Annotated in this window: 46 protein-coding genes; 10 read left to right on the forward strand and 36 right to left on the reverse strand. The window is 66.3% G+C overall.

Annotation, left to right across the window (positions count from 1 at the left end; all coding sequences use genetic code 11):
- Positions 1-47 precede the first annotated feature (47 nt).
- Together EGJ34_RS03900 and EGJ34_RS03905 are read right to left on the reverse strand one after the other, a co-directional pair.
- Entirely contained in the window at positions 48-350 is a 303-nt protein-coding gene (locus tag EGJ34_RS03900) for a DUF2388 domain-containing protein (protein WP_125359225.1), read from the reverse strand.
- A 61-nt stretch (positions 351-411) separates the two neighbouring features.
- A complete protein-coding gene (locus EGJ34_RS03905) occupies positions 412-1,800 on the reverse strand; it encodes an FAD-binding oxidoreductase (RefSeq protein ID WP_125359226.1) in 1,389 nt (462 codons plus the stop codon).
- Positions 1,801-1,988: 188 nt separating this feature from the next.
- On the opposite strand from EGJ34_RS03905, the gene serA reads away from it, so the two are divergent.
- Positions 1,989-3,230: a phosphoglycerate dehydrogenase gene (serA, locus tag EGJ34_RS03910; protein WP_125359227.1), complete on the forward strand. Its 1,242-nt coding sequence runs from the start codon at positions 1,989-1,991 to the stop codon at positions 3,228-3,230.
- 23 nt (positions 3,231-3,253) lie between these two features.
- On the opposite strand, the gene EGJ34_RS03915 is transcribed toward serA, so the two are convergent.
- Positions 3,254-3,835: an NUDIX hydrolase gene (locus tag EGJ34_RS03915; RefSeq protein WP_125359228.1), complete on the reverse strand. Its 582-nt coding sequence runs from the start codon at positions 3,833-3,835 to the stop codon at positions 3,254-3,256.
- Between the two features lie 201 nt (positions 3,836-4,036).
- On the opposite strand from EGJ34_RS03915, the gene EGJ34_RS03920 reads away from it, so the two are divergent.
- The 5 genes from EGJ34_RS03920 to mtnC all read left to right on the forward strand — a co-directional run bounded on the left by EGJ34_RS03920 (position 4,037) and on the right by mtnC (position 9,717).
- A complete protein-coding gene (locus tag EGJ34_RS03920) occupies positions 4,037-5,512 on the forward strand; it encodes an amino acid permease (protein WP_125359229.1) in 1,476 nt (491 codons plus the stop codon).
- Positions 5,513-5,572: 60 nt separating this feature from the next.
- Positions 5,573-7,000, forward strand: coding sequence for an amino acid permease (locus EGJ34_RS03925; protein ID WP_125359230.1), 1,428 nt, complete (start codon positions 5,573-5,575; stop codon positions 6,998-7,000).
- A 601-nt stretch (positions 7,001-7,601) separates the two neighbouring features.
- Positions 7,602-8,237, forward strand: coding sequence for a methylthioribulose 1-phosphate dehydratase (locus EGJ34_RS03930; protein WP_125359231.1), 636 nt, complete (start codon positions 7,602-7,604; stop codon positions 8,235-8,237).
- 217 nt (positions 8,238-8,454) lie between these two features.
- A complete protein-coding gene (locus tag EGJ34_RS03935; RefSeq protein WP_125359232.1) occupies positions 8,455-9,012 on the forward strand; it encodes an acireductone dioxygenase in 558 nt (185 codons plus the stop codon).
- A 3-nt stretch (positions 9,013-9,015) separates the two neighbouring features.
- Complete coding sequence (gene mtnC, locus EGJ34_RS03940) at positions 9,016-9,717, forward strand: acireductone synthase (RefSeq protein WP_125359233.1); 702 nt, start codon at positions 9,016-9,018, stop codon at positions 9,715-9,717.
- Positions 9,718-9,813: 96 nt separating this feature from the next.
- On the opposite strand, the gene EGJ34_RS03945 is transcribed toward mtnC, so the two are convergent.
- The 6 genes from EGJ34_RS03945 to EGJ34_RS03970 all read right to left on the reverse strand — a co-directional run bounded on the left by EGJ34_RS03945 (position 9,814) and on the right by EGJ34_RS03970 (position 19,693).
- A complete protein-coding gene (locus EGJ34_RS03945; RefSeq protein WP_125359234.1) occupies positions 9,814-12,426 on the reverse strand; it encodes a glycoside hydrolase family 2 protein in 2,613 nt (870 codons plus the stop codon).
- A 127-nt stretch (positions 12,427-12,553) separates the two neighbouring features.
- A complete protein-coding gene (locus EGJ34_RS03950; protein ID WP_125359235.1) occupies positions 12,554-13,747 on the reverse strand; it encodes an AGE family epimerase/isomerase in 1,194 nt (397 codons plus the stop codon).
- Positions 13,744-14,742, reverse strand: coding sequence for a carbohydrate kinase (locus tag EGJ34_RS03955; protein ID WP_125359236.1), 999 nt, complete (start codon positions 14,740-14,742; stop codon positions 13,744-13,746). Before EGJ34_RS03955 ends, EGJ34_RS03950 begins: the two co-directional genes overlap by 4 nt.
- Before the next feature lie 7 nt (positions 14,743-14,749).
- A complete protein-coding gene (gene fucP, locus EGJ34_RS03960; protein WP_125359237.1) occupies positions 14,750-16,060 on the reverse strand; it encodes an L-fucose:H+ symporter permease in 1,311 nt (436 codons plus the stop codon).
- Positions 16,061-16,104: 44 nt separating this feature from the next.
- Positions 16,105-17,202: a LacI family DNA-binding transcriptional regulator gene (locus tag EGJ34_RS03965; RefSeq protein ID WP_125359238.1), complete on the reverse strand. Its 1,098-nt coding sequence runs from the start codon at positions 17,200-17,202 to the stop codon at positions 16,105-16,107.
- A gap of 118 nt (positions 17,203-17,320) precedes the next feature.
- Entirely contained in the window at positions 17,321-19,693 is a 2,373-nt protein-coding gene (locus tag EGJ34_RS03970) for a GH92 family glycosyl hydrolase (RefSeq protein WP_260476894.1), read from the reverse strand.
- 445 nt (positions 19,694-20,138) lie between these two features.
- On the opposite strand from EGJ34_RS03970, the gene EGJ34_RS03975 reads away from it, so the two are divergent.
- Positions 20,139-23,222 (forward strand): TonB-dependent receptor, encoded by a 3,084-nt coding sequence (locus tag EGJ34_RS03975; RefSeq protein ID WP_221740378.1) that lies wholly within the window; start codon positions 20,139-20,141, stop codon positions 23,220-23,222.
- 453 nt (positions 23,223-23,675) lie between these two features.
- Here EGJ34_RS03975 and EGJ34_RS03985 read toward each other — a convergent pair whose 3' ends face one another.
- The 14 genes from EGJ34_RS03985 to hisS form a co-directional block, all read right to left on the reverse strand.
- The gene (locus tag EGJ34_RS03985) at positions 23,676-24,389 is read right to left on the reverse strand and encodes a copper homeostasis protein CutC (RefSeq protein ID WP_260476893.1); all 714 of its coding nucleotides are present in this window, start codon (positions 24,387-24,389) and stop codon (positions 23,676-23,678) included.
- Between the two features lie 11 nt (positions 24,390-24,400).
- Complete coding sequence (locus EGJ34_RS03990; protein ID WP_125359243.1) at positions 24,401-25,396, reverse strand: N(4)-(beta-N-acetylglucosaminyl)-L-asparaginase; 996 nt, start codon at positions 25,394-25,396, stop codon at positions 24,401-24,403.
- 54 nt (positions 25,397-25,450) lie between these two features.
- Positions 25,451-26,470, reverse strand: coding sequence for a glucokinase (locus EGJ34_RS03995; RefSeq protein WP_125359244.1), 1,020 nt, complete (start codon positions 26,468-26,470; stop codon positions 25,451-25,453).
- Between the two features lie 111 nt (positions 26,471-26,581).
- A complete protein-coding gene (locus tag EGJ34_RS04000; RefSeq protein ID WP_125359245.1) occupies positions 26,582-28,183 on the reverse strand; it encodes a calcineurin-like phosphoesterase family protein in 1,602 nt (533 codons plus the stop codon).
- Between the two features lie 88 nt (positions 28,184-28,271).
- Positions 28,272-28,895 (reverse strand): bifunctional phosphoribosyl-AMP cyclohydrolase/phosphoribosyl-ATP diphosphatase HisIE, encoded by a 624-nt coding sequence (hisIE, locus tag EGJ34_RS04005; RefSeq protein ID WP_125359246.1) that lies wholly within the window; start codon positions 28,893-28,895, stop codon positions 28,272-28,274.
- Complete coding sequence (gene hisF / locus EGJ34_RS04010; protein ID WP_125359247.1) at positions 28,885-29,661, reverse strand: imidazole glycerol phosphate synthase subunit HisF; 777 nt, start codon at positions 29,659-29,661, stop codon at positions 28,885-28,887. The genes hisIE and hisF overlap by 11 nt, the downstream gene beginning before the upstream one ends.
- Complete coding sequence (gene hisA / locus EGJ34_RS04015) at positions 29,655-30,389, reverse strand: 1-(5-phosphoribosyl)-5-[(5-phosphoribosylamino)methylideneamino]imidazole-4-carboxamide isomerase (RefSeq protein WP_125359248.1); 735 nt, start codon at positions 30,387-30,389, stop codon at positions 29,655-29,657. The genes hisF and hisA overlap by 7 nt, the downstream gene beginning before the upstream one ends.
- On the reverse strand, positions 30,386-30,988 hold the full coding sequence (hisH, locus tag EGJ34_RS04020; protein ID WP_125359249.1) for an imidazole glycerol phosphate synthase subunit HisH: 603 nt from the start codon (positions 30,986-30,988) through the stop codon (positions 30,386-30,388). The genes hisA and hisH overlap by 4 nt, the downstream gene beginning before the upstream one ends.
- Complete coding sequence (gene hisB / locus EGJ34_RS04025; protein WP_125359250.1) at positions 30,985-32,058, reverse strand: bifunctional histidinol-phosphatase/imidazoleglycerol-phosphate dehydratase HisB; 1,074 nt, start codon at positions 32,056-32,058, stop codon at positions 30,985-30,987. Before hisB ends, hisH begins: the two co-directional genes overlap by 4 nt.
- Entirely contained in the window at positions 32,055-33,143 is a 1,089-nt protein-coding gene (gene hisC / locus EGJ34_RS04030; protein ID WP_125359251.1) for a histidinol-phosphate transaminase, read from the reverse strand. Before hisC ends, hisB begins: the two co-directional genes overlap by 4 nt.
- Complete coding sequence (gene hisD, locus EGJ34_RS04035) at positions 33,140-34,435, reverse strand: histidinol dehydrogenase (RefSeq protein ID WP_125359252.1); 1,296 nt, start codon at positions 34,433-34,435, stop codon at positions 33,140-33,142. The genes hisC and hisD overlap by 4 nt, the downstream gene beginning before the upstream one ends.
- The gene (gene hisG / locus EGJ34_RS04040) at positions 34,432-35,343 is read right to left on the reverse strand and encodes an ATP phosphoribosyltransferase (protein ID WP_125359253.1); all 912 of its coding nucleotides are present in this window, start codon (positions 35,341-35,343) and stop codon (positions 34,432-34,434) included. Before hisG ends, hisD begins: the two co-directional genes overlap by 4 nt.
- Positions 35,344-35,354: 11 nt before the next feature.
- The gene (locus EGJ34_RS04045) at positions 35,355-35,675 is read right to left on the reverse strand and encodes a YerC/YecD family TrpR-related protein (protein ID WP_125359254.1); all 321 of its coding nucleotides are present in this window, start codon (positions 35,673-35,675) and stop codon (positions 35,355-35,357) included.
- Positions 35,676-36,182: 507 nt separating this feature from the next.
- Positions 36,183-37,580, reverse strand: coding sequence for a histidine--tRNA ligase (gene hisS / locus EGJ34_RS04050; RefSeq protein ID WP_125359255.1), 1,398 nt, complete (start codon positions 37,578-37,580; stop codon positions 36,183-36,185).
- Positions 37,581-37,721: 141 nt separating this feature from the next.
- Here hisS and EGJ34_RS04055 point away from each other — a divergent pair, with 141 nt between their 5' ends.
- Positions 37,722-38,483: a helix-turn-helix domain-containing protein gene (locus tag EGJ34_RS04055; protein WP_125359256.1), complete on the forward strand. Its 762-nt coding sequence runs from the start codon at positions 37,722-37,724 to the stop codon at positions 38,481-38,483.
- 214 nt (positions 38,484-38,697) lie between these two features.
- On the opposite strand, the gene thrC is transcribed toward EGJ34_RS04055, so the two are convergent.
- From thrC to EGJ34_RS04080, 6 genes are all read right to left on the reverse strand, one after another.
- Entirely contained in the window at positions 38,698-39,987 is a 1,290-nt protein-coding gene (thrC, locus tag EGJ34_RS04060) for a threonine synthase (RefSeq protein ID WP_125359257.1), read from the reverse strand.
- A gap of 34 nt (positions 39,988-40,021) precedes the next feature.
- Entirely contained in the window at positions 40,022-40,948 is a 927-nt protein-coding gene (locus EGJ34_RS04065) for a homoserine kinase (protein ID WP_125359258.1), read from the reverse strand.
- On the reverse strand, positions 40,945-43,470 hold the full coding sequence (gene thrA / locus EGJ34_RS04070; protein ID WP_125359259.1) for a bifunctional aspartate kinase/homoserine dehydrogenase I: 2,526 nt from the start codon (positions 43,468-43,470) through the stop codon (positions 40,945-40,947). The genes EGJ34_RS04065 and thrA overlap by 4 nt, the downstream gene beginning before the upstream one ends.
- Positions 43,471-43,555: 85 nt before the next feature.
- On the reverse strand, positions 43,556-43,693 hold the full coding sequence (locus tag EGJ34_RS22100) for a hypothetical protein (RefSeq protein WP_185750056.1): 138 nt from the start codon (positions 43,691-43,693) through the stop codon (positions 43,556-43,558).
- 127 nt (positions 43,694-43,820) lie between these two features.
- The gene (locus EGJ34_RS04075; protein ID WP_125359260.1) at positions 43,821-44,771 is read right to left on the reverse strand and encodes a DMT family transporter; all 951 of its coding nucleotides are present in this window, start codon (positions 44,769-44,771) and stop codon (positions 43,821-43,823) included.
- A gap of 215 nt (positions 44,772-44,986) precedes the next feature.
- Entirely contained in the window at positions 44,987-45,715 is a 729-nt protein-coding gene (locus EGJ34_RS04080; RefSeq protein ID WP_125359261.1) for an AraC family transcriptional regulator, read from the reverse strand.
- A gap of 250 nt (positions 45,716-45,965) precedes the next feature.
- On the opposite strand from EGJ34_RS04080, the gene EGJ34_RS04085 reads away from it, so the two are divergent.
- Complete coding sequence (locus tag EGJ34_RS04085) at positions 45,966-46,787, forward strand: DUF6491 family protein (protein WP_125359262.1); 822 nt, start codon at positions 45,966-45,968, stop codon at positions 46,785-46,787.
- A gap of 71 nt (positions 46,788-46,858) precedes the next feature.
- Here EGJ34_RS04085 and EGJ34_RS04090 read toward each other — a convergent pair whose 3' ends face one another.
- The 6 genes from EGJ34_RS04090 to EGJ34_RS04115 form a co-directional block, all read right to left on the reverse strand.
- Positions 46,859-47,308, reverse strand: coding sequence for a PA2169 family four-helix-bundle protein (locus tag EGJ34_RS04090; RefSeq protein ID WP_125359263.1), 450 nt, complete (start codon positions 47,306-47,308; stop codon positions 46,859-46,861).
- A gap of 174 nt (positions 47,309-47,482) precedes the next feature.
- Positions 47,483-47,758, reverse strand: coding sequence for a PQ-loop domain-containing transporter (locus EGJ34_RS04095; protein WP_125359264.1), 276 nt, complete (start codon positions 47,756-47,758; stop codon positions 47,483-47,485).
- On the reverse strand, positions 47,755-48,510 hold the full coding sequence (locus EGJ34_RS04100) for a glycosyltransferase (RefSeq protein WP_125359265.1): 756 nt from the start codon (positions 48,508-48,510) through the stop codon (positions 47,755-47,757). Before EGJ34_RS04100 ends, EGJ34_RS04095 begins: the two co-directional genes overlap by 4 nt.
- The gene (locus EGJ34_RS04105) at positions 48,507-49,094 is read right to left on the reverse strand and encodes a class I SAM-dependent methyltransferase (RefSeq protein ID WP_125359266.1); all 588 of its coding nucleotides are present in this window, start codon (positions 49,092-49,094) and stop codon (positions 48,507-48,509) included. The genes EGJ34_RS04100 and EGJ34_RS04105 overlap by 4 nt, the downstream gene beginning before the upstream one ends.
- Positions 49,091-49,879 (reverse strand): PIG-L family deacetylase, encoded by a 789-nt coding sequence (locus tag EGJ34_RS04110; protein ID WP_125359267.1) that lies wholly within the window; start codon positions 49,877-49,879, stop codon positions 49,091-49,093. The genes EGJ34_RS04105 and EGJ34_RS04110 overlap by 4 nt, the downstream gene beginning before the upstream one ends.
- Positions 49,867-50,847 (reverse strand): acyl-CoA dehydrogenase, encoded by a 981-nt coding sequence (locus tag EGJ34_RS04115; RefSeq protein WP_125359268.1) that lies wholly within the window; start codon positions 50,845-50,847, stop codon positions 49,867-49,869. Before EGJ34_RS04115 ends, EGJ34_RS04110 begins: the two co-directional genes overlap by 13 nt.
- Before the next feature lie 223 nt (positions 50,848-51,070).
- Between EGJ34_RS04115 and EGJ34_RS04120 the strand changes: the two genes are divergently transcribed.
- A complete protein-coding gene (locus EGJ34_RS04120; RefSeq protein ID WP_125359269.1) occupies positions 51,071-51,352 on the forward strand; it encodes a hypothetical protein in 282 nt (93 codons plus the stop codon).
- A 102-nt stretch (positions 51,353-51,454) separates the two neighbouring features.
- Here EGJ34_RS04120 and EGJ34_RS04125 read toward each other — a convergent pair whose 3' ends face one another.
- Positions 51,455-51,943 (reverse strand): hypothetical protein, encoded by a 489-nt coding sequence (locus EGJ34_RS04125; protein ID WP_125359270.1) that lies wholly within the window; start codon positions 51,941-51,943, stop codon positions 51,455-51,457.
- Positions 51,944-52,375: the final 432 nt, after the last annotated feature.

A 52,375-nucleotide genomic window follows, 5' to 3' on the forward strand; every position in this document is an offset into this window, starting at 1 on the left:
CGCCAGGACCGCCGCGCACTGGCGCAGGGCCCAGCGGCGTAAACGCATCAGCGGGCCAGCAGGGTCCGCGCCAGGGCCATGTCGCTGGCCTCGCGCTGTGCGCCATCACGCTCGCGCAGGTGCAGCAGCGCGGCTTCCAGGCGGGCACCACGGATGGCACCGTCGCTGGCCACGAACGCAGCTGCATCTTCGCGCGCATCCAGCACCACCTTGTCATCGTCGGAACTGGACGAGCCCGCCGACGAGGCACCGGATGCGGAACCGGCCGACGAGCCGGCGAAGCTGGAAGCCAGGGCCGGGAGCGGCAGCGACAGAGCAAGCACGGCAACAACGAGAATCGGACGCATCATCAGGGTGTCATTCAGGCGGGAAAGCACAGAGCGTATCGGGTGCGTGAAGAACTGTCGCGCCCTACAGGTCAAAAACCTTGCCGGGATTCAGCAAACCTTGGGGATCAAACGTTCGTTTGACCGCCTTCATCAGGGCGATCTCAGCCGGGCCACGGGTGCTGTCCAGATAGCCCTTCTTGACCAGACCGATTCCATGTTCAGCGGAAATGCTGCCATCGAAGTCCTTCAGCACCTGCGCCAGCAGCTTGGTCACGTGCTCGCATTGCTGCAGGAACTCAGCGTCGGCGGTGCCGTCCGGCTTGAGCACGTTGATATGGAGGTTGCCGTCGCCGATGTGCCCGAACCAGACCACGTCGAACTGGGGATAGGCTTCACCAATAAGAGCCTGGGTCTGGGCCAGGAACGCCGGCATCGACGAAATGCGGACGGAAACGTCATTCTTGTACGGCTTATAGCGTGCCACCGCCTCGGTGATGCCTTCGCGCAGACGCCACAGCTGCGCCGCCTGTGCGTCGCTCTGGCTGACCACGCCGTCGCTTACCCAGCCCTGCTCCATGCAGGCCTCGAACGCGGCCATCGCGGCCGCTTCCTGGGCGTCGTCGCCGGCAGCGAACTCGGTGACCACGTAGAACGGATGCACCTCGGCGAACGGAGCCTGCGCACCATGTGCCAGCACGTGCTCCAGCGCCCGGTCGGTGAAAAACTCGAAGGCCTGCAGCTGCAACCGCTCACGGAAGGCCGCGAACACCTCCATCAGCACCTCGAACGAGGGCAGCGCCAGCAGCATCACGTTGCTGGCCTGCGGCGGGTCGGTGAGCTTCAGGGTGGCCTCGACGATCACCCCGAGGGTGCCTTCCGAGGCGATCAGCAGCTGGCGGAAGTCGTAGCCACTGGAGTTCTTTATCAGCCCCTTGTTCAGCTCCAGCAGTTCACCGCTGACGGTGACCACTTTCAGGCCGGCGATCCATTCGCGCGTGTTGCCGTAGCGGATCACCCGGATCCCGCCCGCATTGGTGGCGATGTTGCCGCCGATCGAGCAGGAGCCGCGCGCGGCAAAATCGACCGGGTAGATCAGGCCGTGTTCCAGCGCGGCATTGTGTACGGCCTCCAGTGCCATCCCGGCCTGCACGGTCAGGGTGCGATCCACCGCATTGAAGGCCAATGGCTTGTTCATCCGCTCCAGGGACAGCACCAGCTCGCCGTGGGCGGCCACGGCCCCACCGGACAGCCCGGTACGACCGCCCGAGGGCACCACCGCCACGCCCTGGGCACTGCACCAGCGCAGCAGCGCCTGCACTTCCTCCACGCTGGCCGGCAAGGCGATGGCCAACGGGGCTGGCGTCCAGCGCCGGGTCCAGTCGCGCCCGTAATGCTCCAGATCGGCCGCATCGGTCTTGAGCCGCAGCCCGGGGCAGTCCTGCAACAGCGATTCAAGGCGCGGGTCGGTCATGGTGGCTCGAGAGCGTTAAACCACCAAGGGTAGCGCACCACCGTTGGTGGTGCGACCGCCGCAAGGCGGCGGAACGCCCGGCGGAAAAGATGCATCTGAAACCACCTGTCATCCTCATGGCGCAACGCACCATCGCCGCCCCGTTCTGGCATAGTGGTCCACCCTCTCCACCGTGCTGCACCTTGCCCATGTCGCCGAAGAAGACCTCGTTCCCGAAGCAGGATATCCGTGTGCTGTTGCTCGAGGGGGTCAGCCAGACCGCCATCGACGTGTTCAGCGCGGCCGGTTATTCGCAGATCGAGGTGCACAGCAAGGCACTGCCGGACGAGGAGCTGAAAACACGCATTGCCGAGGCGCATATTGTCGGCATCCGCTCGCGCACCCAGCTCAGCGCCGACGTGCTTGCGCATGCCAAGCGCCTGATGGCGGTGGGCTGCTTCTGCATCGGCACCAACCAGGTGGACCTGGAAGCGGCGGAACTGGCCGGCATTCCGGTGTTCAACGCGCCCTACTCCAACACCCGCAGCGTCGCCGAACTGGTGATTGCCGAAGCGATCATGCTCACCCGCGGCATTCCGCAGAAGAACGCGGAATGTCATCGTGGCGGCTGGTCGAAGTCTGCCGCGGGCAGCCACGAAGTGCGCGGCAAGACGCTGGGCATCATCGGCTACGGCCATATCGGCACCCAGGTCGGGGTCATGGCCGAAGCCATGGGCATGCAGGTGATTTTCCACGATATCGAAACCAAGCTGTCGCTGGGCAACGCCCGCGCGGCGATTGACCTGGACGATCTGCTGGCCCGCGCCGACATCGTCACCGTGCACGTGCCGGAAACCGCGGCCACGCAGTGGATGATCGGCGCGCCGCAGCTGGCGAAGATGCGCCCCGGTGCGCACCTGATCAACGCCGCGCGCGGCACCGTGGTCGATATCGAAGCACTGGACGCGGCGCTGCATTCGGGCCACATCGGCGGCGCGGCGCTGGACGTGTTCCCGGTCGAGCCGAAGGGCAATGGCGACGCCTTCGTGTCGCCGCTGACCGCGCACGACAATGTCATTCTTACTCCGCATGTGGGCGGCAGCACGCTGGAAGCCCAGGACAACATCGGCGTGGAAGTGGCGGCCAAGCTGGTGCGGTACAGCGACAACGGCAGCACCCTGTCGGCGGTCAATTTCCCGGAAGTGACCCTGCCCGAGCACGCCGACAGCCTGCGCCTGCTGCACATCCACCAGAACGTGCCGGGCGTGCTGTCCAAGGTCAACGAGATCTTCTCGCGCCACAACGTCAACATCGACGGCCAGTTCCTGCGCACCGACCCGAAGGTGGGTTATGTGGTGATCGACATCACTGCAAGCGAGGAACAGGCCGCAGGCGTGCGCGAGGAGCTGGCAGCGATTCCAGGCACGCTGCGGACGCGCGTGTTGTATTGATCGTCACGACCAACGGTCGTGACCTACCGCGCCAACCACCGTTTCGCCATCCGCGGCAAGGACGGATCCCCATCCGGGGTCGCAATCGCTTCTGCCGCGACCTCAGCCACCGTGCGCCAGGCCAGCGCCAGCGACTCCTCGCTGACCACGAACGCCTCGCTGCCCAGTGCCCGCACCACGTAACGGGCGTCGTAATGCCAATGCCCCGGCACGTCCTTGCGCTCGGGAATCCAGTGCTTGTCGATGTCGAACAGCGACCCGTCTTCCAGCACCAGCCCGCTCAGGCCGGATTCCTCCTCTGCCTCCGTCAGCGCCACCTTCGCCAGGTCGCGCTCGCCGTCGGCATGGCCGCCCAGCTGCAGCCAGCGGTCCAGCTTGCGGTGATGGGTCAGCAGAATACGCTCCCCATCCGCGCTGACCAGCCAGGCGCTCCCGGTGAAATGTCCAGCCAGCCGGGTCCGCAGAAAGGGGTTTTCCGGATCATCCAGAAGTGTGCTGAATTCGTCAGCCAGCGCGGCGTGCTCCGGGTGACGCCGGGCGTAGTCGGACAACTGCGAACGCAGCGCGGCGTCTTGTCCTACAAGGGATTCAGGGATCAGCGACATGTAATAGGGAGGCGGAGGCGGGAATGCCCCATTATCGCCGCCGATGCTGCATTTGCGCTTGTGCGCAGGCTTCAGCTTTGGCTAAGGTACAGCGGGTCGCCCGTTGGGGCGGCACCACCCCAATCAAGGGGGCGCGGCAATGCATCGCGCCCCGCTCATTCCATTCAGCGGGGCCTGGCCCCGCGTTACGGGAAGCACTGCATGCTGAAGTCTCTGTTGAGGGTCAAACCGGTGGCACCGGCCGGGCACGTCGATGCCGGCGAGCCGATTGAAGGCAGCCTGGATGGCGAAGCCACACTGAAACGGACCCTCACCGCGAGACACCTCATCCTGCTGGGCATCGGCGCGGTGATCGGCGCGGGTATCTTCGTGCTGACCGGGCAGGCGGCGGCCAACCACGCCGGTCCGGCAGTGATGCTGTCCTTCGTGATCGCCGGCTTCGCCTGCGCTCTGGCCGGTCTGTGCTACGCCGAGTTCGCCGCGATGATGCCGGTCTCGGGCAGCGCCTACTCCTATTCGTACGCAACCCTCGGCGAAGGCATGGCTTGGTTCATCGGCTGGTGCCTGGTGCTGGAGTACCTGTTCGCCTCGGCCTCGGTTGCGGTGGGCTGGTCGGCCTATCTGATCAGCTTCATCACGACCACGCTGCACATGCCGTTCCCGGACGCACTAAGCGCTGCGCCGATCGCCTGGACCGGTCAGGAGTTTGTGTCGTCCGGCAAGCTGTTCAACCTGCCGGCGGTGCTGATCGTGGCGGCGGTATCGGGCCTGCTGTATGTCGGTGTGACCCAGTCGGCCTTCGTCAACGCGATCATCGTGGCAATCAAGGTCACGGTGATCTGCCTGTTCATCGGCATTGGTGCGGCGCATATCGACCCCGCCAACTGGACCCCCTTCATTCCGGAAAACACCGGCGTGGACGGCCAGTTCGGCTGGAGCGGTGTGTTCCGAGCGGCGACCATCGTGTTCTTCGCCTACATCGGCTTCGACGCGGTCTCCACCGCCGCCGGTGAAACCAAGAACCCGCAGCGCAACATGCCGATCGGCCTGCTCGGCTCGCTGGCGGTGTGCACGGTGGTCTACATCGTGGTCTGCGCCGTGCTGACCGGCATGATGCCGTACCACCTGCTGGGCACTGACAAGCCGGTCGCCACCGCGCTGGAGCCCTATCCGACCCTGAGCTGGCTGAAGACGTTCGTGGAAATCGGTGCCATTGCCGGTCTGTCCTCGGTGGTGCTGGTGATGATGATGGGCCAGACCCGCATTGCCTACACCATCTCCCGCGACGGTCTGCTGCCGAAAGTGTTCGGCAAGGTCCATGCCCGTTTCCGCACTCCGTACTGGGCCACCATCGTGGTGGGCGTGCTGGCCGCGGCGCTGGCTGGCCTGGTGCCGCTGAACGTGCTGGGCGAGCTGGTGTCGATGGGCACCCTGCTGGCCTTCGCCACGGTCTGCATCGGGGTGCTGGTCCTGCGTCGCACCCGCCCGGAGATCGAGCGTCCGTTCCGGGTCCCGGCGGTGTGGCTGATCGCCCCGCTCGGCGCGCTCACCTGTCTGTTCCTGTTCTGGCAGGCGTTCGTGGTGCACTGGCATCTGTTCGTCGCCTGGACCGTGCTGGGCCTTCTGATCTACTTCCTCTACGGAATCCGCAACAGCAAGCTCGCCAAGCAGTCATAATTCCGCAACGGGCCGGCCCAGTGCCGGCCCGTTCGTTTTCACCCGAAAAGACCCAAACACATGCTCAAACAACTGTGGGCCACCAAGCACCCGCATGCTGCCCATGAAGACGCCAACGGCCTTAGCCTGAAGCGCCACCTGGGTCCCTGGGGCCTGACCGCGCTGGGCATCGGCGCGGTGATCGGTGGCGGCATCTTCGTGATCACCGGCCAGGCGGCGGCCAACCATGCCGGCCCGGCAATCATGCTGTCGTTCGTGCTGGCAGCCATCTGCTGCGCGTTCTGCGCGCTGGCCTACGCCGAGTTCGCCTCGATGGTGCCGGTGTCGGGCAGTGCCTACACCTACACCTACGCCACCTTCGGCGAGCTCTCGGCCTGGTTCATCGGTTGGATGCTGGTGCTGGAGTACGGCGTCTCGGCCTCGGCGGTGGCGGTCAGCTGGACCGGCTACTTCCTCAGTCTGCTAAGCCATTTCGAGATCCATCTACCGGCCGCACTGGTGAGTGCGCCGCTGGACGCACAGCTGCGCCCGACCGGCGCGATTGCCAATGTGCCGGCCGCCATCCTGGTGCTGCTGCTGACCTGGCTGTGCTATGTGGGCATCAGCAAGTCGTCGGCGATGAACATGGCGATGGTGGTACTGAAGACCGGCCTGATCATCCTGGTGATCGTGGTGGGCTGGAAGTATGTGGACCCGGCAAACTGGACTCCGTTCATTCCGGAGAACCAGGGCCCGGGCAAGTACGGCATGGAAGGCGTGCTGCGTGGTGCGGCGATGGTGTTCTTCGCGTACATCGGGTTCGAGGCGGTATCGGTGGCGGCACAGGAATCGCACCGGCCGCAGCGCGACATGCCGATCGGCATGATGCTGTCGCTGGTGATCTGCACCGTGCTGTACATCGCAATGGCGGCGGTGATGACCGGCCTGGTGCCGTACAACCTGCTGGGCACCGACGAGCCGGTGGTGACGGCGGTGGCTGCGCATCCGCAGCTGGGCTGGTTGCGGGTGGTGGTGGAGATCGGCGCGCTGATCGGCTTGTCCTCGGTGGTGCTGGTGATGGTGATCGCGCAGCCGCGCATCTTCATGATCATGGGCCGCGACGGGCTGTTGCCGCCAGTGTTCACCAAGATCCATCCGACCTACCGCACGCCGCACATCAACACGGTGATCACCGGCATCGGCATTGCCCTGCTGGCGGCGCTGTTCCCGCTGGACGTGCTGGGTGAGCTGACCTCGATGGGCACGCTGATCGCCTTCGCGGCTGTCTGTGCAGGCGTACTGATCCTGCGCCGCACGCAGCCGGACCTGCCGCGTCCATTCCGGATTCCGGCGGCGTGGCTGGTGTGCAGCCTGGGCGTGCTGAGCTGCCTGGCGCTGTTGTCGGCGATGACGCTGCACAACTGGATGCTGATGATCGGCTGGACGGTGATCGGGTTTGCGATCTACTTCCTGTACGGCTACCGCCACAGCCGCCTGCGCGGGCGTTGATGCTGGGTTCCTGTAGGGACACGCCATGCGTGTCCTCGCGATGTCGGGCTCCGCGCGAAGATCAAGAGCGGCGGCTCTGCATTGACTCTTGGTTGGGCGGATCGGGACGGGCGTTCCGGGGGACGGCGCAAGTACATCCTTGTAGCCTCGATCGCCGCATCCATGCGGCTCACGCCCCCTCCAGCCCATCCCGACCCACCCCCGACAGGGCGTCGGTGACGGAACCGAAAAGCAGAAGCGGCACTCGTGGCGCTGGTAGATGACGACCGTTGGTCGTCATGCTCTGGAGCCGACCATTGGCCGGCTCTGCTTTTTCTCCCTCCCCCAAGTGCTGGCACTCGCAGAATTCTGTCGAAGTCCGGTCGGGGTGGGGTTTGCGGGGGTTTGAGCCGCATGGGTCGGGCGCATGCGCCCGACGGGTTGGGCAGGACGCCCAACCCCGGTCTTGCCGTGTGCGCAGGATTGCGCACACGTGCAAGCAGCGACCAAGCCCCCATGGACGTACTTGCAGCGTCCCCCGCAAACCCCACCCCGACCGGACTCCCCCAGGAAAGCCGCTTTTCGCAGGCAACTCACTGAAAAGACCGCTAAAATCACCCCCATGAACACCCCCTACGACCCCACCCGCCTCAGCCAGCTGGCCCAGGTCCTGATCGACAACGTGCGTGAGCTGGCCCAGGCCGGCTGGACGCCGGCGACCAGCAGCAACTTTTCGCATCGGCTGGATGACCAGCACGCGGCCATTACCGTGTCCGGCAAGGACAAGGGCCGGCTGATCGAAGACGACATCATGGTCGTGGACTTCGATGGCCAGGCCGTGGGTCGGCCGCTGCGGCCGTCGGCGGAAACCCTGCTGCATACCCAGCTTTACCGCCGCTTCCCGGAAGTCGGCTGTGTGCTGCATACGCACTCCCCCGTGCAGACCGTGGCCTCGCGCCTGTATGCCGCGCAGGGGCATATCCGGTTGGAAGGCTATGAGCTGCTGAAGGCCTTCCATGGCAACAGCACACACGAAATGGCCATTGAAGTGCCGGTGTTTGCCAACACCCAGGACATGAATGTGCTCTCCGCGCAGGTCGACGCCCTGCTCGACCAGCAGTGCCTGTGGGGGTATCTGATTGATGGCCACGGGTTGTATGCCTGGGGCCGGGACATGGCCGAGGCGCGCCGGCACCTGGAGGCGTTCGAGTTCCTGTTCCATTGCGAGCTGGAGCTGCGGAAGCTGCGCGGGCTTTGAACCCCGCGATGTAGAGCCGGGCTTGCCCGGGTGCCGTGTAAAGCAGCCGGGCAAGCCCGGCTCTACGTGATGCACCCCGGTCGCGTACGGCACGCACATTCAGATTTCACGCGGATGGGGCATATGCTGTTTCCCCCGCGTCATTACGCCGCGCCCCCAACCGCGGGCTGCGGCTGCTACCCTTTAAGACCCCTGTTCCCACGTTCAAGCTGCCGCCATGAGCCGACTGCGCATCTTCAATGACACCGCCCCCGAGGCCCCGTTGCTGGACACCCAGGACGGTGCCGTGATCACCGATGAACTGAATAAGATCGGGGTCACCTTCGAACGCTGGCAGGCGGCCCACGAAGTCGCCCCGGGTGCCAGCCAGGACGAGGTGTTCGCGGCCTACCGCGCCGACATCGACCGCCTGGTCGCCGAACGTGGCTTCAAGAGCGTCGACGTGGCCTCGATCGCCCCGGACAATCCGAACCGTGCGGAGCTGCGCAAGAAGTTCCTTGACGAACACTTCCACAAGGAAGACGAGGTCCGCTTCTTCGTCGCCGGCTCCGGGCTGTTCACCCTGCACGTGGGCGACAAGGTCTACGAGATCGAGTGCGTGAAGGACGACCTGATCGCCGTGCCGGACAGCACCACCCATTGGTTCGACATGGGCGAAGAACCCAGCTTCGTTGCCATCCGCTTCTTCACCGAGCCGGACGGCTGGGTCGGCCACTTCACCGGCACCGATATCGCACAGAAATTTCCCCGTTACATCCCTACCCAGGCTTCCTGATCCATGTCGCAGTCACCCCGTGTTGTTCTGACCGATATCGAAGGCACCACCAGCAGCATCTCTTTCGTGAAGAACGTGCTGTTCCCGTATGCGCGCAAGGCGCTGCCGGCGTTCGTTGCCGCGCATGGGCAGGAGCCTGAGGTTCGCCGCTGGCTGGACGCGGTGGCCGCCGAGATCGGCGGGGCGTGCCGGGACGCGGTGGTGGTGGAAACCCTGCAGGGCTGGATCGACCAGGACCGCAAGCACACCGCGCTGAAAGCGCTGCAGGGCATGATCTGGAAAAGCGGCTACGAGCGCGGCGACTACCAGGCGCACTTCTATCCTGAAGTGGCGGCGGTGCTGAAGGGCTGGCACGCGCAGGGCAAGGCGCTTTACGTGTACTCCTCCGGTTCGGTACCGGCGCAGAAGCAGTTCTTCGGCTTCAGCGAAGCCGGCGACCTGACTGCGCTGGTGTCGGGCTGGTTCGACACGGAGATCGGCGGCAAGCGTGAGGCGGACAGCTACCGCAACATCGTCAACGCGATTGGCGTGCCGGCCGGCGAGATCGTGTTTCTGTCCGACGTGGTGGAAGAGCTGGATGCGGCGCGCGAGGCCGGGCTGCAGACGCGCCTGCTGGACCGCCTGCAGGATTACCCGCTGCCGCGCACCGGTGAAGCCACGCACGGCCACGACCGCGTCGAGAATTTCCAGCAGATCACGTTGTAATTCCGGCACCGCGGCGGACGCGCATGGCGCGTCCCTACGGGGCATCGCTGTAGGGACACGCCATGCGTGTCCACGACCATCCCGGGCCGCGTTCGATTACCGGCCCATCGCCTCGGCCACGTGACGCACCCGCAACGCGTCCGCCAACGCCTTGGCGCTCTGATCCGCCTTGACCCGGATCCGCACCGGCTCCCCGGGCACCAGATCCAGCGCGTTGTCATCAAGTACGGCATCGAAGCCGTCAAACTCGACCCAGACCCCACGCGCCAGCTGCGCCGAGCGCAGCTCCAGCACGCTGTCATCGCCCTCGCGAACCCAACGGCTGACGATCTTCGCCTCCGGCAGGCGCATGTCCTTGGCCGCCGCGAAATACACCACCTGCCGCGATATCACCTGCTCACCGTCGAGCAGCTCCGCCACGGCCACGGTGCGCTTTGGATCCGCCTTGCCCAGCAGCTGCGCATCGGTGAACCGCCCCACCTCCAGCGCCGCCAACGGGGGCACCGTCACCGCCTTGCGCTCATCGCGGCGCACACGGCCATCCACATCCATCACCCGCAAGCGCCACGCCCCGCGCAGCGGCTCGGTCCGGTCGTTGAGCAGACTCACCCGGGTCACGCCCTCATCGCGCAGCGCGGCGACGGCATGACCGGCGAAGAAGCGCTTGGCGTGGAAATGCAGCGCCTTCCAGCGCCCGTCGTAATCGACGCTCGACCACGACGCCCCCGGCCACACGTCGTTGAGCTGCCAGTACAGCGAGCCCATCGTGTACGGACGTGACGCCCGATGGTGCAGCGCGGCCAGCGCGATGCCTTCGGCCTGGGTCACCTGGCTCAGGTAGACGAAGTCATCGAAGTTGCGCGGCGTACCAAACTCACGCTCGATGTACTGCAGCAGGCGCTGGTTGCCCTCGCCCGCCATGAACTTCTGGTGCGCCTTCACCACCGGGCTGTCCACCTGCCGCTGGTCGGCGGGAATGATGCCCTCCAGCGTCTTCATCGACGGCCACGCCTGCAGGCCGTACTCGGACATGAAACGCGGGGTCTCGCGAAGATACGCCTGCACCGGCAGCGCCGGATTGCCCCACACCTGCCAGTAGTGCTTGTCGCCACGGGTCGAGTCGTTGGCCTTCTCGTCGAGGTCGTTGCTGGGCGAACTCGACCAGTACGGTACGCCCAGTCCGTGCTCGCTTACCACCTGGCGCAGGTCGTGGCCGAACAGGTCCACGTAGCCCTGCCAGACCTTCTTCGCAAACGCCGGGTCGGCCGCGGTCAGGTCGCGGCCGTGGCCCCAGTCCTTCCACGCGGTCTCTTCTTCATTGTTGCCACACCACAGCACGATGCTGGGATGGCGGCGCAGCCGGCGCACGTTGTCGCGCGCTTCGGCCACCACGTTCTGGCGAAACGCGGGGTCATAGCCGGGCTGCATGCCGCCGCCGAACATGAAGTCCTGCCAGACCAGCAGGCCGAGCTCGTCGGCAATGTCGAGGAAGGTGGAATCCTCGTAATAGCCGCCGCCCCAGTTGCGCACCATGTTCATGTTGGCGTCGCGTGCGGCGGTGAGGTCGCGACGCAGGCGGGCGGCGTCCACCCGGGCCGGGAACGCGTCGAACGGAATCACGTTCGCGCCCTTGGCGAAGATCGGCACGCCGTTGATGACGAATGCGAAGCCCTGGCCGCCATCACGGTCGACCTCGCGGCGCAGTTCCACCGTGCGCAGCCCGGTGCGCAGCTGTTGCTCCACCCTGCCCTGCTTGCCGGCGTCGACTACGGTGCGCACGGTGTAGCGCGCCTGTTCGCCGTAGCCCACCGGCCACCAGCGGCGCGGGTTCGCCAGCTGCACCGGTACGGAAACCACCTGGATGCCCTTGCGCAGGCTGGCCTTCTGCTCGACGACGGCGGCGACGCGGCCGTCCGGGTCGACCAGCGACACCTGCACCTGGGCATTGCCGGCGGCTGCGCGTTCGATCTCGACATCCACCTGCAGGGTCGCTCGGGTTTCATCCAGCGCCTGCGTCTGCACGGCCACATCGGTGATGCGCTGTGCATCCCAGCTGTCCAGCATGACCGGACGCCAGATGCCCGCCGTCACGTAACGCGGGCCCCAGTCCCAGCCGAAGTGGTAGCCGGGTTTGCGCACGAAGTTGCCGACCATCGCATCTTTGGGTTCGTCGCCATAGGGCGAAGGATAGTTACCGGCGATCTTGTGCGGCATCGCCTGCACGCCGGACAGCAGCGTGGTGATCGGCGAACGGAACACGATGCGCAGGGTGTTGCCCTGTGCCTTGAGCCGCCCGTCCACGCGTGCGCGCCAGGTGCGGTGGCTGTTGTTCGCCTTCAGCAGCGGGCGATCGTTGAGGGTGACCTCGGCGAAGGTGTCCAGCCCCTCGAAGGTCAGCTCGGCGTGCGCATTGGCCAGCGTGGTCGCGTCGACGTCGAAGCGGGCCTGGTATTCCCAGTCGGCCAGCCCGATCCACTGCAGACCGGCTTCGGGTGCGCCTGCGTAGGGGTTTGGGATCAGCTGGTGGGCCAGCAGGTCGGTGTGGACCGAGCCGGGGACCTGTGCGCTGCGCCATTGAGTGGCTTCGGGGTTAGCGATTGCCTGGGCGTTGCCTGGGAGGAGGCGGAAGGACCATTGGGCTGACAGCGGGGTGGCTGCGGCTGGCAGCGCCCAGAGCAGAATTAAAAGCAGAACGCCCAATCGCTGCATACATCCTCCTGTAGAGCCACGCCCTGCGTGGCTTCGACCAACCCATACACCGCGCAGACGCGCATGGCGCGTCTCTACGGCCGATCATTACCGCGAAGCCACGCAGGTCGTGGCGATACGGGTCCCCTCAACGCACTACGTTCAGCACTTCGTGGCACGCGCCCATGGTGTGGTAATCGGTCTTGCCTGCCGGGCTCTTCTCATCGCTGTACTTGCGGTTGTCCGCGTCCAGGATGCGGTACCACGCGCCGTACTGGTGGTCGATCATGTGCTGCCAGGCGTAGGCCCAAAGCTTGTCGTACCACTCCCAGTACACGGACTCACCGGTGCGCTTGGCCAGCAGCGCTGCGGTGGCCAGCGACTCGGCCTGCACCCAGAAGTACTTGTCGTCGTCGCACACGCTGCCGTCCGGCGCGAAGCCGTAATACAGCCCACCGCGTTCGGCGTCCCAGCTACGCTCCACCGCCACGTCGAACAGATGACGCGCGGTCGGCACCAGCCAGTCGGCCTGCACGTGACGATCCAGGATCAGCAGCAGCTTGGCCCACTCGGTCTGGTGGCCGGGCTGGAAACCCCACGGACGGAACAGGTGCTTGGGGTTGTCGAGGTTGTAGTTCCAGTCGATCTTCCACTGGGTGTCGTAGTGCTCCCACACCAGACCTTCGCCCTGCGCCGCCTGGCGGCGGGTCATGTGGTCGGCCAGCAGCAAGGCCCGCTGGAGGTAACGCTGCTCGCCACTGGCCTCGAACGCCGCCAGCATCGCCTCGCACATGTGCATGTTGGCGTTCTGGCCGCGGTAGTCGCTGAAGTTCCAGTCGGCGTCCGCTTCGTCCTTGTACAGGCCGAACTCCGGCTCCCAGAAACGCGTTTCCAGCAGCTGCCAGGTTTCATCCATCCACTGCCCGGCTTCACCGATCCCTGCCTTCAGCGCGCAGCTGTAGGCCAGCAGCACGAAGGCCACGCCGTAGCAGTGGTTGGTGGCGTCTTCGACCACGCCGTCGCGCAGGGTCCAGGCGTAGCCGCCGGTGGCCGGGTTGCGGTGCACGTCACGCAGGTAGGCAATACCGTGCTCGACCGCCTTCAGGTCTTCCGGCTTGCCGAATTCGCGATAGGCCATCGCATGGTTGAACACGAAGCGCGTGCTGCTGACCAGATGACGGTGGCTGGCGTCGTACACGCTGCCGTCGTCACGGTAGTAGTGGAAGAAGCCACCGTTCGGGTCGATTTCGTGGGGCTGGTAGAACGCCATGGTCTGCGCGATGTGTGCGCGCAGGAATTCAGGCGAACGGAAATCAGGCTGGGGCGGAACATGCGTGGTCATGCGGCGGTGTCCTGTTGTTGCTGCAGCAGTTGTGTCACTTCGGCCAGGCTGGGCATGGCGGCAAACGCGCCCTTGCGGGTGACCGCGAGCGCGCCGACGGCGGCACCAAAACGAATCGCCTCGCGCAGGCCGGCAGCGTCGCGGCAGAACTCTGCGAAGGCATTGCCATCAGCCCCGCGCTCACCGAGTGCGAACAGCAGCCCAGCCACGAAGGCGTCGCCAGCGGCAGTGCTGTCCACCGTAGGCACCTGGAAACCGGTCACCGTGCCCTGGCCGTGACGGGTGAACCAGCGCATCGGCGCGGCCCCGTCAGTGACCACCACGGCCTGCGCGTTGGCCCCCAGGAGGCGCTGGATCACCACGTCGGCACCGTCGAAACCGAGGGGTGCCGCGAGATAGTCGAGCTCCTCGCGCGACAGCTTGACCAGCTCGGCCAGCTTCAGCGCATCCCACAGACGCGGAGTCGGGTCCACATCGGCCGGCCACAGCGACGGACGCAGGTTGAGGTCCAGGCTGACCAGGGCACCGGCAGCGCGGGCGCGTTGCATGCCCTGCAGCGTGGCCTCGGCGATCTCGGCCTCGGTCAGGCTGTTGGAACACACATGGAACGTGCGCGTGCCGTCGAAGCATGCCGGCTGGAAGTGCTCGGCGCGGAACAGCAGGTCCGCCGCCGGCGGCCGGTAGAAGCTGAAGCTGCGCTCGCCATGCGCGTCCAGCGCCACGAACGCCAGCGCGGTCTTGGCCCGGTCGGTGCGTACGATGCAGTCGGTCGCCACGCCGGCGTCGCCCAGGCTCTGCGCCAGGAAGTCACCGAACATGTCCTGGCCGAGCATGCCGGCAAAGTGGGTATCCGCACCCAGCTTGGCGGCGGCTACGGCCACGTTCGCGGGTGCCCCGCCGGCGTACTGCAGGAACGCGCGCGGGGTGTCCGGCGTGGCGGGCGGCTGCGCGAGTAGATCGATCAAAATTTCGCCGAAACACACAATCTTGGTCATGACGCGCTCAGCCCCCCTGGCTGAAACCAGCACGCGGGCGCGAGCCCCACATGCCATAGAACAGGATGTAGCCGTAGCACAGCAACGGCAGGATGAAGGACAGATGCAGGCCGATGCGGTCGGCCAGCAGGCCCTGCAGGAACGGGACGATCGCGCCGCCGACAATGGCCATGATCAGCAGGCTGGAGGCCTTGTTGGTCAGCGCACCCAGGCGCTCGATGCTGAGCGCGAAGATGGTCGGGAACATGATCGAGTTGAACAGGCCGATCGCCACCACCGAATACACCGCCACGTGGCCTTCGGTGCCCATGGTCAGCGCCAGCAGCGCCACGTTGGCGGCGGCGAAAATCGTCAGCAGCACGCGCGGCGAGAAGCGGACCATGATCGCCGAGCCGGCGAAGCGACCGATCATCGCCATGGTCCAGTAGGCCGACACGAACCCGGTGGCCTGCTGTTCGGTGAAGCCGCCGATGTTGGGCATGGACAGGTAGTTGACGAGGAAGCTGCCGATCGACACTTCCGCGCCCACGTAGAAGAAGATGCCCAGCACGCCAAACAGAACGTGGCGATGGCGCAGTGCATCCATCAGGGTGTGCTTGACCGGGTCGGCCTGCTCGGTGGTTTCATTCAACGCCGGCAGACGGAACAGATAGACGAACACCGCCAGCAGTGCCAGCGCGATCGCCAGGCCCACGTACGGGCCCTGCACCGACTGCGCTTCCTGGGTGCGGTAGGCCAGCTGCTCGGCCGCGCTCAGCGCGGCCAGCTCGTCAGCGCTCTTCACGGTATTGCCCAGAATCAGCAGGCCACCGAAGATCGGCGCGATCGCAGTACCCAGCGAATTCAGCGCCTGCGCCAGGGTCAGGCGGCTGGACGCGGTCTGCTCCGGCCCCAGCAGCGCCACATATGGGTTGGCGGCGACCTGCAGAACGGTGATGCCGGTGGCCAGCACGAACAGCGCGCCCAGGAAGGCTTCATACACGCGCAGCTCGGCCGCAGGCCAGAACCCCAATGCGCCGACCGCGGCGATGGCCAGACCGGCGACGATGCCCTTCTTGTAGCCCAGGTGCGCCACCAGTCGACCGGCCGGCAACGACATCAGGAAGTACGCGCCGAAGAAGGTGAACTGCACCAGCATCGCCCGCGCGTAATTCAGTTCGAACACCGCTTTCAGATGCGGAATCAAAATGTCGTTGAGGCAGGTCAGGAAGCCCCACATGAAGAAGATGGTGGTGGCCACCGCCAGCGCAACGCGCGTGTTGACCACGGGCGCGGCGGAAGACGAGGTGGGCAGTCGGGGCGTTGGAGAGATGGGCATGCGGGACGCGTCTCAGGGTACGGACAGAGAAGAGGAATGCGACATCATGCGGCGATGCCGCTGCTGTCACGGATGCGAAGCTGTACGGGAGCCACGGTGCGCTGTGGCGGTGCGGTGGGGTTGTCGAGCCGGTGCAGCAGCAGTTCGGCGGCCTGACGTCCCCGCTCGCGCGGGTTCACGGTCAGGGTGGTCAGCGGCGGCAATGCCACGGCCGCTTCGGAAATGTCATCGAAGCCGGTCACCGCAAACTCCGTCCCCGGACGAATGCCACGCGAGGCCAGGCCCAGCATCAGGCCCAGCGCGACGGTGTCGTTGTAGCAGACCGCGGCGCTGGGCTGTGCATCGGCGGCGAACAGTTCGCCGGTGCGCGCGGCAGCCTCCAGGCGGTTCGGGGCGGATTCAATGAGCCATTGCGGCTGCACCTGCATCCCCGCCTCGCCCAGTGCCTGCTTGTAGCCGGCACGGCGCTGGTGACAGGAGCTGGAGTCGGCATGGCCACCGAAAAACGCGATCCGGGTGTGGCCCCGTTCGATCAGGTGCCTGGTGGCCAGGTAGGCCCCCTGCTGGTTGTTCAGGGTCAGGAAGTCCCAGTCACCGCCTTTCAGCTCGCGGTTGAACAGCAGCACGTTGGCATTGAAGCCCAGCGCCTGGCGCAGTTCGCTGGCATCGGTGCCTTCGGCCGGTGAGAGGATCAGGCCGGCGGGCGTGTGCTCCATCAGGGTGGATACCACCGCCTGCTGCCGCTGCGGCGACTCGCCGGTGCTTCCGAGCAGGGTGACATACCCCTTCGCGCCCAGCGCCTCGTCGACGCCCGAGGCGAACTCGGCGAAGAACGGGTTGGACAGGTCGTTGATCACCAGCGCCACGCTGCTGGAGGTACGCCGGCGCAGATTGGCCGCGCTGCGGTTGTAGACGTAACGCTGCCTGCGCAGCTCGGCTTCTACCCGGGCACGGGTGTCCACGTTGACCAGCGGGCTGCCGCGCAGGACCAGTGACACGGTGGCGCGCGAGACCCCGATGGCCTCGGCGATGTCGGTCACGGTCACCGCACGACCGCTTGCGCGCGACGTGGATGCAGCGCCTCCCTTCGAAGACGATGCCTTCGTGGCGGCCCCTCTGGCAGTCGAACGTTCCTTTTTCATCGTGGCATCAGGCGGGTCAAAGAAGATGCAAGCCTAAACGATCGCATCGGCCAGCGGACCACGGCAGCACGGGTGCACCCGCACCGGCCCGCCCTGCCCCGCTGACCGATGGCCAGGCTCATTCCAGCGACGCTCCTGGAGTGGCGCAATACGACACCGGCAATGCCTCGCTGCGGGTACCCCAACCGCTTTCCGGGGCCTGGGTGCCCAGTGCATAGCGGATGGTGCCGCCCTGCTGCAGGCGGTTCCAGTCCAGCCAGACCTTGTCATGGTCCTGGCCGTCGACCTTCACCGACTGGATGTACTGCAGGGTACGACCTTCCGCGCCCGGGGCCTGCAGCTTCAGGGTGCGACCGGTGCCCAGGTCCACTTCGACATTGGCGAAACGCGGGGTGTGCAGCAGGAACTCACCGGTGCCCGGCACGGCCGGGTACAGGCCCAGCGCACTGAACAGGTACCACGCCGACATGGTGCCCAGGTCGTCGTTGCCGGTCACGCCATTGGGGGCGTTGGTGAACAGCTGCTGCGCGGCGCGCACTACCGTGGCGGTCTTCCACGGCTGGCCGATCAGGGTGTACATCCACGGCGCGTGCAGGTCCGGTTCGTTGTTCGGGTTGTAGCGGTACTGGTTGTAGTAGCTGTATGGCCCCACCACCCATTCCTTGCGCGCGGCCTGCAGCGGCGACTGCAGCAGCGCGTCGTAGGCGAAGAAGGCATCCAGGCGCTTGCCGGCCTGCTCGCGGCCGTGCATGGCCTGGACCAGGCCCGGCATGTCCTGCTGCGCCAGCCACTGGTACTGCCAGGCGGTGCCTTCGTGGAAGCCATGGTGCGACCGGGGGCTGTAACGACCATCGGCCGGCACGTACCACTTGCCGTCGTCCATGCGCGGGCGCGGGAAGCCGCTCATGCCGGTCTCTTCATCGCGCACCGAGGCGTCCCACACCTTGTGCCAGTTGCGGCCGCGTTCGCGCAGCACGCCTGCATCGGCACTGTGGCCCAGGCCGTCGGCCATCTGTGCCAGCGCGCAGTCAGCCAGCGCGTACTCCAGCGTGGCCGAACCGCCGTGGTGCGGGTCGACGTCCATGCCCTTGGAGGGGAACGCACGGTCGTAGGCAACGAAGCCGTTCTGCACATAGCCCGGGTTGCCGGATCGACCGGCATGGCGGGAGTTCATCGGCGGCAGCTCGAAGGCATTGCGGCGCAGCGCCGTATAGGCCTCGGCCTCACGGCCCTTCAGCGCACCGAAGCGCCACAGGTCGGCCATGAACGGAGTAACCGGGTCGCCGGTCATGATGTTGGTTTCAAAGTTGGCGTAGCCCCAGCGCGGCAGCCAGCCGCCCTGCTCGTTGATCGCCAGCAGGGTGCGACCGATGTCGCGGGTGACGTCCGGACGGGTCAGCGCCAGCCACTGGTTCTGCGCGCGGTAGGTGTCCCACAGCGAGAAGTACTCGTAGTAGGTCCAGCCGTCGGCGCGGTGGATCTGGTCGTCGTAGCCGCGGTAGCGGCCATCGGCGTCGCTGCCGGTCAGCGGCTGCAGCAGCGCGTGGTACAGCGCGGTATAGAGAACGGTGCGGTCATCGGAATGCTTGCTGTCCACGCGCACGGTGTTCAACTCCTTGCGCCACTGCTGCTGGGCCAGGCTGCGCATGCGTTCGAAGCCAAGCAGCTTGCCGTTCTGCATGCCGTCCTCGCGCAGGTTGGTGCGCGCGCCTTCCGCGTCCACGTGCGAGATGGCGCTGACGGCGGTGACCGCGCGGCCCTTGGAGGTATCGAAACTCAACCACGCACCGCTCGGCTTCTGCTCGCCTTCCATGCCATGGCGCGCGCCAGGCAGACCGCCTGCCTCGCCCCAGGTGCCGAAGGCCTTGAACGGGCGGTCGAACTCGATCCGGAACCAGGTGGTGTACTGGTGGCCGCCGCAGAAGCTCTTGGTGACCAGCTTGCCTTCCACCACGCGGTCGCCGACCACGTCGATGACGCTGCCGATGACCGAATGGCGCTCGTTGGCCTGGCCCACGTTGACCAGCACATGGCCTTCGGCCCTGTCAGCCGGGAAGGTGTAGCGCTCGGCGGCGGCGCGGGTGCGTGCGGTGGCCTCGGCGTCAATGCCGCCGTAGCTGGTCAGCCGCACCTTGTAATAGCCGGCCTGACCCACTTCACCCTCATGGGTGTAGCTGGACGCGTAGGCCTTGTGATCGAAGCTCTTGGCATTGTCGGTATCGAAGTCGCCGCCCGGCCCGATGCTGCCGGTCACCGGCAGGACCGAGACCTGGCCGCCCTGCTCCCAGCACCCGGCCCCGGACAGGAACGAATGGCCGAAGCCGCGGATCTTCGGGTCGTCATAGCGCCAGCCGGCGTAGTGCTCGCCGATCGGGCTGACCTGGATCAGGCCGAACGGGGCCGAGGCACCCGGGAAGGTGTTGCCGTCGTCCTTGCTGCCGATGAAGGTGTTGACCTCACGCTCCAGCGCGGCCGGTGCGGCCTGCAGCATCGGGGTGAACCCCAGCACGGTCAGACAGGCCAGTCCCAGCAGCGGGCGGCGCAGGGCAGGAAGTTCGCGAAGGGACGGCAATCGGCGCATGCAGTGGGTTCCTGTGGGTCGATGGGCGTGCAAATCCCCGCCAGCGGGAATTTAGATCGATTTAAGTGGCGGAGTAAACCACGTCGGTTTGGATCGATGCATTCTGCGCCGCAACATGAACAACCCGCTGCCTGTTCACTTATTGCGGAGCAGCATGCGCTTTTGTGTCAGCCATGTTTAAAATTCGCCGGTCGATGGTTTAGATCGATCCAACTTTAAACCGTCATACAGCGGCCGTGGCGCGCTGGGGGAGCAGCCCGGATTACCCCAGAGAAATCGGCTCAAAAATTAGATCGATTCAATCACATCCGTGTACCAGCACGCCAGTTCGATCCAGGAGAGGGAGAGAGTGGAAATGAAGCAGATGTCCCGTAAGAACGGTCGCCATGCCCTGTCGGCAGCGATCACCTTCGCCCTGACCGCCGCCTTGTCGCCGGTGGCATTCGCCCAGCAGGCGGCGCCCGCCGCTGCACCGGCCCAGAGTCCTGACGCCACTACCCTGGACAGCGTCCAGGTCACCGGCTACCGCTACGCCATCGAGCAGAGCCTGCAGCAGAAGCGCGACGCCAACGCGGTGGTCGAAGTGATCACCGCCGAGGACGTGGGCAAGTTCCCTGACAAGAACGTCGCCGATTCGCTGCAGCGCGTGCCCGGCGTGGTGATCACCCGTGACGGCGGCGAAGGCAAGAGCGTCAGCGTGCGCGGCCTGGACCCGGACCTGACCCTGACCCAGTTGAACGGCAACTACATCGCCACCTCGGAAACCAACGACGAGGCCAGCCGTTCCTTCAACTACACCCTGCTGCCGTCGAACATGCTGTCCAGCGCCGAGCTGTTCAAGTCGCCGGAAGCGCGCATCGATGAAGGCGGCATCGGCGGCACGGTAATCCTGCACACCCGCCGCCCGCTGGAGATGGAATCCAACTCCGGCTACGTGACCCTGGAAGGCACCTCCTCGGACACCCACAAAGACGTGGATCCGCAGGCATCCGCGCTGTACTCCTGGCACAGCCAGGACGAGCGCTTCGGCGTGCTGGTCGGCGTGACCCAGCAGAAGCGCACCAGCCGCACCATGGAGGTTACCTCCGAGAACTACCAGTGGTACGGCACCGACACCACCGCGCGCGACGTGTTCGGTCGCGACATTGACCAGGGTGGCGTCAACTACTGGTGGGGCAACTCCGGTTTCAACGACCAGAACGGCCGCAACTACACCGACTTCTTCATGCCCACCTCGGTGAACTTCGCGGTGAAGGAAGAAGAGCGTGAACGCAAGGGTGGCCAGTTCACCTTCCAGTTCAAGCCGATCGACAACCTGACCCTGACCGCGAACTACTTCCGCTTTGAACTGGACGGCAACTACGAGCAGCACATGCTGAAGGTGCCGGAATGGAACATGGCGCGCTACAACCAGGACGGCAACTGGGCCGGCGGTCGCCTGCTCAACGGGCTGACCATGGACCCCAGCGGCACCATCGTCACCGGCGCGCAGTTCGAGAAGCTGGCCGGCAAGACCTATTACTGCAGTGAAGACGAAGCCGCTGCCGCGGGCATGGCCCCGGGCGGCTGGGGTCCGGACGACTGCACCGTGCCGACGCCGCAGCTGACCGGTGGCTACAGCCGCGAAAAGGCGCTGTCGCAGACCGCCGACCTGAGCATCGACTGGGACATCAGCCCGCTGTGGAAGGCCTCGTTCACCGGCGGCCGCACGTGGTCTGAAGGTGGCCCATCGATGAACTTCCGCATGTCGGCCAAGCCGCGTCGCCGCGTCGATGGCGTGTGGGAAGCGGGCAACCGCTACACCGCGTGGGACCTGACCGGCACGCCGTCGGTGACCTTCTCGCCGGACCTGCAGCAGCAGCTGATGAACGGCATTGCCGAAGTGGACACCGGTTCCACTGACTCGTCGTGGATGCAGACGGAAGTGGAGCAGAACTACTTCCAGGCCGACTTCACCAAGCTGTTCGAGACCGGCTGGCTGGATTCGTTCCAGTTCGGCGCGAAGTACCGTGACGGCAAGGTCCACCGCAACACCGGCAACACCTATTGGGTGTGCCCGGGCACCGACCCGGCCGACTACGACAACAACCGCTACCAGGCGGGCTGTGACAGCACGGCGGGCATCGCCCAGCCGGGCTTCTTCCTGTCCAACCCGATCAGTGGCATCCGCGGCGGCTTCGATGCAAACGTGTTCCCGGGCATCAATTACCCGGCGTACATCAACTACCTGAACCAGACCTACGGCGGTTCGCACAACCGGGTGGAAGAAGACTTCGTCTACAACGTCAACGAGAAGATCTACTCCGGCTACTTCCAGGCCAACTTCCGTACCGAGCGCCTGCGCGGCAACGTGGGCGTCCGGGTGGTGCGTACCAAGCAGTTCGCGCAGTCCAGCGATTCGATCGAGCGCTTCAACGACTACTTCCTGGACAACGCCTCGGGCGCGCCGATGTCGTGCGACGACCCGGCGGCGGCGGCCTTCCCGACCTACGGCTGCGAAAGTGGCTTCGTGCGTCTGCCGGACAACCTGGCACGTGAGAAGACCTTCGAGCTGATCGGTTCGGACAAAACCTATACCGACTTCCTGCCGAGCTTCAACATCGCCTGGGACATCACCGACAGCCTGGTGCTGCGTGGTGCGGCGTCGAAGGTGATCGCGCGTCCGAGCTACACCAGCATCGCGGCCCCGGGCGCGCTGAGCTACTACAGCGCCGAGTACGTGAACGACCGCCGCGTGGCCGGTGGTGCACCGGAGGAAGGCTGGGCGGGCCACGGCAGCAACAAGAACCTGGAACCGTTCGAAGCCAACCAGTACGACATCGGCCTGGAGTGGTACTTCAAGCCAGGTGCGGTGGCCGGTATTGGTCTGTTCCGCAAGGAAGTCAACAACTTCACGGTACCGGTGGTGCGCGACCTGCAGATGGAAGTGGGCGGCCAGATGGTGACGGTGCAGGACTACGAGACCGAAGCAAACGGCCGTGACGGCGTGTCGCAGGGCGTGGAACTCTACGGTCAGTACACCTTCGACTTCGGTCTGGGCGTGCAGGCAAACTACACCTACAACGACACCAACCTGGCCTCGATCGTGCTGGACGGCCAGGACCTGGGTGCTTCGCCGCTGGTGGGCAGCGCCAAGAACCAGGCCAACGTGACCGTGTTCTACGAGAACGAGACGTTCCTGGCACGTGCCTCGTACAACCGCCGTGGCGAAATCGTGGGTGGCCTGACCGCCGGCATGACCGAGTACAGCGAGCCGTACGACCAGCTGGATCTGAATGTGGCGTACAACTTCACCGACTCGCTGACCTTCACCGCCTCGGTGTTGAACGCCACCAAGTCGGAGCAGCGCATCCATCTGGGCAACGACACCGACGCCCGCCTGATCTCCAACCTGTACACCGGCCGCCAGCTGTACTTCGGCGCGACCTACAAGTTCTGAGTCCCGCCCCCGCCGCACGTCACGGCGGGGGATGTTCCTCCACGGCAGCCGCGCTGGTACAGGTGGCTGCCGTTTTTTTTGTCTGCGTGATTGCACGATTGCCGCGCACTGCGTGATTGCACGATGTACGTAGAGCCGGGCTTGCCCGGCTGCTGTTGGTTCTCGGCGAACAGTCGGTGGTCATCGTATCCCTGGTTTGGCGGCCCGGGACGGGCGTTCCGGGGGACGGCGCAAGTACGTCCATGTAGCCTCGATCGCCGCATCCATGCGGCTCACGCCCCCTCCAGCCCATCCCGAACCGCCTTCGACAGTGGGTCGGTGGCCAACGAAGTTCAAAAGCACGTGGCCCCGGTAGCGTCGGTCGACAGACGACGGCCCTGAAATCCCCAACATCCGGTAACGCATGACCCCAAACCGACACCGCCGTTGATTCGGCCATGCCGATGGGTGAGATCAGGCCAATGCTGCGCGCAGGGCGGCGACCTCTTCGGCATCGGTGGCGACCCAGCCGGGCGACAAGCCAACCAGCGCCGGATTGTGGAAACGCATCGCCGAATGCCGCACAGCCTTGGCTGATGCATGCAACTCAACGCACCCCGTCGCCTTCGCCACCGCTGCGATATTGCCGGGCGTGATCCCCGCCCCAGCCATGATGCTGATACGTCCCGCTGCCTGTTTCACCAACGCTGCCAGCACATCAGCACCGGCCTCCGCACTGGCCTGACCGCCCGAACTCAGCACTCGCTGGCAGCCGAGCGAAATCACATCCTCCAACGCGGCCGACAGATCCCGCGCCGCATCAAACGCACGATGGAACGTGACCTGCATCGGCCCTGCTGCCTGGACCAGCTCACGGCACAGAGATACATCCACGCTGCCTTCCGCATCCAGCGCGCCAATCACCACCCCGTCGCACCCCAGTGCCCTGCACTGCTGGATGTCACGCAACATGAGTTCACGTTCCAACGCGTCGTAATGGAAATCCCCGGGACGCGGCCGGATCAGCACGAACAACGGAATCTGCAAGCGTTCGCGTGCCAGCGCAATGCTGCCGAACGACGGCGTGGTGCCGCCTTCCGCCAGATTGTCGAACAGCTCGATGCGATCGGCACCACCGCGCTGCGCCGCCAGCGCCGAGGTTACCGAGTTCGAGGCGATTTCCAGCACGTGCGTCATGCTCAGGTCTGCTCCGTCGTGTACACCGACGCCGCGTCGCGCAGGACGTCCTGCCGCTCGGCATCGCATACCGCGTAGACAAAGCCGCGGTGCAATGCGTACGCGCCCACGTCGCCGTTGCGGCCCAAAGCCAGGAAACACACCTGCAGGGTCTTGCTGGCCTCCGGACGCTTGCGTACCACGCGGGCAATCGCCTCGCGGCAGGCCTGCGCCGGAGTGCGGCCCTGACGCATCAGTTCCACCACCAGGAACGACGCCGCATTGCGGATCATTTCCTCGCCAACGCCCGACGCCGTGGCCGCGCCCACTTCGTTGTCCACGTACAGACCTGCTCCGATGATCGGGCTGTCGCCCACCCGGCCATGCAGTTTCCAGGCCATGCCACTGGTGGTGCATGCACCGGCCAGTTGACCCTTCGCATCCACCGCCAGCATGCCCAGGGTGTCGTGGTTGCTGCTGTCGCCCGGGCGACTACGGCGCTCGGCATTGATTTCCGGCGTGTACTGCGCGGTCTTCAACCACTCACGCCAGGCCTTTTCCGCTTCCGGCGTAAGCAGCTTCTCGCGCTTGAATCCCTGTTGCATGGCGAACTGCTGTGCGCCCTCGCCCACCAGCATCACGTGCGGGGTCTGCTCCATCACCTTGCGGGCAACCGACACCGGGTGCGCGATGTCCACCAGCGCTGCCACCGATCCACAGCTGCCGTCACCCTTCATGATGCTCGCGTCCAGGCTCAGCACGCCGTCGCGGTCCGGGTTGCCGCAGCGTCCCACGGTGGGATTGCACAGCTCGCTCTCGGCCCAACGCGCGCCGGCTTCCACCGCGTCCAGCGCGCTGCCACCGTTGCCCAGCACTTTCCATGCAGCCTGGTTGGCCCCGACACCGAAATCCCAGGTCGATACAACCCGGGCCCGGCCTGCTCTGGCCTGCACGCGCGGAAACACGGCCGCGCCAGCGGCCAGCGCGCCGGCCTGAAGAAATGTTCTGCGATCAGTCACGCGGTGCCTCTCCCGTTGCCAAGTGCCGGCCCCGGGAGGGCCGGGTGTCGTTTGTCAGGCCGCTGCGCGGCGATGTTCTTCGTACCACACGGCCGCGCCGAGCACGCCCAGTTCACCGTGCTCCACCCGCCATACCGGCACCTGCTCCAGCACCGGGCGCATCACGCCCTTGGCCAGGAACCGGTCACGGAAGCGGCCGTCATGGAGGAACCGCGCCACGTGCGCGGAAATGCCGCCGGCCAGATACACCGACCGCGCGCCAAAGCTGACCGCAAGGTCACCGGCCAGGCTGCCCAACCAGCCGCAGAACACTTCCAGCGTTTCCACCGCCACGGCATCCTCGCCATCCAGGGCCGCGCTGATCAGTGATTCCGGCGTCGTCCACTGCACCGCCGTACCACGCAGCACGCACAGCGCCGGATAGAGATTCATCAGACCGGTGCCGGACAGCACCCGCTCGTTGTCCACGTGCTCCCAGCGCTGCAGCAGCTGCTGCAGCACCTGTAGTTCCAGTGCATTCCCCGCCCCCAGCGCGGCGTGCCCCGCCTCGCTGGCCAGCACCGCGCGCGAGCCCGCTTCAAAGCGCAGCGCCGCACCCAGGCCGGTGCCTGCGCCCAGCACCAGGGCGGGCCAGCCGCTCGCCTGCGGTGCGTCCGGCGTGAGTGTCACGCACGCCTGCACATCCACGAACGGAATCGCGTAGGCCACCGCTTCGAAATCGTTGATCAGTTCCAGCGTTACCAGCTGCGCGTCGCGGCGGGTGCCCTGCACAGACACCGGCCACGGCAGGTTGGTGTTGACCAGGTCATCTCCCTTGAGCACGCCGGCGATGGCGACCACGGCCACCGCCGGAGCCTGCGCAAGGCTGCTGCGGAAATCGGCCAGGATCGCGGCGAGGCTGGCGTGCTCGGCGCAGGCGTAACGGCGCAGCGTGGTAATGCGCGGCGGCTGGCCCGGCGCAACGTCGGCCAGCGCGACGCGCGCGTAGGTGCCGCCAACGTCGGCCACGATCAGGGTGTCAGCAGGAGCGGAGCGATGCAGCGCCGGAGAGGGGAACGGGGTCGCAGCGCTCACGCACGGGCCTTGGGAAGAAAACGATGCATTGAAGGGATTTTCGTTGATCAATGGGCGCTTGGAAACCGATGCTTTCCGTACCCGGGCGTATGTGTGCCGTAGAGCCGGGCGTCAGGGCCTGGCCACCTGCAAACGGTAGCTGGTGCTGGCGGTCGCGGTCGATCCATCGGCCTGCGCCGCCCGCACCTCCACCTTGTGCTCGCCGGCGGCAAGGTCGGTCGGCAGCGCACCGCGCCACAGGTGCGGCGAGGCGGTGGCTTCCGGCGAGCGGTCGAAGCCACGCAGCTTTTCAGCCGTGTCGTCTGCGACGTTCTCCACGAGCAGGCGCGGGTCCGGCTGTTCCACGCGCTTCATCGGCTGCCACGCGCCGCCATCCACGCGGTATTCCACCACCGTGTCGTGCTGGCCCATGAAAACGTTGGCATACACGCCCCAGGCCGGGTATGCGCCCTTGCGCAGCACTTTCGGTGCATGCACGGCGATCTGGTAGTCATCCGGCGCGCGCGCCACGTAATAGCGCAACGCATACTCACCCGCCGGCTTCACGCTCAGCACCGCGTAGCCGTTGGGGGTGCCGTCGCTCATGGTGGCATCAGGAATGCCGCTGCTGTCCTTCACACCGGACCAGAACGCACCGCAGGCTGCGCCCACGTTGTACTCATGCAGAGGCTTCTCGCCCTGCCAGCCCTCGGCCGCACCGTGGTAGTAGTGCTGCTGGGTGTGGTTGTGGCCGCTGAGCACCAGCACATGCGGGAAGTCCTTCAACAGCGCGAACAGCTTGGTTCGGTCGGCGTGGCGGAAGGTCTCCCGGCCCGGCGCGGCATCGAACAGCGGGATGTGCATGCCCAGCACCAGCAGGCGGTCACGCGGCAGCGCTTTCAGATAATTGGCCAGGAAGGTGAACTGGTCCGGACGCAGCCCGCCGATGTACTTCGGCTTGCCGTTCGGGTCATAGACCACATCGTCCAGGAACACGAAGCTGGCCCCGCCCTCTTCCACCGCATAGGTGTCCGGGCCGTACACGGCGCGCCAGCTGTCCAGCGAGTGCTGGTCAGTGGTCGCGTCAAAGTCCAGGTCATGGTTGCCCGGCACATGGAACCACGGCACCTGCAACTGCGCGGTGGCCTTGTTGAGCTCCGGATAAAGGCTGAGATCGTCATTGACGATATCGCCCAGCGTGGTGCCCAGCCGCGCCTTGTGCTTGCCGATGATCGGCTCGACGATGGCGCGCTGGTAATAGCCCACTTCCTGCCGGGTAGCCGTCTGCGAATCGGTGAACACCAACATGTCGAAACCGTCGCGCGCACCGTCGGCGTCCTTCAACGGCTCCAGCGCGAAGTCCCAGTTGCGGACGTTGCTGCCGGTGGCGGCAATGCCGTCGTACTTCAGCCTGGGAGAGCCCTGCGGTACGTAGTGGCGCCAGAAGCCCGGCATGCCATCGGCGCGCGCGGGGAAGCGGAACTCATCCGGCTTGATCACGAAAACGGTCTGGCCGTCGCGCACCGGCAGGCTGTAGCTGCCATCAGCCGCCGTACGCACAATCACTTCGCCATTGGACACCTGCACCCCTGCCAGTGCCGGGTCGGTGGGGCCACGCCCGGGCTTGCCGTCGCGCTCCTGGTAGACCTTGCCGGTGACGGTGGCCTCGCTGGCGGCCCAGACCGGTGCGGAAATCAACAGCAAACAGGCCAGCCAGGCGGTCTTGCAGGTCATCGGAGCGGTCCGTAATGAAAGGGAACTGTAAAGCCGCCTATCATCGCGCGGACCGCGTTGCACCAACGTTAAATGCGGACCTGGATTCTCAACGGGCGTGACGCTCCCGCAGCACCGCCACCGCGTCATCCAGCGACAGGCCTCGCGCGCGCAGCAGTACGATCAGGTGAAACAGCAGGTCGGCTGACTCGCCCAGCAACGCGGCATCGTCCTGCGCCACCCCGGCCAGTGCGGTTTCCACACCTTCCTCGCCCACTTTCTGCGCGATGCGGCGCACGCCGTCCTCGAACAGGCGCGTGGTGTAGCTCTTCTCCGGGCGCTGCTGCTCGCGTTGCTGGACCAGCGCATCCAGGCGGCCGAGAAAGTTGCCGGGGGCGCGCTCGAAGCAGCTCTCGGCACCGGTGTGACAGGTCGGTCCGGCCGGTCGGGCGGTCACCAGCAGGGTGTCATTATCGCAATCAACGCGCATCGCCAGCACGGTCAGTACGTTGCCGGAAGACTCGCCCTTGGTCCACAGACGCTGCTTGCTGCGGCTGTAGAAGGTCATCTGCCCACTGGCCAGGGTGGCTGCCAGCGCGTCAGCGTTGGCATAACCCAGCATCAGCACGGCCAGCGTGTCGGCGTCCTGCACCACAACGGGCAGCAGGCCGTCCCCCTTGGACCAGTCAAGCTGCTCCAGCGCCTGCCGCGACGGCAGTACTTCAATAGACATCACGAACCTCGATCTGTTGCGCGCGCAGGAACTGCTTGAGCGCGGGAATGGCAATGGCCCCACTGTGGAACACGCTCGCGGCCAGCGCCCCGTCCACGTCGGCCTGGTCGAACACGTCGGCAAAGTGCTGCATCTGGCCGGCACCGCCCGAAGCGATCAGCGGCACATGGCAGACGGCGCGGGCCAGGGCCAACTGCTCGACGTCGTAGCCGCGGCGTACGCCGTCGCTGTCCATGCAGTTGAGCACGATCTCGCCCGCACCCCGGCGCTGCGCCTCGCGCACCCAGTCCAGGGTCCGCATCGGCACCGCCTGCGTCTTGCTGGGATCACCAGTGAAGCGGCGCACCCGCCACTCTCCATCGGGCTCGCGCACCGAGTCGATGCCGACCACCACGCACTGCACGCCGAACTCGTCGGCGAGTTCGGTGATCAGCTCGGGGCGGCCGAGTGCCGGTGAGTTGATCGAGATCTTGTCAGCCCCCGCGAACAACACCCGGCGCGCGGTCTCGACGCTGTCAATGCCACCGGCCACGCAGAACGGAATATCGATCAGGCGTGCAATACGCTCGATCCAGTCCACGTCCACCGAGCGTGCCTCCGGGCTGGCTCCGATGTCGTAGAACACCAGCTCGTCCGCGCCCTGGTCGCGGTAGCGCTGGGCCAGCTCAGCGATGTCGCCCATGTCGACGTGGTCGCGGAAGCGTACGCCCTTGACCACGCGGCCATCGCGCACATCCAGACAGGGGATGATGCGCCGGCTCAGCATGCCAGGGCCTCGCCCAGGTCCATGCGCTGTTCCAGCAGCGCCTTGCCCAGCACCGCGCCGGCACAACCGGCCGCGCGCGCGGCGGCCACATCCGCCACGTCACGCACGCCACCCGAGGCCTGCACCGCCACCCCGGGCAGGCGCGCGGTCAGGTGTCGGTACAGTGCCAGATTCGGACCAGCCAGCATGCCGTCGCGGGCGATATCGGTGCACAGCAGGTGGCGCAGGCCGGCGGCAGCGTAACGGTCGGCCAGCACATCCAGGGTCACCCCGGCGTTCTCGGTCCAGCCATGCACCGGCAGCTGCCACAGGCCTTGTTCGTCCTGGCGGGCGTCCAGCGCAATGGTGATCCGCTCCGGGCCGAACTCGCTCAGCCAGCCGATCACCTGTTCCGGTTCACGCACCGCCAACGACCCGACTACTACACGGCTCGCACCCGCGTCGAGCATACGTGCCACGTCGTCGCGGCCACGTACGCCGCCGCCGGTCTGTACCTGCAGGCCGGTGTTGGCGCGGATCGCACCCAGCAGCGGGGCCAGGGTGTAGCCGCCGGCACGGGCCGCATCCAGGTCCACCAGATGCATCCAGCTCGCCCCCTGCGCCTCGAACGCCTTTGCACGCGGCAGCGGGTCGTCGCCGTAGTGGGTTTCCTGGGCATAGTCGCCCTGGCGCAGGCGCACCACGCGGCCTTCGCGGATATCCAGCGCGGGGTAAACGGTGAAACTCATGCAGCAGTGCCCTCAAGAAAGTTGCGCAGCATCAGCGAACCGGTGTCGCCGGAGCGCTCGGGATGGAACTGGGCACCGAAGTAACGGCCCTGCTCCACCATCGCGGTGAACAGGCCACCGTGGTCGCAGGCGGCCACGGTATGGGCGTTCAACGGCGCGGCATAGCTGTGCACGAAATAGGCGCTGGCGCGCTCGGGAATGCCGCGCAGAAGGATTGAAGGCTTCAGCGGCAGCAATCGGTTCCAGCCCATGTGCGGCACGCGGATCCCGGTAGCCGGCACCAGCTTGCGCACGGTGCCGGGAATCAACGCCAGCGTTTCCACGCCAGACTCTTCGGAGTGCTCGAACAGCAGCTGCATGCCCAGGCAGATACCCATCAGCGGTGCTTCCAAGCGCCGCAGTGGTTCCACCAGCCCTTGCTCATGCAGGCGTTGCATGGCCGGCCTGGCAGCACCCACACCGGGCAGGATCACCCGTTGCGCGCCTTCCAGCCCGGCCGCCGTGCGCACCAGCTGCACGCGCGCGCCCAGTCGCTCCAGTGCATAGCGCACCGAACCCAGATTGGCGCCACCGGCATCGATCAGTGCAACGTCGGTCACAGCGCCCCCTTGGTGCTGGGCAGCGCCGTGCCCTGGCGCGGCAGCGCCTGGCGCAGTGCACGCGCCAGCGCCTTGAAGCAGGCTTCCACCTTGTGGTGGTCGTTGTCGCCGCGCACGCTAAGGTGCAGGTTCAGACCGGACGCATCGCACAGCGAGCGGAAGAAGTGCGGCACCAGTTCGGTCGGCATGTCGCCCACCCGCTCCCGCTTGAACTCGCCTTCGAACACGAAGTACGGGCGGCCACTGAAATCCAGTGCCGCGCTGGCCAGGGTTTCGTCCATCGGCAGCGTGAAACCGTAGCGACCGATACCGCGCTTGTCGCCCAGCGCCTCGCGCAGTGCCTGGCCGAGCGCCAGACCGGTGTCTTCAATGGTGTGGTGTTCGTCGATGTGCAGGTCGCCCTCGGCCTGCACGCTCAATGCAAAGCCCCCGTGCTTGCCGATCTGCTCCAGCATGTGATCGAAGAACGGCAGGCCGGTGTGCGTCTTGGGCTCGGCAGTGCGGTCCAGGTCCACGTCCACGCGGATGCGGGTTTCCTTGGTATTGCGCTGCACCGTTGCGCGACGCGGGGCGTCGGCCAGTTCGTGGGCAATGCCATTCCAGTCCCACTCGCCGCCGAACTGTTCGGTGCGCAGCTGGAAGCCGCGGATGTTCATGTTCTGCGCGAACTGGATGTCGGTGGGCCGGTCGCCCACCATTGCCGAGCGCGCCCAGTCGATGTTCCGGTCCTGCAGGTACGGCAGCATCATGCCGATACCCGGCTTGCGGGTCGGCGCGTTGTCGTGTGGCCAGGAGCCGTCAATCAGCACATCACGGAACACGATGCCCTGGCTTTCGAAAATCTGCAGCATCAGGTTGTTGGGGCCATCAAAGGCCGCCTGCGGGTAGCCCTCGCTGCCCAGCCCGTCCTGATTGCTGACAATCACGAACTGGTAGCCGGCGTCGCGCAGCTTGAGCATCGCCGGAATCACGTCGCGCACGAAGCGGATCTTGTCAAAGGCGTCGATCTGGAAATCGGCCGGTTCTTCAATCAGGGTACCGTCGCGATCGACGAACAGGATGGGGGTCATGCGGCGGCCCTCGCGGCGGTCAGTACCTGCAGCACACGGTCGTTCTCGTCCGGGCTGCCCACGGTGATGCGCAGGGCGTCGCCCAGCTGCGGCGCGGCGCGCTGATCCCGCACCACCACCCCGGCGGCGAGCAGTGCGTCGAAAGCGGCGTGGGCGTCGTTGAAGCGGACCAGCAGGTAATTACCCTGCGACGCGTAGACCCGGCGCACACCGGGCGCGTTCTGCAGCGCCTGCTGCAGGCGGGCGCGCTCGGCCTTGATTTCGGTTACGCGCGTGGCAGTCACCTGCAGCGCTGCCGGGTCAAGCGCCGCCAGCGCAAGTGCACTGCATGGAGCCGGCACCGGGTAAGGAGCCTGGCAGCGGCGCAGCAGCTGGATCAGTTCCGGCGCGGCAATCAGCGAGCCGATGCGGGCGGCGGCCAGCGCGTGCGCCTTGGACAGCGTACGCAGCACGGCAAGATTGTCGTAGCGGTCCAGCAGGGTCACTGCAGATGCCTGCTCGGCGTATTCGCCGTAGGCCTCATCTACTACCACCACCGCCCTGCCCCGCAGCGCGGTGGCCACGCGCTCGATCTCGGCCAGGGCGATGCTGCTGCCGGCCGGATTGGAGGGCGTACACAGGAACACCAGTTTGGCCTTGCCCGACAGTGCGGTGGCAATGATGGTGTCGATGTCGGCGTTGAGCCCACCCTCGCTGTCCACCAGCGGCACCTCCAGCAGCGGCGCATTCTGCAGACGCGCGCACACCGCGTACATGCCGAACACCGGCGGCGTAACCAGCACCGCATCTCGGCCGGGCTCGCACAGGGCGCGTACCAGCAGGTCAATCGCCTCATCGCTGCCGCGCCCGATCAGCAGCTGTTCGGGCGTGCAGCCGTACAGCGCGGCAAGCCGTGCGCGCAGCGACTCCGGCTGCGGTTCAGGATAGCGGCGTGCGCTGCCCTGCGGGTCGGCCGGGTTGGCCCAGGCCGACTCGTTGGCGTTGAGCCATACATCCCCCACCAGCGCACTGCTGCGCGCCGAGGAGTAACCCGCAAACGCGCGCAGATCTTCGCGCACCAGTGAAAGCACGGAAGAGGCGTTCATGCCGCCGCCTCCATGCGCAGCGCCACCGCATTCTCGTGCGCATCCAGGCCTTCGGCGCGGGCCAGCACGCGGGCACTCTCGCCAATGCCGGCAATGCCCTGCACCGTGGCCTGCTGCACGCTGATCATGTTCTGGAAACTGGACACGCTGACGCCGCTGTAAGCGCGCGCGGCACCGGCCGTGGGCAGCACGTGGTTGGTACCACTGCAGTAGTCGCCCAGCGCTTCGGGCGTGTAGTCGCCCAGGAACACCGAGCCGGCGGCTTCGACCTGCGGCAACCAGTCTCGCGGCTCGCGCAGGGCCAGAATGAGATGTTCCGGTGCGTAGCGGTTGCTGATCTGGAACGCCTGAACCAGCGACTCGACCAGAATCAGGCGCGAACTGGCCAGCGCCTGCGCCGCGATATCGGCACGCGAAAGCTGGGCCAGCTGGGCCTGCACCTGTGTCTCCACCCTTTCCAGCAGCGCGGCATCGTCCGTGAGCAGCAACACCTGGGAATCCGGACCGTGCTCGGCCTGCGACAGCAGGTCGGCGGCAACGAAGGCCGGATTGGCGCCGGCATCGGCGATTACCAGCACTTCCGACGGGCCGGCCGGCATGTCAATGGCGGCGGCACCGTCCTGTGCGACCTGCTGCTTGGCTTCCGTCACGTAGCTGTTGCCTGGCCCGAACAGCTTGTCGCAGGCCGGCACGCTGTCGGTACCGTACGCCATGGCGGCAATCGCCTGCGCACCGCCGAGCTTGAACACCCGGTCCACGCCGGTCAGGCGCGCGGCCACCAATACGGCGGGGTCGGCGGTGCCGTCCTTGCGCGGCGGCGTGCACAGCACCACTTCGCGGCAGCCGGCCAGCTGTGCCGGAACACCCAGCATCAAGGCGGTGGACGGCAGCGGCGCGCTGCCGGCAGGCACGTACAGCCCAACACGGCCAATCGCGCGCACCATGCGTTCGCAGCGAACGCCCGGCGCAGTTTCCACCGCATAGCCCTGGCTCATGCCGGCCTTGTGGAAGACACGGATGCGTTCGGCGGCATCGATCATCGCCTGGCGCAGTTCGGCGGGCACGGCACGTTCGGCGGCGGCGAATTCTTCCTCGCTGACTTCAAAGCTGTCCGGTGCGATGCCGTCAAAGCGGAGGCTGATTTCGCGCAGCGCGGCGTCGCCGTCTTCGCGCACGGCGGCAATCAAGGCTGCAACCGATTCACGGGTGCGGGCAGCCACGGCCTGCACGGGACGCTGCAGGGCGTCAGCCTGGGCAGCGGCATCGAGTTGATTCCATTGCAGTTGGTTCATGCCAGCGACCGCTCCACGCTGAGTACCTTCAGGCCCTGCGCGCCGGCGCGTTCCAGTTCTTCCAGGCGCTGCCAGGTCAGTGCGCCGTGGCACATGGTCTGCAGGCGCAGGTGGCCGCCATCGTCGGGCAGCTGTTCCAGCGGGTCGGCGTCCGGCAGCAGTCGGCTCAGTTCGCTCACGCGTTCGGCAGCGGCGCGGAACATCAGCAGCTTGCTGTCCTGTTGCTTGACCACGCCATCCAGGCGGCGCAGCAGCATGGCCATCAGGCCGGCGCGGGCGTCGTCGGGGGTGCGCACTGGTCCGGCCAGCACGGCTTCGCTTTCCAGCAGGGTTTCGACCGGCTTGAGCTGGTTGGCCGCCAAGGTCGCTCCGCTGGAGACCAGGTCGCAGATCAGGTCGGCGGTGCCCAGGCGCGGGGCGATCTCGACCGAGCCGGACAATTCCACGACCTGGGCGTCAACGCCCTGCGCGGCAAGCCAGTCAGTGAGGATGGCGGGATAGCTGGTAGCGATGCGCTTGCCCGCCAGTTGCTGCACGCCCTGCCAGTCCCATTCCTCAGGCACGGCGAGCATCAGCCGGCACTGGCCGAAGTTGAGCCCGCGCAGCGCCTGGTAGGTATCAGGCAGGCCGATCTGGCGGCGCGCGGCGGCCTGTTCGTCCAGTTCATTGCGGCCGACGATGCCGAAGTCGCAGACGCCATCGGCGATCAGGCCGGGAATGTCGTCGTCGCGGACCAGCAGCAGGTCTACCGGCAGCGATTCGCCATAGCAGAACAGCTTGTCGCGGCTCTGCCGCCAGCTCAGCCCGCAGGCGGTAAGCAGGCTGCGGGCAGGTTCGGCCAGCCGCCCGCTCTTCTGGATGGCGATACGCAGCCGGTCGCGGGCCGGGGCGTTCTGGGTTGCACTCATGGGGGAGGTCTCTACTCGGATTCGGGGGTGGCAGTCGTGACGGCGATGGCGGCGGCATAGCCGCGATGCCCATGCTCGAGCGAACGGGCGACACGCCCGGTGGTGGTCACGCTGACACCGGTCAATTCATGGATTTCGCGATACGGCACGCCCTGCTGAAGCAGCGGCACCACCTTCCAGCGGTCAGCCAGCGCTTCCAGCTCGGCCGGGGTGCACAGGTCGCGCAGGAACGCGGTGACCTGTTCAGGTTCGGTCAGGCCAGCAAAGGCCCGCGCCAAGCACTCAAGGTCGGCCTGGGGGTCCTTCTGGCGGGGGTCGGGGCGTGTTTTCATCGTATCAATGTAATAGCGTGCTATTACATTAGCGCAATTTGGGCCCCATGCCAAATCTTCGCGGCATCCATGCCGCTCACGCCCCCTCCGGCCCACCCCGACCCGCCCCGACAGTGCGTCGGTGGCCATTGAAGGTCAAAAAGCACATGGTCCTGGTAGCGTCGGTCGACAGACGACGGCCGTGGCACCCCCAACATCCGGTAACGCATGACCCCGGATCGACACCGCCGTTGATTCGGCATTTCCCATGGCCACCGACCACCTGTCGAAGGTGGGTCGGGGTGGGTTTGCGGGACCGTCAAAAACATGGATGTTTTTGACGAGCCCCCATGGACGGGTTCACGGCGTGTCCCGCAAACCCATTCCGACCCGCCAAGCCGCGGATGCCGTGTACCGAGGGGTCTTCGCGCGAACTCAATAGCAGCCGGGCAAGCCCGTCTCTACGTGGCCCAGACACAACAACGGCACCGTCAGGTGCCGTTGTTGTTTAAAGCATTCAACAAACCATCACGCCATCGCGCGGGTCTGCTCCAGTTCCACCTGCAACGCGCTGGCCAGCTCTTCGCGGGCGACTTCGAACTGCTGTTCGCGCAGCAGGTCCTTTACCGCCACCACGCCGCGGGCCAGTTCGTCTTCGCCCGCCAGCACCACGAAACGGATGCCTGCCTTGGCGGCGTATTGGAACTGCTTGCCGATCTTCTTCGGCTCCATCTGCACTTCGGTGTTGATGCCACCGGCGCGCAGGCGACGGGCCAGGTCCAGCGAATCCGGCAGACCGTTGTCGTCCATCAAGGCCACCAGCGCGTGCACGCTGCTGTCCTCGATGCCGGCAATCAGCCCGGCTTCCTGCAGCTGCCAGAACAGGCGGCTCAGGCCGATGGAAATGCCCACGCCCGGCAGCTTGGACCTGGTGTAGTGGCTGGCCAGGTCTTCGTAACGACCGCCCGAGCAGATCGAACCGATCTGCGGGTGGTCGGTCAGCGTGGTTTCGTACACCGTGCCGGTGTAGTAATCCAGGCCGCGTGCAATCGAGAAGTTCAGGCAGTACGAGGTTTCCGGCACGCCCAGCGCCTTCACCAGCGTCAGCACTTCGCGCAGTTCGGCCACGCCCACCTTCAGGGTGTCGCTTGCGGCCGCATCCGCCACCAGCGCGTCCAGCTGCGCCAACGCATCGGCGTGGCTGGTCGAGCGCACCGCCACGAAGGCCAGAATGCGCTCCACCTGCTCGGCCGGCAGGTCGAACCCTTCACCGGTCAGCGTTTCGCGCACATAGTCCGGACCACGCTTGTCCAGCTTGTCCACCTCGCGCAGCACCGCCAGCTGGCGCTCGCCATCGGCCACGCCCAGGCTTTCGAAAAAGCCGCGCATCAGCTTGCGGTTGTTCAACTGGACCGAAAAATCACCGATGCGCAGTTCCGAGAACACCGCGTGGATCACTGCCAGCACTTCGGCGTCGTAACGCGTGCTCAGGGTGTCCTTGCCGATCACATCGATGTCGCACTGGTAGAACTCGCGGAAACGACCGCGCTGGGCGCGCTCGCCACGGTACACGCGCTGCATCTGGTAACGGCGGAACGGGAAGGTCAGGTCGTGCTCGTGCTCGGCCACGTAACGGGCCAGCGGCACGGTCAGGTCGAAACGCAGGGCAAGTTCCGGCAGGCTCTTGTCGCCGGCTTCTGCCGCGTTGGCCAGGGCACCGGTGGACTGCGCGAAGTACACCTGACGCTCGGTTTCACCGCCGGACTTGGTCAGCAGCACATCCGACAGTTCGAACACCGGCGTTTCGACCGGCAGGAACCCGAACCGCTCGTAATTGCGGCGGATGACGTCCAGCATGCGCTGGAACGCGATCTGCTGGCGCGGCAGCAGTTCCAAGGTGCCGGACGGCGTACGGGGCTTGATCACTTGCGGGGCTCCTGCTCGAAACGTGGGGTGTGCGGGCCGGCTATTGTAGCCGCAGCCGGCCTTCCGCCCCAGTGAGGGGGCGGTAATCCGGCTGAACCGCCGCATGAAGTATCATAGGGGTGTCCCGCTTACTGGCTGCACATGACCCGGCCCCACTCCGGCACCGCACTTTCCGCTGTAGATGACCCCGCACCGGGGTGTTCGACACTGAAGGACTGCCTGCACTGCTCGGTCCGCCATCTGGCGGTCTGCTCGGCGCTGTCGCCGGATGAAGTGCAGGCGCTGGAACGGGTGACGGTCTCTCAGCCGCTGCCGCTGGGGGCCACCCTGGCCCGCGCCGGTGAGCCGCGCCAACATGTCTATACCTTGACCAGCGGCGCACTGCGGCTGGTGCGCACCCTGGCCGATGGCCGCCGCCAGATCAGCACCTTCGTGCTGCCCGGTGACTATCTGGGCCTGACCGGCAGCGACCACCACCGCTACGACATCGAAGCCATCGCCGACAGCCGCGTGTGCCGGGTCGCCCTGAGCCAGATGAAGGACCTGCGGGCCCGCTATCCGCATCTGGAGCGCAAGCTGCTGCAGCGCGCCTGCCAGGAACTGGACGCCGCCGCCGATGCGGCCTTGGCGCTGGGCCGGCTGCAGCCGGCTGAGAAGCTGGCCGACTTCCTGCTGCGGCTGGCTGCGCGTGAGGCTCCGCTGGGCGGCAATGCCTTGCGGGTGACCTTGCCGATGGGGCGTGGCGATATCGCCGACCATCTGGGGCTGACGATGGAAACCGTGAGCCGTACGTTTACCAAGCTGCGGCAGCAGGGGTTGATTGCCCTGCCCCATCTGAACACCGTCGAGATCCTCGATCAGGACGGGCTGCGGGAGCTTTCGGCCGACGAAGGCTGGGCGTGATCCCGTAGAGCCGGGCTTGCCCGGCTGCCGTTCGCGCGCAAAAGGCCAGCCGGGCAAGCCGCGCCGACGTAGTAGCACGGCGTCCAGCCGATAAACGCGTCGCCACGCGCCATTGCAATGAATGGATGGCGACGCGTTGCGTTGCAGCGGGGTTGATGGATTGCCGCAAACCGCCAGCCGGGCAAGCCCGGCTCTACATGGCCTACAACCGCGATCACCCCAACAACACCTCACGCAACGCCGCATACTCCGGCGCGCACGGCTCCGCCTTCGCCGGCCGCTCCAGCAGTTCCGTCAGCGCCACCGGCACCTCCAGCGCACGCCCGATCAACGGCTCCACCACCGATTCAAACTTGGCCGGGTGCGCGGTCGCCGCCACCGCCCAATGCCCCTGCACGCCTTCCGCACGCAGCTGCTCCAGCAGGTGCACCGCCGTCGCCGTATGCGGACAAAACACCTCCCCCGCTTGGGCATGACGCCGGGTAATCACCTCACGAATCGTTGCGTCATCCACGGACTCACTGCGGAACGCCCCGCGCAACGCCACATCATCCTCGCCGAACAGCCAGCGCAACCGCTCGAAGTTGCTTGGCGCACCGACATCCATCGCGTTGGCCAACGTCGCCACGCTGGTCGCCGGCGTATACGCAGCGCCATGGAAGAAGCGCGGCAGCACCGCGTTGGCATTCGTGGCCAACGCAATCTGGCTGATCGGCAGACCCATGCCACGTGCCAGTATCGCTGCCATCGCATTGCCCAGGTTGCCGGTGGGCACCACCAGATTCAGCACCTCGCCGGTCGCGGCGTGGTGGTTCAGCGCAGCGTCGGCGTAGTAGCTCATCTGCGGCAACCAGCGGCCCAGGCTGATGCTGTTGGCCGAACTGAGCGGCACCTGCTTCTGCAGGTCCTCATCGCCAAGCGCCTGCTTGACCATCGCCTGGCAGTCATCGAACGACCCGGCCACGCGCAGGGTATGGATGTTGTCCCCGAAGCATCCCAGCTGATGCGCCTGCCGCGGCGAGACCCGTCCGTCTGGATACAGCACCACCACACGGATGCCGGGCTGACGGTGGAAAGCCGCCGCCACCGCCGCACCGGTGTCGCCCGAGGTGGCGACCACGATGGTCAGCGGCTGGCTCTGGTCGCGCTGCAGTCGTGACAGGCTGGCCGCCAGAAAACGTGCACCGAAATCCTTGAATGCGGCAGTAGGGCCATGGAAGAGTTCCAGCACATGGTCCTGCGGGGTGGACAGCGGCACCAGTGGTGCCGGGAAGGTAAACGCCTGCTCGCACAATGCGCCTAGATCCGCCTGCAGGGCGTCACCGGCAAAATACGGGGCCAGCACCGCTTCGGCATTGGCTGCCAGGCTGCCGCGCGCCGACCAGGTCTGTGCCTGCGGACGCACCTCCGGCACATACAGGCCACCATCGGGTGCCAGACCGGCGGCCAGCGCCTGGCTGAGTGAGGCGACAGGTGCAGCGTGACGCGTGGAAACGAAGTTCATGGAGAATCCTGAAAGAAGAAAGACGAACCAACGCTCACAGCAGGTGCGCCGCCGGCGCGTTCAACGGCGAAACCCAGGCCTGGCTGTCGAAGCCGGCATCGGCAAACGCCTGCTGCACCGAGTCGCGAGCGGCTTCCGCTGCTTCGCGCTGCTCGAACCAGGCAAACACGCTGGGTCCAGCCCCGGAGATGCTGGCCCCCATCGCACCTGACGTCAGTGCTGCATCGCGTGCCGCTTCAAAGCCCACTATCAGGGACGCGCGACGCGGCTCGACCAACACATCGCGCAGACCCGCGCGCACGCGACCGGCATCACCGCTGTAACAGCCGCTGATCACCAGCGCCAGGTTCGCACTCTGCGCCACGAATTCGGACAACGCGTAATGCCCCTGCAAGGCGGCGCGTGCGCGGCGTGTTTCCAGCACCGCATCCGGATGCACCAGCAGGCTGTGCCACGCCTCCGGCACCGGCAGCGGCACCAGACGATCCGACGTGCTCAGCACCAGCCCGCCCAGCAGCATCGGACCCAGGTTGTCGCCGTGCCGGCCACCGCTGGCCACTGCCTCGCCCGTGAGCGCGAACGGATACAGCGCCTCACGTGGCAGCGGCGCATCCAGCAGCGCGTTTGCGGCCACCAGCGCCGCAACGCAGGAGGCCGCCGACCCGCCCATGCCCGAACCCAGCGGAATGCCCTTGTCGATCTCCAGCTCGAACCCGAATGGCAACGCCAGCGCCTCACGCAGCGCGATCAGCGCCGCACCGGCCGTGTTGGCGGCCGCCTCCAGCGGAAGATTCACGGTGGTGCCGCGAATGACGGCAATTCTTACCTCGGGTTCGGCAATCCGCCGCACCGTGACCGTGTCGCCTACACCGGCAATGGCGTGGCCGAGAATGTCGAATCCCACCGCCACATTGCCGACCGAAGCCGGTGCAAACGCCCTTGCAATGTCGCCTTCGCTCACAGTCGCGCCCCTTCGCCCGCCGCCACCCGCAGCACATCGGCAAACACCCCGGCGGCGGTCACTTCCGGGCCTGCGCCCGGCCCCTGCACCACCAGCGGGTTGTCGCAGTAACGACGCGTGGTGAAGGACACCACATTGTCGGTCAGGCGCAGATTGGCGAACGCATGGCTGGCCGGCAGCTCCACCAGCCCGACCTGTGCGCCTTCGTTCGACAACCGCGCTACATAGCGCAGCACCGCACCACGTGCACGCGCCTGTGCCAGCCTTTCGGCAAACGCCGCATCCACGCTGGCCAACCCGGCCATGAAGTCGGCAACGCTGGAATCGCGCAGCGACTCGGGCACCAGGCTTTCCACCCGCACGTGCTCCAGGCTCAGCTCACGCCCAGCCTCGCGCGCCAGAATGACCAGCTTGCGCGCCACGTCCACACCGGAAAGATCATCGCGCGGGTCCGGTTCGGTATAGCCCAGCCGGCGCGCTTCGGTCACCAGCTGCGAGAAGGGAGCCTGGCCGTCGTACTTGTTGAACAGCCACGCCAGCGTGCCGGAGAAGATCCCGTCGATGGCCAGGATCTCATCACCCGTATCAACCAGATCGCGCAGCGTGGTGATCACTGGCAACCCGGCCCCCACCGTGGCCTCGTAACGGAAGCGCGCACCGCTGGCCGCCGCGGCCTCGCGGATGGCGTGATAGCGCGCCAGCGGGCCTGCACCGGCCTGCTTGTTCGGGGTGACCACGTGAATGCCGGCCGCCAGCCAGCCGGCATAGCGCTCGGCCACTTCGGCGCTGCCGCTGCAGTCGATGATCAACGCATGCGGCAGGTGCGCGGACTGCAGGTGTTCGGTGAATTTGTCCAGGTCGGAGGCTTCGCCCTGCCCCGCCAGTGCGGCGCGCCAGTCGCCACTGAGTCCTCGCGGCTCCAATCGCATGCGGCTGCGCGAGGCCACCGCGCGCAGCCGCAGGTCCACGTTGGCGCGGGCCAGCAGTCCGCCGTGCGTGGCCAGCAGCTGGTCCAGCAGTGCCGCGCCGACGTTGCCCGGCCCGATCACGCCGACCGAGAACGTCTGCGGCGACAGCCAGAAGCCTGCATGCGCCGCGCGCAGCGCCTTGGTTGCCTGGCCGCTGTCCACCGCAACGGAGATGTTGCGTTCGGATGAGCCCTGCGCAATCGCCAGAATGTTTACCTGCGCGCGGCCCAGCGATTCGAACAACCGCGCCGCCACACCCGGCTGCCCGGCCATGCCGTCACCCACTGCCGCCAGCACGCTGACGTTGTCGGTCAGCTGCACGCGCTGCACCTGACCCACGCTCAGCTCATGGGCGAACGCCTGCAGCAGGGCCGCACGCGCCGCCGAAGCTTCAGCCTGGCGTACCACGCAGCAGATGGAGTGTTCCGAAGAACCCTGCGAGATCATCACCACGGAAACATGCGCGTTGCGCAGCGCCGCGAACACGCGCTCGGCCGTACCTGGCACACCGATCAGGCCGGTGCCTTCCAGGTTCAACAGCGCCAGGTCCGGGCTCAGGGTCAGACCCTTGATCGGGCCGCCCACGGTGCGCTCGCCGGTGATGCGGGTCCCCGGGTGATCGGGCTGGAAGGTGTTGCGGATGATGATCGGCAGGCCCCGCTCGATCGCCGGCGACATCGTCTGCGGATGCACCACCTTGGCTCCGAAGTAAGCCAGTTCGCAGGCTTCGTCGTAGCTGAGCGCTTCCAGCTGCACGGCTTCGGGCACCACGCGCGGGTCCGCCGAAAGCACGCCATCCACGTCGGTCCAGATATGCAGTTCATCAGCGTTGAACAACGCCGCGAAGATCGCGCCGGAGTAGTCGCTGCCATTGCGACCCAGCGTGGTGATGCGGTCGCGGCGGTCGCGGGCGACAAATCCAGTGGCGACCACGCGGCTACCCGGGTGCGCCTCGCGCCATTCGACCAGCCGCTGCGCGCTCTGTACCCAGTCCACGTCCACGCCCAGCTCGCCGCGATCCACCACCAGCACCTCGCGCGCATCCAGCACCGCGCAGTCTTCACCAATGCTGCGGAAGTAGTGCCCCAGCAGGTGCGCCGAATACACCTCGCCCAGGCCCTGCACGCGGTCCAGCACTTCCGGCGGCAGCCCACCGATCACGCCCAGCGCAGCCAGCACCTCGGCCAGATGGTCGAAGCGCGCATCCAGCCACTCCACCGTAGGACCGGAATGCTCACCCAGCAGCGCCACAGCCGCACCGCGATGACGTGCGCGCAGTGCGTGCCAGTCATCGCGCCACTGCGGGGCGTCTTCGGCGGCGCGCTCGGCCAGCGCGATCAGCGCGTCGGTGACGCCCTTCATCGCCGATACCACGGTGACCTGCAGGGCCTCATCGCGGGCCAGCAGCAACTGGGCCACGTGGCGGTAACGCTCGGCATCGGCCACCGAGGTGCCGCCGAACTTGTGCACCACCGTGGCGGTGGCGACTTTCAGCGGCGAAAGCGGCGCGGATGCGGCGGTGGCGTCAGAAGATGGAGCGGCAGCGATGGACATGTTGACCTCGATTGAGGCCCCGCGTCATCCAGGCTGAAGGGATTCCCCGCCACCTGGTCTGGTGCGGGGCCGTGGTTTTCGGAAGTTACGCGAAGACGACGGACCGCACCGGACGAGTGGTACCGGTGGTAATGGTGGTGGTGCCGATGGTGCGACCACACGTCTGCACGCCGCCGATGAGGGCGGTGGTGAGCAGAGCAGCGGTGGCGGCGATCAGGACCATGTGCCAAGAAAACACCGCCGCCGGGCGGCTTGTCAAGTGTTGCGCTGCAAAAATCCAAACCGGCCAATCTTCACGCAACGTCGTTGAAAACGTTACGAATGTGACCATTCAGGCCAGGCAACGGTTTTCAGCCGACGTGCTCGGCCACGGCGCGCGGCGGCCGATGCGCATGCGCGCACAGCAGCACCCCGGAAACCAGGCAGGCAATCGCCAGCAGTTCCATCAGCGTCGGCCAGCGCTGCTGCCACGCGAACCCATACAACAGCGCGAACAGCGTTTCGAACACGATCATCTGCCCTGTCAGCGTCAGTGGCAGGTTCTGGCTGGCGCGGTTCCAGCACGCATTGCCGACAACCGAGGCCACCACCGCCACGCCGGCACTGATCACCCAGAACCACGCCCAATCCGACGAAGCATGCGCAGTCGACGAAGGCAGCACGAACGCACTGGGCACCAGCAGCAACGCCAGCCCGCCGGTGGCCACACCGGTCAGCAGCGACCAGTCATGGCCGGACAGGTCCGGCCGCCGTGCCAGCCAGCGGCTGTTGCCGATGGAGTACAGCGCCCACGAGAACAACGCCCCGAACGCACATACCAACCCCAGCAGACGCCGCCCTACTGAGCCTTCGGCATGCTCGGCCTGCAGCGCTTCGTAGCCCACGAGCGCCACCCCCAGCACACATAACGCCAGTGCCGGGGCAAGTTGCTTCAGGGGCACCGCGCCTTTCTCGCGCACCCCTACCAGGGTCACCACGACCGGAATGAGCCCCACGATCAATGAAGCCGCCGCACCGCCTGCCCATTGCACCGCGTTGGAGAGCAGCACGAAATACACCAGATTGCCGGCCAGACTGAGCCACAGCAGGCCCTTCCATTCGGCCGCACCGATCCGCGTGCGTAGTTCCTTCCATCGCGGGGCCAGCAGCACGATCGCAATCAGCCCATAGACCAGATAGCGCCCGGCCGACAGCTGCACGGCGCTGAACTGGCTGAGCACGGCAGGAGCCAGGAACACCACACCCCACAACGCGCCCGCGGCGACGCCGTTGGCAATGCCAACGCCCATTGAACGGTTCATCTGACGGCGGGGCTCCGGGTGTGGGGAGCCGGGAGTTTAGGGGTTATGCGGGGTCGAACTCTTGACCCAGACTCTTGCGATAACCTGGTAGCGCCGGCCGTTGGCCGGCCCAAGCGGCGTTTGGACCCATTCGGGCGACCACACATCGCGACATGAAAGACGATCCGTGGGCCGGCCAACGGCCGGCGCTACCGATGTCGCTCCCCACTCCGTCGTTATCGGGCAACCCGATGCCCCCGCCGATACTCCGCGGGCGTCATCCCCCACTCGCGGCGCAAGGCACGGGTCAACGCACTCTGCTCCGAGTACCCCGCCTGCTGCGCGATCTCCGCAATCGACGCGTCGCTTTCCACCAATTGCGCGCGCGACCACCGCAAACGGCAGCCGCTCAGCCAAGCCTGCGGGCTCAGTTCAAACGCCTGCTGAAACAGTGCATGCACGCGGCTGCCACTCACCCCTACTGCCGCCGCAATCCGTGCCACCGGCCAGTCCTGCCCCGGTGCCTGCGCGATCCGCGCGCACACCGCCTGCAAGCGCGTCGCCGTGCCCGCCGGCGAAAATGCCTGCAGCAGCACCGGCAGCTCGCGGTCGACCACCGCGTCGTCCACCGCCTCACCCGGCAACATCGCCAGCCGCCGCGCCATCGCCCGCACCGGGGCCGGCAGCGCCAGGGTCGGCAGCGCGTTCAAGCGCTCCAGTGTGTGGTCGTCGAACATGTCGGCCGGGCAATCGACAATCAGGAACCGGTCGTTGACCGTCGCCGTCTGCGCGTGCCCCGCATGCGGAGCCACGAAAATGCCCTGCAGCACATCCAAGCGACTGCCCCGCCCTTCCAGTTCAAACGACAGTTCGCCCTGCAGCGGCACCACCCATTGCGCCACGTCATGTCGGTCCACCGAAGAGGACGGCCCATAACGGCGCAGGTTGAAGGCAGCGGGTGGCATGACAGAACGTGGCAAAACCCAGACAGGACGGCCAGTCTGCCCCCCCGGCTGCCCCGCTGCAACGCACCACGTGCACCGGCCCTTCATTGCAATGGCGCGTGGCGACGCGTTCGTCGCCTGGACGCCGTGCTACTACGTCGGCGCGGCTTGCCCGGCTGCTCTTCGCGCACACCACACCCGCCTCTGTAACCTCCCCCAAAACCCCCGGTGCTATATTCCAAACCGTCCCGTACAGCAAAGGAGTGCCGCCATGACGAACCCCCGCCTCCCCGCCCTGTTAGCCCTGGCCCTCGCCACCACACCACTCGCCAGCGCCGAGACCGCCACCACCCCACTCCCGTCCAACTCGCCCAACCGCGTGGCCCCGGCCCCGAACTGCATGGACGCCCGCGGCCTGCGCGAAATGAACCAGGTGAGCGACACCCACATTTCCCTGCGGGCCGCCGACCAGTCCACCTGGAGGGTGACGTTCAAACAGAACTGCCCCGGGCTGATGGCCTCGCCCAACCCGCAAATCCTCGCGGAAGAAAGCTGGGTCTGCGGCACCGGTCAGGAACGGGTAGTGGCCGGTGGCAAGGACTGCGGCATTGCCTCGGTTGAGCCGATGACCCGCAAAGAGTTCGCTGAAGAAGCCCGGCAGGCCGACCGTGGCGGCATCGCCACCCTGGCCGCCGTCAACGTAAAAGAACAGAAGCGTACCCTGCGTGGCTCCTCGTCGTACTGCTTCGACACCCGCAACGTACGCAGCTACGGCGACAACGTCAAAGGCTTCACTGTGCAGACCAACCCCAAGCGCTCCGGGGGCAACAAGGAGTATGTGGTCGAAGTGGGAGCCAACTGCCGCGCCCTGATGCATTCGCCCGCCATCCAGTTCCGCTCCGGCTTCGGTACCAGCCTGATCTGTGGCAACCCCGGCGACGTGGTGGTGATGATCTCGCAGCCTAATGCGCCCGGCGGCGGCGATGCGACAGGCGAAGATCTGTCGTTCATCAACCGCAGCGCCGGCCTGCCGCGTGCCTCGTTAGGCATCGGCGACCGCTGCGATGTGCTGGCGGTATATCCGGCGGGTTGAACGAATCCCCGGATCCAGAAACGGAAAGGCCCCGGCAGAACCGGGGCCTTTGCTTTACAGCACTGAAAGAATCAGTGCTTCATTGCATGCTTGCGGTCACGCATCACCGCATGGGTTTCCTGCACGGTGGGCAGGAAGCGGGTGATCTCCTGGCGGGCAGCCGGGGTCAGGTCGTTGTCGGTGGCGGCATCCTTGAAGGCCTTCAGCAGACGATCTTCGGATTCTTCCAGCTCGGCCACGTAGCCGTACTGCGTATCGCCCAGCGCGGCGCGGACCTTGCCATAGAACTGCTGCATGGAACCGACCATGGTGCCGTGCTTGGCGGGTTCACCACCGGTGGCGACGACGGTGCTGCTCAGCGAGGTGACGATGTCGGCCTTGACGCCCGCAATGCGGGTGAACAGCGCGGACAGTTCGGCGTCCTTCACCTTGCCTGCGGCTTCGGTGTAGAAGTCCTTGCCGTCGCGGGCGATTTCGATCAGGTCGTTGAGGGTGTGCTCGGTGTTGGACTGGGTGCTCACGTGTATCTGCTCCTGTTGTTTCGCGGATGTAATTCGCGGATGGCCCGTCTTGGGTGAACTCACTTTTCCCGATTGCAAATGAAGTCCGCGTGACCTTCAAATCACATCGTTAAGCCTTGTATTGCTGCTGAAAAACCGATGTCTTCAACATGTCTACAAAACGCATTCAGAACATCACCTCGTGGTTCCGCGTCGCTTGATGTGGGCCATCACCTGGCCCACGATCGCGGTCATCAGCACCAGGCTGTTGGTCACCACGAATACCCACGATTCGAGCAGCACGCTGTACAGGATGAACAGCAGCGACGCCGTGATCTGGCCCACGAAAAGCCAGCCCGACACGGCTTCGGTGCCCTCGGCCTTCCACTGTTTCCAGATCTGCCGCCACAACGTGGCCACGAGTACCAACGTGGCGGCCCATCCGATGAGATCGACCGGCTGAAGGGTCATGCCCATTCAGGGATGAAGCCGATCCCCGTGGCGGGCGCTTCCTTGCCGGCTTGCGCCGAGGGTACGGGCGAAATGCGCGGAGCGTCACCGCAGTGGCTGGCCTCCGCCTCCAGACACTTCAGGAAATGGCTGAAGCCATTCGGGGCGCGTGCTTCGCGCCGGGCGCTGGTCGTCACCCGCGGTGCGCCCAGGCGCGCCACTTCGCAACCGGCACGTTCGATGGCATCGATCAGTGCCACGTCTTCCCCGCAGTTCAGCGGCTGGAAGCCGCCCGCACGCAGGTAGGCCGCTGCGCTGAAACCCATGTTCGCGCCATGGACGTGACGATGGCCGTCGCGGGCGCGCTCACTGCGCGCAAACCGCCGACGCACCGAGCGTGCATAGCCCTCCCAGTCGTCTACCTGCACCACGCCACAGAATGCCTCCGCGCTGCACGCCAGCTGTGCGGCGAACCAGTCGTCCGGCACCACGGTGTCGGCATCGGTGCAGCAGATCCACCGCGCGCCTTGTTCCAGGGCGATTTCGACAAGACGCGCGCGGGCAACGCCCACGCAGCCTGCGTCCAGGTGCAGCACGTCAACGCCGAAATGCGCGCACACCGCTTCGGTGGCGTCACTGCACCGGTCGAGTCCCACCAGGATGCGAACCTCTTCCCCCGCCAGACCCGGATGCCTTGCCGCCTGCTGCAACGACTGCAGGCACGCGCCGATCAGCGCCGCCTCGTTGTGGGCAGGCACGATGGCCGCGATCATCGCAGGCCCTCGCGCGCGGCCACCGAGGTGGTCATGCGTGACCAGCCCTGCAGCAGCAGGTCTTCATCGCGGTAACAGAACAGCTGCGGAAGCCGCGCGTCGAACTGGGCGTGCACGAAGCCTGCACTGCAGCGCGCCTCTTCGAACTCGTGCAGCCAGTGGCAGCTGACCAGAACACCATCAAATGAAAGGCTCCCACACAGCCGCCCCGCCATGTCCCGCATCTGTTCGGGTGGCAGGTAATAGCCGATCTCGCTGAACATGATCAGATCGAAGCGCCCCTCCGGCCATTGCGCGGGATGCTGCGCGCATTCAAGGGTGACATGGTCCTGCCCGGCCAATGACGCACGGGCCGTGGCAATGGCCGCTTCGCTCAGGTCGGTGGCATGCAGCTGCGCGCAGCGGTGCGCCAGCTCGGCGGTAAGCACTCCATTGGAACACCCCAGCTCCCAACCGCGCTCGTAGCGCGGCGAAGGCAGGCTGGCCAGCAGCAATGCGCGCTTTCGCGCCTCGTACCAACGCGTGCGGTAACCGAACGGGTCGTCACTTTCGTAGATGTGGTCGAAGTAAGCGAGATTGCTCATGAAAGCAGCACCTCGTAGTCACGCTGGAACCGCCGCAGCACGTACTCGGGAAGAATCGGCGGGCTGGTGAGCTCACGAACCGCGCCGGTCTGGGTGACGAATTCCTCGATGGCCTGGCGCTTGCGCAGCAGCAGCGAAGGGGCCAGTGCGAATCGCGAAGCGCCCTGCCACACCCGTGGTGCGACTGCCGGGTCCAGCCAGTGCCAGCCCCACACGGGGTACTCGCGCAGCCCGCAGCCGCACACCGCTGCCGCCTGCGCACACGCACGCCCCACCGCTTCATGGTCCGGGTGTCCGTCCAGATGCCACGGGGCCAGCAGCAGGTCCCCTTGGCGCAGCACCTCACGCAGCCACTGTTGCAGCTCTGCTTCCTGCGAGGCCACCGCACCGTCGCTCACATGCCAGGCAATTCTTGGCGCTTCCGCCAGCCCCAGCCGCTCCAACGCCCGATCCAGTTCCAGCTGCCGGGCGTCGCGCAGCCGCTCCGGCGGCCAGTCCGGCTGGTCCGGATAGCACGCCTCGCCGTCGGTGACCGACACGACCAGAACCTCGCGCCCAAGCGCATGGGCGCTGGCCATCAGCCCGCCACAGGCCAGCACCTCGTCATCGGGGTGCGGCGATACCACCACCAGACGCTCGACGCCCGCAAACAAGCGCTCAGGGTCTTCGGTGGGAAGCGCACGCAGCCAGGCACACTCGCGCCACGCCTGCTCCGGCACGCCGTCGCCTTCAATCCGGCGCAGCTCGGCATCCGCCTTGATGGCGGGCTTGTTCACAGACGCCATGGGTGTTCCTCCGCGTGGCACAGCGCGCCCTGCTCCTGCCAGTCGCGGTCGGCATGGCTTTGCCGGATGAACACCGTCAGGTCGCTCCAGCGCTGCGCGTGGAAGGTGTCCAGGCACATCGGCCCGGGCCCCAGTGCTCGCCCCACCAGATCCAGCACATGCGTGCAGGCGCGCTCGACCACGCTGCGCACGCGCATCACGGCCAAACGATGGGACGCGTGCGGGTCGGCATCGATCTGCGCCGCCAGCTCGCGCAGCAGTGCCGCGCAGCTGGCCAGTTGCATGTCCACCTCACCCAGCAGCCCGGCAGCGACGCCCGGTTGGGCGCAGCGCTCAGCGCGTCGCAGGGGCTCGGCCAATGCCACCGCGGCACCGTACCAGCACGCGGCAATACCGGCCCCGCCGTGCCAGAAACCCGGTCTTTCCAGATACGCGTTGCTGGCCCCGATCTCCACCGCCGGCACCTGGTTGAAATGCGCCGTGCCGCTGGGGATGCGCGCCATGCCCGTCGCCACCCAGCCAGCAGTGTCGAACTGCACGCCGGGATGGCGCGCGTCCACCAGGAACAGGCGCGTGCGTTCGTCCTCGCGCACCGTCACCAGCGCAACGTCGACCCAGCCGGCACCGGAGCACCATGGCTTGCTGCCGCTCAGCGTACGGCCACAGGGGTCGAGCTGCAGGGTCTCCTGCGGACCGTGCGCCGCCCACACCGCACCCAGCGCCTGTGCCGGCGGCAGGCGCTCCGGGGCGAGGGCCAGCAGGATGGCACGCGCGTCATAGTGCGCTTCCAGTACTTTCACCAGGCACAGGTCCTGCGCCGCCATATGCGCGAGCGCCTGCCAGCGGCCCAGCGTATCGCCGCCACCCGGCATCGGCAGTGCGGGGACTTTCGCCACCCAGGCACGGGCAGCCGTTTCGACCGGGTCGCCGGCCCGTGCCGGGGTCGTTTCGTGCAGCACCGCGACCATCAGGGCACCTTCCCTGTCAAAAGAGCCATGAGCATCTCCAAGAAGCAAAGTTCTTAGATACCCATCAGCGCATGCGAACTTCGTGACCAGCATGTAGGTACGGCGTGCAGCATGTGCGAGGCCGCATTCACCGGTCTCTCGTCATGAGCTCTACGCGGCGCTATCGCCTTGCGTTGACATGCAGCGTGAAACCATCACGGCGTCCCCGTTCCCCGCATTTCCCATGCAGCAGATCGAAGCCCCCCTCCAGGCCTTGCGCGCGCAGATACCGCCGCCGCCCCAGACCCCTGAGCCCACCGCCCCGCCGGTGGAAGCACCGCCACCGGAAGAGCCGACCCGCGAAGATCCGCCGAATGAGGCACCGCCGGAGCGCGATCCGCCGCCGGCCAAGCCACCCTTGGAAGCGCCGGTACCGCCACGCGAGCGCGCCCAGACGCGCTACGTGTTCGCAGAGGGCCGCTGGCAGCACATGGAGCGCCACTGTATCGCGATGGCATTGGGATGATGGCGTTGGGACGATAATCGGGACGCTGGTAGGGTCGCACGCCAGTCGACCGCCCGTATCGCCTCAACGTCCTTTAGGGCATGACCTTGGAACGGCCTCCCTCTAACGCGCCCATAAACACCGCCAGAACTCATACGCCCATGGCATCACCACCACAACCATCGCCGGCACCACCACAGCCGCCCATAACCACCCCGGTGCAGGCTGCCACACCAGCTCCCACCCGGGCCGCATCTGGAACGCGATCCACACCAGAAACACCCAAGGGGCCACGTCCAGCACACTGTGCACATGCTGCTCAATCGGGCTGATACGCCGACGACCGTCTGCGCTGACCGTATCCCAATACCCCGCGATGGCGTGCACCAGCACGGCACTACCCAGAACCAGCACCAGCCCAAGCGTGGGAGCCAGCGCCAGCCAGGCCAGCACGCTTCCGCCGATGACCACCAGCTGCACCGCGTGCAGGGTGCTCTCGCCCAGCCCCGAGGTATGCGGCAGGTCGGTACGGCGATGCAGGTGAAAGTCGGCCGTACCCGCAAGCAGCCACAGCGCGTAGACGACCGCCATCACGATATTGATATGGTTCATTTCCATCCACGCAGAGTCGCACGGTAGGACGTAAACGCAGGGCGAGGCTGCCGTGTACAGCAACTCAATCGACCGCGATCAATCGGGATTCAGCCCGCTCTTTGGTAGGGTCGCACGAAAGTCGACCGCCGATGACGGCTCAACGCCCTTTGGGGCATGACCACCAAACGCAGCCACCTCCCCAAAACCGACCAAACGCCCACACGCAGACGGATCGAGCCTCGAAGCAGTATCCCGTATAGTCCCTTCCAGAAGTACAGGATCGGCACGAAGGCCAACACATCAAGGATCGAGAACAATGACCAGCAATCATCCACGCGAACCGCGCACGCATCACCGCGCCAGAATCAGCCTCGGGTTCACCCCCGTTTTCACGGACACTTACAAGAAGGCCGATCCAGGCCATGAGGAGTGTTCATGTCAAAGCGTAGA

The organism is Stenotrophomonas sp. 278, assembly GCF_003935715.1.
Classification (GTDB): domain Bacteria; phylum Pseudomonadota; class Gammaproteobacteria; order Xanthomonadales; family Xanthomonadaceae; genus Stenotrophomonas; species Stenotrophomonas maltophilia_AH.

Bases quoted from the DNA above. Each gene is read 5' to 3' on its own strand.
- EGJ34_RS03965 (WP_125359238.1), bottom strand. From the start codon at position 17,202: ATGAAAAAGGAACGTTCGACTGCCAGAGGGGCCGCCACGAAGGCATCG.
- EGJ34_RS03975 (WP_221740378.1), top strand. From the start codon at position 20,139: ATGAAGCAGATGTCCCGTAAGAACGGTCGCCATGCCCTGTCGGCAGCG.
- EGJ34_RS04055 (WP_125359256.1), top strand. From the start codon at position 37,722: ATGACCCGGCCCCACTCCGGCACCGCACTTTCCGCTGTAGATGACCCC.
- EGJ34_RS04100 (WP_125359265.1), bottom strand. From the start codon at position 48,510: ATGATCGCGGCCATCGTGCCTGCCCACAACGAGGCGGCGCTGATCGGC.
- thrC (WP_125359257.1), bottom strand. From the start codon at position 39,987: ATGAACTTCGTTTCCACGCGTCACGCTGCACCTGTCGCCTCACTCAGC.
- EGJ34_RS03920 (WP_125359229.1), top strand. From the start codon at position 4,037: ATGCTGAAGTCTCTGTTGAGGGTCAAACCGGTGGCACCGGCCGGGCAC.
- EGJ34_RS03955 (WP_125359236.1), bottom strand. From the start codon at position 14,742: ATGACCAAGATTGTGTGTTTCGGCGAAATTTTGATCGATCTACTCGCG.
- mtnC (WP_125359233.1), top strand. From the start codon at position 9,016: ATGTCGCAGTCACCCCGTGTTGTTCTGACCGATATCGAAGGCACCACC.
- EGJ34_RS04120 (WP_125359269.1), top strand. From the start codon at position 51,071: ATGCAGCAGATCGAAGCCCCCCTCCAGGCCTTGCGCGCGCAGATACCG.
- EGJ34_RS04105 (WP_125359266.1), bottom strand. From the start codon at position 49,094: ATGAGCAATCTCGCTTACTTCGACCACATCTACGAAAGTGACGACCCG.
- hisF (WP_125359247.1), bottom strand. From the start codon at position 29,661: ATGCTGAGCCGGCGCATCATCCCCTGTCTGGATGTGCGCGATGGCCGC.
- EGJ34_RS04080 (WP_125359261.1), bottom strand. From the start codon at position 45,715: ATGCCACCCGCTGCCTTCAACCTGCGCCGTTATGGGCCGTCCTCTTCG.
- EGJ34_RS03915 (WP_125359228.1), bottom strand. From the start codon at position 3,835: ATGTCGCTGATCCCTGAATCCCTTGTAGGACAAGACGCCGCGCTGCGT.
- hisA (WP_125359248.1), bottom strand. From the start codon at position 30,389: ATGAGTTTCACCGTTTACCCCGCGCTGGATATCCGCGAAGGCCGCGTG.
- hisC (WP_125359251.1), bottom strand. From the start codon at position 33,143: ATGAACGCCTCTTCCGTGCTTTCACTGGTGCGCGAAGATCTGCGCGCG.
- EGJ34_RS04000 (WP_125359245.1), bottom strand. From the start codon at position 28,183: ATGACCTGCAAGACCGCCTGGCTGGCCTGTTTGCTGTTGATTTCCGCA.
- EGJ34_RS03905 (WP_125359226.1), bottom strand. From the start codon at position 1,800: ATGACCGACCCGCGCCTTGAATCGCTGTTGCAGGACTGCCCCGGGCTG.
- hisB (WP_125359250.1), bottom strand. From the start codon at position 32,058: ATGACCCCCATCCTGTTCGTCGATCGCGACGGTACCCTGATTGAAGAA.
- EGJ34_RS22100 (WP_185750056.1), bottom strand. From the start codon at position 43,693: ATGGTCCTGATCGCCGCCACCGCTGCTCTGCTCACCACCGCCCTCATC.
- hisG (WP_125359253.1), bottom strand. From the start codon at position 35,343: ATGAGTGCAACCCAGAACGCCCCGGCCCGCGACCGGCTGCGTATCGCC.
- EGJ34_RS03930 (WP_125359231.1), top strand. From the start codon at position 7,602: ATGAACACCCCCTACGACCCCACCCGCCTCAGCCAGCTGGCCCAGGTC.
- EGJ34_RS04125 (WP_125359270.1), bottom strand. From the start codon at position 51,943: ATGAACCATATCAATATCGTGATGGCGGTCGTCTACGCGCTGTGGCTG.
- EGJ34_RS04095 (WP_125359264.1), bottom strand. From the start codon at position 47,758: ATGACCCTTCAGCCGGTCGATCTCATCGGATGGGCCGCCACGTTGGTA.
- EGJ34_RS04075 (WP_125359260.1), bottom strand. From the start codon at position 44,771: ATGAACCGTTCAATGGGCGTTGGCATTGCCAACGGCGTCGCCGCGGGC.
- EGJ34_RS03970 (WP_260476894.1), bottom strand. From the start codon at position 19,693: ATGCTGCAGGCCGCACCGGCCGCGCTGGAGCGTGAGGTCAACACCTTC.
- serA (WP_125359227.1), top strand. From the start codon at position 1,989: ATGTCGCCGAAGAAGACCTCGTTCCCGAAGCAGGATATCCGTGTGCTG.
- EGJ34_RS04110 (WP_125359267.1), bottom strand. From the start codon at position 49,879: ATGGCGTCTGTGAACAAGCCCGCCATCAAGGCGGATGCCGAGCTGCGC.
- EGJ34_RS04115 (WP_125359268.1), bottom strand. From the start codon at position 50,847: ATGGTCGCGGTGCTGCACGAAACGACCCCGGCACGGGCCGGCGACCCG.
- EGJ34_RS03935 (WP_125359232.1), top strand. From the start codon at position 8,455: ATGAGCCGACTGCGCATCTTCAATGACACCGCCCCCGAGGCCCCGTTG.
- fucP (WP_125359237.1), bottom strand. From the start codon at position 16,060: ATGCCCATCTCTCCAACGCCCCGACTGCCCACCTCGTCTTCCGCCGCG.
- EGJ34_RS03925 (WP_125359230.1), top strand. From the start codon at position 5,573: ATGCTCAAACAACTGTGGGCCACCAAGCACCCGCATGCTGCCCATGAA.
- EGJ34_RS03950 (WP_125359235.1), bottom strand. From the start codon at position 13,747: ATGACCACGCATGTTCCGCCCCAGCCTGATTTCCGTTCGCCTGAATTC.
- EGJ34_RS04045 (WP_125359254.1), bottom strand. From the start codon at position 35,675: ATGAAAACACGCCCCGACCCCCGCCAGAAGGACCCCCAGGCCGACCTT.
- EGJ34_RS04085 (WP_125359262.1), top strand. From the start codon at position 45,966: ATGACGAACCCCCGCCTCCCCGCCCTGTTAGCCCTGGCCCTCGCCACC.
- thrA (WP_125359259.1), bottom strand. From the start codon at position 43,470: ATGTCCATCGCTGCCGCTCCATCTTCTGACGCCACCGCCGCATCCGCG.
- EGJ34_RS03900 (WP_125359225.1), bottom strand. From the start codon at position 350: ATGATGCGTCCGATTCTCGTTGTTGCCGTGCTTGCTCTGTCGCTGCCG.
- hisD (WP_125359252.1), bottom strand. From the start codon at position 34,435: ATGAACCAACTGCAATGGAATCAACTCGATGCCGCTGCCCAGGCTGAC.
- EGJ34_RS03945 (WP_125359234.1), bottom strand. From the start codon at position 12,426: ATGCAGCGATTGGGCGTTCTGCTTTTAATTCTGCTCTGGGCGCTGCCA.
- hisIE (WP_125359246.1), bottom strand. From the start codon at position 28,895: ATGTCTATTGAAGTACTGCCGTCGCGGCAGGCGCTGGAGCAGCTTGAC.